Below are 57,103 nucleotides of genomic sequence, written 5' to 3' on the forward strand. Positions count from 1 at the left end.
GGTGTCGCCGGGTANTCTTGTTCGCCNTAGGTCACCAGGCCGGCGGNCTTGGCCTCGTTCAATTCGGCGCGTACCTGTTCACGGGTCTTGCCAGGGGCTGATGAAACTGCCGATACGGGATACTCTTGTTCACCGTAAGTGACTTGGCCGGCTGCTTTGGCCTCTGCGAGCTCAGCGATGACCTGCTGCCGACTTTTGCCGGGAACGGGGGACGCACGGGGCATGGGGTAAGGCTGCTCGCCGCGAGGGATCTCGCCTGCCTTGTTCGCTCGGACCGCCTCCGCGTGAACCTCTGCGCGGGTCGGGGCACGGGGGTCGACCCGGCCGTAAACCCCTTGGAAGGGCATATTGTTCGGTTCGATATTGGGCGAAGGTGTCTGGAGCTGGCTAGCCGAGGGCGCCTCACGGGCGGGGGGAGGGGGCGCCTCAATGTCGGCGTCTGCCACGTTGGTCGGAAGTGGCTGGCCTGAGGTTACGGGTCTCATGGGGTGACCTCCATTTGTCTTGGGCCTTAAAACAATTCAGCGGCTTTTCCGTGTCTCGCGCCTCGTGGCGTGTGATGACGAGGGTCTCGCCGCTTATCCTAGCCTGGAGACGATCAGGCTGCCTGAGAAATGTATTCCCGTTGCCCATGGTAAGGGATTTCATCGCGCGCCTTTGGCTGCGAAATCGGACGCTTCTTCTAAATGGTGTTGGGACGTCCCGGCAATAAAAAACGCCGGCATCGAGCCGGCGTTCCCAGATAGACAGACACTCCGATATAGACGGGTGTCCGGTTTAGAAAGCTAGGGTGCCTTCTTTTTTTGCTGAGCGGCAAAGTCCCCCGCCACGGCAGTGCTGAATGCCGAGGGTTGCAGATATTTGCGCAAAGCGGCATTGACCGAATCGGGGGTGAGTGCCTCGATTTTCTGGTCGAATTGCGCGGACCATTCGAACGTCCGGCCACGACTCAGGTAGTCGACCCAGGCTGAGGCCAGCACGCTGTCTTGGGCGCGAGACAGTTTGCGATAGTTCAGCAGGGCGGCGATGCCGTCTTCGATTTCCTTGGCCGTGAAACCGTCTTTCACGGCGCGGGCGAGCTCTTCTTTGATGGCAGTTTCCAGGCGCTCACGGTTTTGCGGCGCATAGATCGCATAGACCGTCCAACTGCCCGTAGGCTCGTACGAGGACACTGACAGATTGCTGCGTACGTTGTACGACAGGCCTTCTTTTTCGCGAACGCGGTCCCACAGGCGCGAGGTTTCCGAGGTGCCCAGCAGGAAATTAGCCAAATAAAGCGCGGGGAAATCCGGATCCGTATCCTGCAGCTTGAGGGGCAGCCGCGAAATGTAGAAGGCATTGGCCTTGTCGGGCGTTTCGATATCGAAGTTCTGCGCTTTGATGTCGTGATAAGGATCATCCAGGCGGGTGTACGCCGGTGCCTTTTGCCAGCCTTTCAGCCCTTCGGTCAGGGATTGTTTGACTGCGTTGACGTCAAACTCGCCGACGGCGGAGAACTTCACCGTGCCGGCGCCGTAGAACCGCTTGTGAAACGCCACCAGCGCATCACGCTTGATGCCTTCGGTCTGTGCCAGGGCCTCATCAAAGGTAGGCACATAGCGCACGTCGTCGGCAGGCCACGGGTTGTCCTGGCGCGCCAGCGCACGCGAGGCCAAGGCTGTGGGTTCGGTCATGGCGCTGCGTATCGAGGTCAGTGCCTGACGTTGATATTCCTCGATTTCGGCTTCCGGGAAATTGGCGTTGCGCACGACGTCCAGCACCAGGCTGATCAGCGCGGGCAAGTGCTCGCCAGCGGCTGACATCGAGACAGTCAGATCAGTGCCGGAGCCGCTGAACGAGACCTGCGCTTGCAGCGCGTCGAAACGGTCCTGAATCACTTGGCGCGACAGGGTAGGCGTACCGCGTTCGAGCAGATCGGCGACGGCCGCGGCGTTGATACGTTGGCCGCGCAGGCTGGCCGCATCGCCGAACTGGACGAGCAATTCGGCCTGGACCCGCCCGCCGCGGGTGGTTTTGGGCAGCAAAGCCAGTTGGACGGTGCCATTGGGCAGCTCCAGGCTGTCGCGCTGCGTCAGCTTGTCGATGTTGGCCGGCGACGGATCAAAGACATCGGCCTGCTTGAAGTCGGCATCGCCTTTGTAGTCTTTCAGTGCTGCGCCCAAGTCTGCACGCACCAATTGCGGTGCACGTTTGGGTTTTTCCGTCGGGATATAACGGCCTTCGGTACGATTGCTGGCGGTCAAATACTCGTTCGCGATGCGTTGTACGTCTGCGAGCTTGGCCTGACGAACACGGTCGCGATGCAAAAAGAGCAAGCGCCAGTCACCACCCGCGATGGCCTCTGACAGCGCGACGCCGATTTGCTCTGGGTCCGCATAGAGTTGTTGCCATGCGGTCAGCCACTTGCTGCGGGCGCGATCCAGTTCCTCTTGGGTAAAGGGCTTTTTATCCAGCGATTCCAGGGTCGAGGTGAGGGTTTGAAGGGCTTTGTCCTGATCCATGCCGGGCTGCAACTGGGCGCCGAACATGGCGACACCGGGATCGTGTTGATCCATGGTGAAACCGAAGACCTCCGCGGCCAACTTGGTCGGCACCAGGGCTTGGTACAGGCGGCCCGACGGGGTATCGGCCAGGATGGTCGCGGCCAGATCGAACGGGATGTAGTCGGGGCTGCCGGCCGCGGGGATGTGGTACATCGCGGCCACCAGCGGCGTGCCGCCCGCGCGTCGCAGGGTCACGGCGCGCTCGCCGTCCTGAACCGGCTCGACGGTGTATTCCGGCGGCAGCTTGCGTTCGGGCTTGGGCAGTTTGCCCAGGGTTTCGCTGATCGCCTCCAGCGTTGTTTGCGGGTCGAAGCTGCCGGCAACGATCAGGACGGCGTTATCGGGCTGGTAATACTCGTGATAGAAGGCGCGCAGTTGACCGACGTCGACATTTTCCACATCGGAGCGCGCGCCAATGGTGCTCTTGCCATAGCTGTGCCACTGGTAGGCAGCGGCCTGCATTTTTTGCATCAGCACGCGAAAGGGATTGTTTTCGCCGCTTTCCATTTCGTTGCGCACCACGGTCATCTCAGAGTCGAGATCTTCCTTGGCAATCAAGGAGTTGACCATGGCGTCGGCCTGCCAGCCCAGATACCATTTCAGCGTCTCGGGGTTTGCCGCAAAGCTGGCAAAGTAATTGGTGCGATCGCTCGAGGTCGAGCCGTTGGCCTGCAGGCCGCGGCGGGAGAACTCGCCCAGGGCATTACGGGTGGTGGGCGTGCCCTTGAACAGCATGTGTTCCAGCAAGTGCGCCATCCCGGTCTGGCCGTAGTTTTCCTGGCGCGACCCGACCAGATAGGTCATGTTGACCGTGGTGGTGGGCTTGGAGGCATCCGGCGCCAGCAGCACGCGCAGGCCATTGGATAGCCGGTATTCCGTGATGCCCTCGACAGAGGTGATCTCCGTGATCCCGGCGGGAGTGGGCGCGGCCCCCGCCTGAAAGGCGAGAAAGGACGTGACCAGCAGGGCGTTCAAGCGGGCGAATAGCCCCGAAAACGAAAAACGCATAGCAAGCATCCATAACGGGCGAAAGTCGTTGGAGTGTATACGCAACGGATGGTTCCTATCGCCACGGGGGAATCGAATTGCGTAGTTCCATATAAGACTGGCTGACAGTGCAGGGTATGCCGTTGTACGAGTTGCGTTGCTCTGCGGTCTGAGCGGCCCTGCAAACCTCGCCGTTATAATTTGCCCGAATCAGTATGGCGTCTAGCCCGGCTCAAGGCCGATATGTATGTCGTCTTTCACCCAGAAAGGCGAGCCCCCGGACTTTCCAATGAATCCCCTCCTGTCTCCTGCGTTGCCTGTTGGCGCCACGTTGGTCGAGTGTTCATACGAACGCCACGCTGCGGCCATCCTGGAACTTTTCAATGACGCGATCCTGACCTCGACGGCCTTGTACGACTACAAGCCGCGCACCTTGACCTCGATGCAGGCGTGGTTTCAGGCGAAAGCGGCGGGCGGCTTCCCTGTTGTCGGCTTTGAAAACGAGGCAGGCGAGTTGATGGGCTTTGCCAGTTACGGCTCGTTTCGCGCCTATCCTGCCAACAAATATACGGTAGAGCACTCGGTGTACGTCGAGAGCCGTTTTCGTGGAAGAGGGCTGGCCGAAGCCCTGATGCGTATCGTGATCGATCGCGCCCGGCAGGCGCAACTGCATGTGCTGGTCGGTGGCATTGACGCCACGAATGCGGGCAGTATCAGGCTGCATGAAAAACTCGGCTTCGTGCATGCCGGGACGATACGGCACGCAGGGTTCAAGTTCGGTCGCTGGCTGGATCTCGCGTTTTACCAGTTGATTCTGGATACGCCCGTCGAGCCCGTTGACGGTTGAGCGGAATCATTTCGATAACTGCCGCATCGCCTGTTCCAGGCCGGCTACCGTCACCGGGTACATGCGCTGTTGCATGATGTCGCGCAGCAGTGCGATGGACTGACGGTATTGCCACGATGCCGTGGGCTCGGGGTTGAGCCACGCGGCCTTGGGCCACGTATCAAGCAATCGCCGCAGCCAGACTGCGCCAGGTTCTTTGTTGTAATGCTCGACCGAGCCGCCTGGTTGCAGAATCTCGTACGGACTCATGGTGGCGTCGCCCACGATGATCAGCCGCCAATCGGGGTTGTATTTGCGCAGCACGTCCCAGGTGTCAAAGCGTTCGCTGTTGCGCCGACGGTTGTTTTGCCACAGCGTTTCGTAAGGGCAGTTATGGAAGTAATAGACCTCCAGATTGCGAAACTCGCTGCGCGCTGCAGAAAACAGCTCTTCGACGCGCGCGATATGGTCGTCCATGCTGCCGCCGACATCCAACAGCATGAGGACTTTGACCGTGTTATGGCGTTCGGGTACGAGCCGTAAATCGAGGTGGCCCGCATTGCGTGCCGTACTGGTGATGGTGTCGTCCAGATCCAGTTCCAGTTCTGCGCCCTCGCGTGCAAAACGGCGCAGCCGCCGTAATGCGACTTTGAAATTGCGCGTGCCCAGTTCGATTTGATTGTCGTAGTCGCGAAACTGCCGCATGTCCCAGACTTTCACGCCAGTGCGGTTGCCGGCGGAATCGCCGCCTACGCGAATGCCTTCGGGGTGATAGCCACTATTGCCAAAAGGGGACGTGCCGCCTGTGCCGATCCATTTGTTGCCGCCGGCATGGCGTTCCTTTTGTTCCTCGAGGCGCTCTTTGAAGAGCTCCATCAGTTTGTCCCAGCCGTGCTTTTCGATCGCGGCTTTTTCTTCGGCCGTCAGGCTTTTTTCGAATTGCTTGATCAGCCAGTCGAGCGGGATGTCCTTGTCGGCGGGCAACGCCGCCTCAATGCCGCGATAGTAGGCGCCAAAAGCGGCATCGTAACGGTCGTAGAGCGACTCGTCTTTTACCAGTGCAGTGCGCGCCAGGAAATAAAAGTCATCGAGCGTGGGCGACATGACCTGGTGCTGCAGGGCTTCCAGCAGCGTCAAGTATTCCTTGACCGACACTGGCAGCTTGTGCGCGCGCAGATGGTAGAAGAAGTCGATCAGCATGTCAGCGCCGGGTGTTGCCGCGAGTCATGGCCGCCAGACGTTCCAGCAACTGCACGTCCTGTTCGTTTTTGAGCAGTGCACCCGCCATCATCGGGACGGAGGCTGCAGCGTGCGCTTCGATTTGCGAGGCCGTTGCGCCTTCGGCCAACAGCAGGCGCAGCCAGTCCAACAGCTCGGAGGTGGACGGCTTCTTTTTCAGCCCGGGGGCTTCGCGCAGGGCGAAAAACGTGTCCAGCGCTGCACGCAAGACGTCTTGCTTCAGATCAGGAAAATGCACGTCGACAATGTCGCGCATCGTTTCGCGATCCGGGAAGCGGATATAGTGGAAAAAGCAGCGGCGCAGAAAGGCGTCAGGCAGATCTTTTTCGTTGTTCGAGGTGATGATCACCAGCGGCCGGTGGCGTGCGGCAATGGTTTGACGCGTTTCGTAAACATGGAATTCCATGCGATCGAGTTCGCGCAGCAGGTCATTGGGAAACTCGATATCCGCCTTGTCGATCTCGTCGATCAACAGCACCACGGGCTCGGGCGCGTCAAAGGCCTGCCATAGCGTGCCTTGCACGATGTAGTTGCGGATGTCGCGCACCTTTTCGTCGCCGAGCTGCGAGTCGCGCAAGCGCGATACGGCGTCGTATTCATACAGGCCTTGATGCGCCTTGGTCGTGGACTTGATGTGCCACTGCAGCAGCGGGCGTCCCAGCGCCAGCGCGACTTCTTCGGCGAGCATGGTCTTGCCGGTGCCGGGTTCGCCCTTGATCAGCAAGGGGCGTTGCAGCGTCAGTGCCGCGTTGACGGCCAATTTGAGATCGTCGGTCGCGACGTAGCGGTCGGTTCCTTCGAAGCGGGATGCAGCGGGACTCTGGGCAGCGGACATAGGCGATGGCAGCGAAAGAAGGGCGGAGCATGTCCGCGCGTGGGTTAGTATGGCTCAACGACAATTATCGTACAATCGACCGGGTTTGTAGCTGGGTTCAGGCCCGGCCGCTCATCCCGAGCACAGTTTTCAGCCTTACAAAGAGCCATTCCAATGAAGTTGAAAACCTTTCTGTCCTCGCTGGTTGTAGTGGTGTCCTGTGCGATCGCTGGTCAGGCGGCTGCTGCCGAGGCAGCACCGACTGGCAATATCCAGAACGCCAAAAGCAAAGTGTCCATGTGCATCGGGTGCCATGGCATTCCTGGCTACAAAGCCAGTTTTCCCGAGCTCTATCATGTGCCGATGATTGCTGGCCAGAACGCCAAATACATCGAAGCCGCCCTCAATGAGTACAAAAAAGGCGCGCGCAGCCATCCGACCATGGATGCCATCGCGGGCAGCCTGAGCGACCAGGACATTGCTGATCTGGCCGCCTATTACTCTAATCTCAAGTGATGCGAGGGCACATGATGAAACGCTATACGTTGATCTTGGCAGGGACTATGCTGGCCGCCGCCAGTGGCGGTGTGCAGGCCCAGGATCTGGCCGCCGGTAAAGCGGTATTCGATAAGTTCAACTGCGCCTCGTGTCATGGCGCCGATGCCAAGACATCCGTTGACCCGGCCTATCCTGTGTTGGCAGGGCAGCACGAGGATTATCTTATCCATGCGCTAAAGGCCTACAGGCGAGGTGCCGCCGGCACGGCCGCTACGGCCAACGTACGTAAAAATCCCATCATGGGGGCTTTTGCGGCGCAGTTGTCGGATCAGGACATCGAACACGTGGCGCAGTGGCTGTCCGCGCAGCCCAGCGATCTCGGTGTGCGCAAATAAAGCACGCCAGGTATCGCCGCACCTGCCCGGTTGATTTCTGTTGAGGGTTATGGTCGCCGTCGTTGACGGCGGCCGTTAACGCTCTGCGCGTTGACGAATCAGGTCGATGTAGACATCACTATCGAGTTCAGTGCCAAGTCGCTGGGCTTCCCAGACGACCTGGCCCAGACAGTCCATGATGTCGTGTGCGGCCTGATGCGCGTCGCTGCGCGCGACCAGCTTCTGGTAGGCGGCACGGATTCCGCGCGGGTGATCGATGGACAACTGCTCTGCGATGGCCAAATGCATCGACAGATGCAGAAACGGATTCGTGCGGCCTTTTTCGACCGGATACTCCGCCGTCATGGCCTCGGGGTGTTCCAGATCGCCGTGATATTCGGGGTGCTCAATGATCCAGTCCAGCGCCATCGATTCCAATGGCGTCAGAATTTCATTGGCACGGTGTTTGCGCCAGGTTTCGATAAAGAACTCGCGGACTTGATCCCGGGACGGGTTGAACATGTGACGTAACGTCTGTAGAGACAGAAAGGAAAGTCTTCATTTTACGCCTGCGGGATTTCATCCCTCCGCACGGGCGTCAGAATGGGCGCTAGAATGAGCTACGGTCCGCCGTCTGGCTCGGTGGCTGGCGATAATCATGCTGGCCGCTGCGATCTGGTGGCGAGCGAGCAACCCCCAGGAGCAACAGGAGCATTCATGTCCTACCAACATATCAAGGTTCCCTCTGCGGGCCAGAAAATCACGGTCAATGCTGATTTTTCCCTGAACGTACCTGATCAGGCCATCATCCCCTACATCGAGGGTGACGGTACGGGGGCGGACATTACGCCCGTGATGATCAAGGTCGTGGATGCTGCAGTTCAAAAGGCCTACGGCGGCAAGCGCAAAATCCACTGGATGGAGGTCTACGCTGGCGAAAAGGCCACCAAGGTCTACGGGCCGGATGTGTGGCTGCCTGATGAAACGCTGGATGTGGTCAAAGATTATGTGGTGTCAATCAAAGGACCGTTGACGACACCGGTGGGAGGCGGGATCCGCTCGCTGAACGTGGCGCTGCGCCAGCAGCTCGATCTGTATGTCTGCCTGCGCCCGGTACGTTATTTCAAGGGCGTGCCTTCGCCCGTACGTGAGCCGGAAAAGACCGATATGGTGATCTTCCGCGAAAACTCGGAAGACATCTACGCCGGGATCGAATACGAGGCGGACAGCGAGCAGGCCAAAGAACTGATTCAGTTTCTGCAGACCAAGCTGGGTGTCAAGAAGATCCGTTTTCCCAATACTTCGTCTATCGGCATCAAACCCGTGTCGCGCGAAGGCACCGAACGCCTGGTACGCAAGGCCATTCAATACGCGATCGATAATGACCGGGCATCGGTCACGCTGGTGCACAAGGGCAACATCATGAAGTTCACCGAGGGTGGCTTCCGTGACTGGGGCTATGCGTTGGCACAAAAGGAATTCGGCGCGCAACTGATCGACGGCGGTCCGTGGTGCAAATTCAAAAACCCGAAGACGGGCCGGGAAATCACCATCAAGGACTCCATTGCCGACGCCTTTCTGCAACAGATCCTGTTGCGGCCGGCCGAGTACGACGTTATTGCCACACTGAATCTGAACGGTGACTACATTTCCGACGCCTTGGCCGCGCAGGTCGGCGGGATCGGCATCGCGCCGGGGGCCAACCTGTCTGACTCGGTGGCCATGTTCGAGGCGACGCATGGCACTGCGCCCAAGTACGCCGGCAAAGACTACGTCAATCCGGGTTCAGAGATCTTATCCGCTGAAATGATGCTGCGTCATCTGGGCTGGGTCGAGGCCGCCGATCTGATCATTTCCAGTATGGAGAAATCGATCCTGTCCAAGCACGTCACCTATGATTTTGCCCGTTTGCTCGAGGGCGCGACCCAGGTTTCGTGCTCCGGTTTCGGTCAAGTGATGATCGACCATATGTGAAGCGCTATTCGCGAAACCATGGTTTCGCGGTTTGGATCTTCATGAAAAACCGCCCCTTTGGGCGGTTTTTTTGTTCCATAACATGGTTGTCCACCAGGTCTTCATCGACATGAGCAAATCCTGTCAGATGGTGACGATTTTGGGGTGAGAGAGGGCATTTATTGCGAATCTTTGCGATTCGATGTGTCATGTCATGAGTTATTACCCGGACATATTTAGCCAAAAACTCCCCTTATTCGGCAACATCTGCACTCTAAATAGGCTCAACCCGAAAATTCGAGTTCTTGCGCAAAGCGACCTCATAAGTCGGACTATGTCACCCCATGGTTGTTGTTAACACGCAATAAAGGCTCGATTTCTAAATGTGTCTTAAGTAACTTAATGATTTATTTGAAATCCACAATTTCCTTAAAAAACAACGAATTAATCGTTATGTAAGAAATATTTGGATTCTTTGTGTAGTTCCTGGTTTTGGGGTGGACAAAACGTTTCCCTAAGGTATGGGTTCTGGCGGTCTCCACGGGTGGGGACTAGCGGCTTTCTCTACTGATCGGGATGAGGATATGAAACTAACAAAAACTCTGCTGGCTGGCGCGATCCTCGCCGGCATGGCCGGCACTGCGTACGCTGAAACGCAAGTGACCTTGTACGGTTTGATCGACGTGGGTATCACCTATCAACGCAACAAGGTTGGCACTGAAGACAGCAACCGTGCTTTGTACGGCGGTAACTACCAGTCTCGTATCGGTATGACCAACGGCATCCAGAGCGGCTCGCGCTGGGGTCTGCGTGGTACCGAAGATCTGGGCGATGGCCTGCAAGCCGTGTTCGTGCTGGAAAGCGGTTTCGGTGCCAGCAATGGTAACAGCGCTCAAGGTGGCCGTCTGTTCGGTCGTCAAGCCACCATCGGTCTGCGCAGCGAATCTTGGGGTCAAATTGATTTGGGTCGCCAAACCAACATCGCTTCCAAGTACTTTGCCAGCATCGATCCGTTCTCGCTCAGCTACTTGAACTCGACGATGGGTACGGCGTTCAGCGCCGCCAACACCGTTCGCTACGACAACATGGTCATGTACCAAACCCCGTCGTTCAGCGGTTTCCAAGCCGGTATCGGTTATTCGTTCAACGTGGATGACGAAGAGCGTCCGGGCGAATTCAAGACTGGCGACAACAGCCGTGCGATCACCGCAGGTGTTCGTTACGCGAATGGTCCGTTGAACGTCGCTTTGACGTACGACCAACAGTTCTTGTACCCGAGCCAACCGCAACCGAAGCAATTCATCATTGGCGGTTCGTATGACTTCGAAGTGCTGAAGCTGGCGTTGGCCTATGGCCGCACCTCCGACGGCGTGTTCGCTGGTCAAGACTTTGACGTGATGGGCGGTCTGGGCAATCCCAACACCCCCGCCAAGGGCCAAGGCGGCACGAACGACGCCTTCACCTGGGACGGTCTGAAGATCAACTCGTACTTGGTCGGTGTCAGCGCTCCGATCGGCGGTGCCAGCAACGTCTTCGCTTCGTGGCAACGTGCTGATCCTAACAAGGGTCTGGAAGCCATGGACATCTACAGCCTGGGCTACACCTACGACTTGTCCAAGCGCACCAACCTGTATTCGGTCGCTTCGTATGCTGACGCTGCTGACTTCGTAGACGGCAACAAGGCGCTGACCGTTGGCGTTGGTATCCGTCACCGCTTCTAAGATCTAGGTACGGGTTGCCCTTTTCCGAGCGGAGTCGGGGCACCTTGTTCTTAGCCACCTACTTTGTAGGTGGCTTTTTTTTATCTTCGAAAGCGGTTTTCACGGGAAAACAAGGCCGACGGTTCTGGATGATTTTCTCCTCTAAAATGCACCGTATCGGTGCAAACATGGAGATGTATTTGCGCCACCTTAGGGCATTCCCCTAGTGTGACAATCCCGGTCATGGTGCACAATCATGTTCATGCAGGTGAGGAGACAAATAGCCCACAAAGGGCAACCGGCGGCACCGGTATAAATAACTGGCAGTACCCTAATAAGAGCAAAACGCACAACGGCCNGCACCATCAGGTGCCGNCCGTTGTCGCATATAGCGCTCCGAACGCCAGATGTTGCAAAATGGGCAGACTGCGGCAACGTGGATACCAATGAATAATATGCCGGATTCCCCGAGTTCCACTCCCCCTGCGATGCGGCGCTATTGGCGGCGCAATCTGATCTTGACCGGCGTGCTCCTCCTCTGTTGGATGGCGTTGACGTTTCTTCCTGCTTATTTCGCTCGTGAGCTGTCGTTTGATTTCATCGGCTGGCCATTTGCGTTCTGGATGGCTGCCTATGGGGCGCCGTTGTCTTATCTGGTGCTGATAGGTATCTATGCTCGCCTGATGAATCGGGCCGATGCACAGGCTCGCAGTGATGGCGAGCGGGGCAATTGATGCCATTTTCCGGAGATAACGCACGCGACTTCAAGATCCGGCTGCGCCGCATTTACGTGCTGTATACCGCGGGTTTCGCCCTGCTGATTGTGTTGCTGGCGTTAGCCGAGGTTGCCGGCATGGCACGCGACTGGATTGGCTATGTTTTCCTGCTGGTCACGGTCAGTCTCTACGCCGGTATCGGCATTGTGTGCAGGACGTCCGATCAGGTCGAATACTACGTGGCGGGCCGCCGCGTCCCGGCGGTTTATAACGGTATGGCAACGGCGGCCGACTGGATGTCGGTGGCCTCGTTCATCGGTGTGGCTGGAACGCTATACCTGACGGGATATGGCGGGTTGGCGTACATCATGGGATGGACAGGGGGCTACGTGCTGGTAGCGCTGTTGCTGGCGCCATACCTGCGCAAGTTCGGTCAATACACGATCCCTGATTTCATGGGCGCCCGTTATGGCGGTAATCTGGCGCGCCTGGCCGGGGTGGCGTGCGCAGTGCTGTGCTCGTTTACGTATTTGGTCGCGCAAATTTACGGTGTAGGGATCATCACGACCCGTATGACCGGTATTTCGTTCGAGCTCGGCATTTTTGTCGCGCTGGGCGGCATGTTGGTGTGTTCCTTCCTGGGGGGCATGCGTGCGGTGACGTGGACGCAAGTCGGCCAATACATCATCCTGGTGGTGGCGTATCTGGTGCCCGTCGTGTGGTTGTCGATGAAACACACAGATATGCCGCTGCCGCAGCTGTCGGCGGGAAAGGTGCTGCAAGAAATCACCGAGCGCGAAGCGCAAATGGGCAAGGATGTGTCCGAGTTGCAGGTACGGCAATTATGGAAAGCGCGGGCCGATGAAATGACGCAGCGGCTGCAGGCTCTGCCGCAATCATGGGCCCAAGAAAAAGACCGGTTGCGCAGCCGCCTGGCGCAGTTGGCCGCCGCGAACGCGCCCATGATCGACATCCGTACGGTGGAGCGCGAACTCGAAACCTATCCGGCGAGTGTCGAAGAAGCGCGTGCCGCCTGGTCGCAGGCCAGGGCGATTTACGAGGCCCGTGGCTCGCCGCCTGTGCCTCATGCAGAGCCTTTCCCGTCGAAAGATCCTCAAGAGCGGCAGGATATGCGCACCAATTTCTTGGCGCTGGTGTTATGCCTGATGTTGGGGACAGCCGGCATGCCGCATATCTTGATGCGTTCATACACCACCTCGTCGGTCGTCGAGGCGCGGCGTTCGGTGTGCTGGTCGTTGCTATTTATCCTGCTGCTGTATTTCATGGCGCCAGCGCTGGCGCTGCTGATCAAGTACGAGGTCTACACGCAAGTGGTGGGGTCGAAGTTCGCGTCGTTACCGAGTTGGGTGCATGCCTGGAGTGCGGTGGACGTCAATCTGCTTGATCTGGTCGATGTAAATCGCGATGGCACGGTGCAGTTGGGCGAACTCAGCATGGGCGCCGATGTGGTGGTGTTGGCCATGCCCGAAATCGGCGGCCTGCCCTATGTGATTTCCGGGTTGGTGGCGGCTGGCGGATTGGCTGCGGCGCTGTCGACGGCCGACGGTCTGTTGCTGACTTTGTCGAATTCCCTGTCGCACGATATGTGGTATCGAGTGGTCTCGCCACGTATGTCGGCCGCGCGTCGCGTCATGGTGTCCAAAATACTGTTGCTGGTCGTGGCGTTCGGCGCGGCTTGGGTGGCGGCGCGCAAGCCTGCGGATATCCTGTTTATGGTGTCGGCGGCTTTTTCATTCGCCGCGTCATCGTTTTTCCCCGCATTGGTCATGGGCATCTTTTGGCGCCGGGCCAATAAATGGGGAGCGACGTTCGGCATGGTCGTCGGATTGGCGGTGACATTCACTTATATGGCCCACACGCATCCTTGGCTGCGGGAGTGGGTGTTCGGGATTGACCGGGCCCAGCCGATGGAGTTGTGGTGGGGGATTCAGCCGATTGCGGCAGGTGTATTCGGCGCGCCAGCGGCGTTCTTGACGATCATCGTCGTGTCATTGTTGACGCCGCCGCCCGATCGGGCGACGACGATGTTGGTGCAGTATTTGCGTGAGCCGGATGGCAAGCCGCCCGCATCACCGTGAGCGCACGAGGCGCTTAATAGCCCTTTGACCATGCCATTGTTCAGAGAGCGGCGTGGCGCGTGGATCTGCGCTCCGTTGCCACGTGTCAGTGGCTGACCGATTTCGAGAACACATTCATGATCACCACACCCGCGATGATCAACGCAATGCCCAGGATTGCCGGTGCATCGAGGTGCTGTTTAAAAAACAGCGCGCCCACCAGTGAAATCAGCACGATGCCCACGCCAGACCAGATGGCGTAGGCGATGCCGACGGGTATTTCGCGCAGGGTCAAGGCCAGGAAGTAAAAGGCCACGGCATAACCTGCCACGGTGATCACGGACGGAACCAGCCGAGTAAAACTGCTGGAGCTTTTCAGTGCGCTCGTGGCTATGATTTCAGCCACGATGGCGATGCCCAGATAAACCCATTTCATGTTTGATTCCGAGAAAACCCGGCAACCAGGCCGGAAAGGAAAGCCGCGAGGCGCGGCGTTGCCGGATTGCTCTGATCAGCGTCTGGCCCCGGTCTGGCGCAGCAGGACCAGCAAAGCCCCCGCACCTCCCTCGCGTTCCGAAGCTTGAGAAAAAGCCATGACTTCGGCTTTCTGGACCAGCCAGGTACGCACTTTGTCTTTGAGTACCGGCTCCAGGCCTTGCGACCCGTGGCCCTTGCCGTGCACGATGCGCACGCAACGGATGCCATGTTCCAGGCATTCGTCTAAAAAGGACAGGACGGCATGGCGAGCCTGCTCGACACGCAGGCCATGCAGATCCAACTCTGCGCCGGCGGGCCATTGGCCTCGGCGCAGGTTGCGAGCCGTATCGGGCGCTGCGTCAGCACGCACAAAAGCCGTGCCGCCCTCCGAGAGCAGATGGGCGACTTCGGCCCCATCAGAAAAACCGGCATCGGCGCGGTTAGGTGTCTCGCCCATGGCTGCTGCGCGGCGCATGGCAACGGCAGCGCTGATCGGGGCAAGTCCGTCAGGGGGCTTCCCATGCTGAGGCGAAGCGGCAGGACTGGCCGGCTCGGGTACGCGACGCCCGGATTGTTTGAGTGGCGTGACGGTCTTGGTCGCACGACGGAACGCGTCGGGATCGCTGTCCGCAGCACGGGCCTGCGCCGCCTGGCGCGCAACCCGTGTCGCCTGCTCGGCCCGCGCGCGGGCTTGTTGCGAGGCCTGGTGCAAACGTTTCAGATCACCCAGGCCGCCTTTGCTATTGCGCATTCTCCAGCCACCGCTGTGCGTCCAGAGCCGCCATGCAACCCGTGCCGGCGCTGGTGATGGCTTGGCGGTAGACGTGGTCTTGTACGTCGCCCGCGGCAAAAACGCCGGGCACCGAAGTCATCGTTGCCATGCCTGACAGACCGCTTTTGGTCACGATATAACCGTCTTTCATTTCGAGTTGCCCTTCGAAAATGCCGGTATTCGGTTGATGGCCGATCGCAATGAAGGCGCCCATGACGTCCAGATCTTGGGTTTCGCCGGTTTCGGTGCTGCGAATACGTACGCCAGTCACGCCGCTATCGTCGCCCAGGACTTCGTCCAGCGTATGGAACAGCTTGAGCTCCATATTGCCGTTGGCGACCTTGTCCATCATCTTGTCGACCAGGATAGGTTCGGCGCGGAATTTGTCACGGCGATGAATGACGGTGACCTTGCGGCAGATGTTGGACAGGTAGAGGGCTTCTTCGACTGCGGTATTGCCGCCGCCCACCACGACGACGTCCTTGTTGCGGTAAAAGAACCCGTCGCAGGTCGCGCAGCCCGACACGCCGCGGCCCATGAAGGATTCCTCAGAGGGCAGGCCGAGATATTTGGCCGAAGCGCCTGTCGCAATAATCAGCGCGTCGCAGGTATACAGATTGCCGGTATCGCCTGTCAGCGTGAAGGGGCGCTTGGACAAATCCACCTTGGCGATATGGTCAAACACCATCTCGGTGTTGAATCGCTCGGCATGCTGCTGAAAGCGCTGCATCAGGTCGGGACCTTGTACGCCGTCGACGTCAGCAGGCCAATTATCGACGTCGGTAGTGGTCATCAACTGGCCGCCTTGGGCCAGACCTGTAACCAGGACGGGGGACAAATTTGCCCGTGCCGCATAGACGGCAGCCGTGTAACCGGCGGGGCCGGATCCTAGTATCAAAACTTTAGCGTGTTTGGGCGTGGACATAGATGATTATCTTTAAGGGGATGCCCAATTATAATGAGCCCTATGCCGCGTATTTCAACTGCTTCTCCGCGCGCCTCGCGCAACACCCGTAACGGCCCTTCGCCGCTGCAAACGCGTATTTCCGCGTTGCTGCGCGAGGCTCGCTGGATTCTGTTCGCCGCCCTGGCCGCCTGGCTGACACTGGTGCTGGCCACCTGGTCGCCGTCCGATCCGGGATGGTCACATTCTGTGACCAATGGTGCGATTCACAACCGGGGAGGCACGTTCGGGGCCTATCTGTCGGACATTTTGTTGTATTTGTTCGGGTATTCTGCCTGGTGGTGGGTGGTGTTGCTGTTGCATCGAGTGCGGGCCGGCTATCGCCGCCTGGCCAGCCAGCTGCGCGCCGATGGCAAGCAGCCCGAGGTCCTGCCGCGTGTCCACTGGGAAGAAGGCGTCGGATTTTTCCTGGTATTGATCGGTTCGCTGGGGATCGAGGCATTACGGCTGTATAGCTGGGGCATGCATTTGCCGGGCGGCACCGACGGCGAAAGCGGGGCGGGCGGCGTGATCGGCCAGATGTTGGCCAGCAACCTGGCGCAGGGCGTGGGGTTCACGGGGGCGACGCTGGCGCTGCTGGTATTGATAGCGATTGGCCTGAGCCTGTTTTTCTCATTCTCGTGGCTGCATGTGGCCGAGCGCGTCGGCACCTGGCTCGAGGGCGTAATGCGTCGTATACGTGAGTCCTATACCGCCCGTCAGGACCGCAAGGTCGGTGAGGTCGCCAAGGCCGTCCGTACCGAGCAGGTCGAAGCCAAGCACGAAAAACTGACGCACGAACAACCTGTGCGCATCGAGCCCGCGATCACGGTGGTGCCGCGCTCGGATCGGGTCGAAAAGGAAAAGCAGCAGACTTTGTTCGCTCCGCCGTCGGGCGAGGGCGATCTGCCCGCGATCAGTCTGCTCGATCCTCCTACGCAGAACCAGGAAACGGTGTCGGCCGAGACCATCGAGTTCACGTCTCGCCTGATCGAAAAGAAGCTCGCCGATTTTGGCGTGAGCGTGACCGTGGTGGCGGCCCAGGCCGGACCAGTTATTACTCGTTACGAAATTGAGCCAGCCACCGGCGTGAAAGGCAGCCAGATCGTCAATCTGGCCAAAGACCTGGCGCGTGCGTTGAGCCTGGTCAGCATCCGGGTGGTGGAAACCATCCCGGGCAAGAACCTGATGGGGCTGGAGCTCCCCAATCCACGCCGTCAGATGGTCAAGCTGTCCGAAATCCTGGGCTCGCAGACCTATCATGCCAGCCACTCTGTCGTGACGATGGCGCTGGGCAAGGACATCGCCGGTAATCCGGTGGTCGCTGATTTGGCCAAAATGCCCCACTTGCTGGTAGCCGGTACGACAGGCTCGGGTAAGTCGGTCGGTATCAATGCCATGATCCTGTCGCTGCTGTACAAAGCCGGTGCGGCCGACACGCGACTGATCCTGATCGATCCCAAGATGCTGGAAATGAGCGTCTACGAGGGCATCCCGCATCTGCTGGCACCCGTGGTTACGGACATGCGCCATGCTGCCAACGCGCTGAACTGGTGCGTGGGCGAAATGGAAAAGCGCTATCGCCTGATGAGCAAAATGGGCGTGCGCAACCTGGCCGGCTACAACACCAAGATCCGCGATGCGATCAAGCGTGAGGCTCCGATTCCCAACCCATTCTCGCTGACGCCGGATCAGCCCGAGCCGCTCTCGCCGCTGCCCACTATTGTGGTGGTCATCGACGAGCTGGCCGACCTGATGATGGTGGTCGGTAAAAAGATCGAAGAACTCATCGCTCGCCTGGCGCAAAAGGCCCGGGCGGCCGGTATTCACTTGATTCTCGCGACACAGCGTCCCAGCGTGGACGTGATCACGGGCCTGATCAAGGCCAACATTCCCACGCGTATTGCATTCCAGGTGTCGTCCAAGATCGACTCACGCACCATTCTCGATCAGATGGGCGCGGAAACGCTGCTGGGGCAGGGCGATATGCTGTACATGCCTCCCGGCACAGGTTTGCCAGTGCGGGTGCACGGCGCCTTTGTGCATGACGACGAGGTTCACCGCGTGGTCGAACACCTGAAGGCGCAGGGTGAGCCCAACTATATCGAAGGCTTGCTCGAGGGCGCTCTCGAGGGTGAGACGGGCGATGGCGTGGGCAGTGTCACGGGCATGAGCGACGCCGAAAGCGATCCGATGTATGACCAGGCATGCGAGATTGTCTTGAAGCATCGCCGCGCGTCGATCTCGCTCGTGCAGCGCCATCTGCGAATTGGTTACAACCGTGCGGCCCGGTTACTGGAGCAAATGGAGCAATCGGGTATGGTGTCTGCAATGCAATCCAACGGTAATCGGGAAATCCTGGTGCCGTCCAAAGAGGAAGCCTGATGCTCGGTTCACGTCGTCCTTGGGCTGTCGCCATTGCGACGGCCACTGCTGCCGTCTGGTTGTCGCTCAGCCCCCTGGCTGCGCTGGCTGCCGATGCGCGCACGCAATTAAAAGCCTTTGTCGCGAACGTCAACAGCGCGACGGGTACATTCACGCAAACTACCACCGGGCCACAAGGTGGCGCTCAGCGTGCGCAGAGTGGCAATTTCGCCTTTCAGCGCCCCGGCAAGTTCAAATGGGCGGTGAGCCAGCCCTATGAGCAACTGGTCGTGTCCGATGGACAACGCCTGTTCCAATATGATCCTGATCTGGCTCAGGTGACCACGCGCCAGGTGGATCAAGCGATTGGCACGTCGCCCGCCGCCATTTTGTTTGGCTCAGGCGATCTGGAGCAAGCCTTCGACGTAACGCCGCTGCCGGACCGCGATGGTCTGCAGTGGCTGCGCGCCAAGCCGCGCAATGCCGATGCGGGCTTTGCACAGGTTGACATCGGCATGCAAAGCAATCTCCCGTCGCGAGTCGAACTGCTCGATTCGTTTGGGCAGACAACGCGCGTCGAGCTTTCCCAGATTCAATCCAATCCGTCCTTGCCGGCTAACGAGTTTCGCTTTACCCCGCCGGCGGGAGTGGATGTGGTCAAGATGTAGCGACGGCGGCTCAAGGTCTTTTATACGCCACGCAGTCGACCTCCACCTTTGCATCCACTACCAATCGCGATTGCACACAGGCGCGTGCAGGAGGATGCTCGCCGAAGTGTTCCTTAAATATCTTGTTGAAGGCAGCGAAGTCGCGCGGGTCGTCCAGCCAGACACCGCAACGCACGACGTGTTCAGGGCCATAGCCGGCTTCGGCCAGAATGGCCAGCACGTTGCCGATGGCCACGCGGGACTGCGCGACGATGCCGCCGTCGATGACTTCGCCGTTTTGCATGGGTACCTGGCCCGATACATAGAGCCAGCCGTCGGCCTGCACGGCACGGGCGAAGGGCATATGTTGATCACCCTGGCCGGTGCCTCCGGCAATACCGTAGCGAATGATGCCGTTGGTGTCGGCAGTTTGGGACGTGCTCATGGCTGTTCCTGAGAAGTGGAAAGAGAAGAAAACGCAGTAAATCCGGCGCGCAGGTCGCCGCTGCGTCGTAGCCAGCGGCCCGTGCGAGCGCCGGTCAATTGGCCATCGCGATACGACAGTACGCCGTTGACCCATACGGCCGTGATCCCGACGGCGGTCTGTTCGGGGTCGGCATAGCTGGCGCGGTCGGCGACTCGGTGCGGATCGAATAACACCAGGTCGGCATGATAGCCAGTGCGCAGCAGGCCTCGCTCGTGCAGTCCAAAGCGCGAGGCAGACAGGCCGGTCATTTTGTGCACCGCCTGTTCCAGCGAAAATAATTTCAACTGACGAGCGTAGTGGCCAAGCACACGCGGAAATGTGCCCCACAGGCGGGGATGCGGCAGCGGATCATTCGGCAGACCGTCCGAGCCGACCATTGTCAGACGGTGCGCCAGTATGCGACGCACATCGTTTTCCTGCATGCCGTGATAAACCGCGCCGGCAGGTTGCAGCCGGCGCGCCGCCTCGTGCAGCGGTACCTGCCAATGTGCGGCGATGTCCGCCAGCTTGCGGCCGGCTGCTTCGGGATGCGAGTTCGACCAGGTGATATCGATGTCGAATTCGTCAGTGACTTGTTTGAGGTCCAGCGTGGACGAACTGGCGGAATAGGGATAGCAGTCGCAGCCGATGGGCTGGTAACGGCTTGCCGTATCCAGACTGGCCAGGACTTCGTGGCTGCGGCCCCAGTTGCCCGCGCCGGCACATTTCAGATGCGACACGATCAGGGGTACGCGAGCATGTGCGGCGATATCGTAGGCCTCGTCCATGGCTTGCAGGATTTCGGCGAACTCCGAACGCAGGTGCGACGTATATAGCGCGCCGAACGCGTCCAGTTCCTCGGCCAGTGCTTTGACTTCGGCGGTGTCGGCATGAAAGGCTGAGGCATACGCCAGGCCTGTGCTCAGGCCGATGGCGCCGTGTTGCAGCGCCTCGCGCAATTGTGCGCGCATGGCGGCGATTTCACTGTCTGTGGCACGGCGATCCAGGCGATCCATGTGGTTGTTGCGTAGCGCCGTGTGCCCCACCAGCGCCGCTACGTTCACCGTGGGCTGCGCCGCAGCCACCGCGCGGGTGTAATCGGCAAAGCTCGGGTAGAGGAAATCTTCGCGGTTGCCCAAAAGGTTCATCGGGTCGGGCGGATGGCCTCGCAACGTGACCGGTGCGGCGCTGATACCGCAGTTGCCTACCACGACGGTGGTCACGCCTTGCGAGAGCTTGGGCAGCATGTCAGGCGTACGGATGACATTGGTATCGTCGTGGGTATGCACATCGATGAAGCCGGGTGCCAGGGCCAGGCCCGTGCCGTCGATGACCTCGCGCGCTCTGTGGGCATGGCCGTGGCCGTCAATCGTGGCGATACGGCCGTCGGCCAGCGCCACGTCGGCCTGGATACCGGGCGCGCCACTACCGTCGAGCACCAGCACGCCGCGGATCAGGGTGTCATACATCACGGATCAATCCCCCAGGGGTAAACGGTTGGGGCCGCCGCGATACTCGTCCAGCGCCAGCTTGATGCGTCGCAACCGCTCCTGGGTGGCCTCTTGACGGGCAAGCGCCAGCTCGGTAGCCAGGATATCGATGGCTAGCAGTATGGCGTAGCGTGACGATGAGGGTTTGTAGATGAAATCCGTCTCGGCCGTGCGGATAGGCAGCACCACGTCGGCTAATTCGGCCAACGGCGAAGTTGGATCCGTCAGCACCACCATGCGTGCACCATACTGTTTGACGATGCGTGCACTAGCCAGAATCTCCGGCGTGAGGCCGGAGGTGGACAGGGCCACAACGACATCGCGTTCGTCCAGCGTCGCAGCCACCATGCGCATCAGCACGGCGTCGCTGTATGCGGCCACCGCATATCCCAGCCGCACCAGGCGCGATTGCAGTTCTTGCGACAGCACCGCCGAGGCGCCGCCCATACCGAATACATAGGTCATGCGCGCATCGCGCACGATACCGGCGGCCTGTTCAAACAGCGATTCCGAAAACAGGGGCAAGTGTTCACGCAAGGTGGCTTCGATGTCGGCATACAGCCGCGCATAGAATGTGCTTTCCTCAGGTGCGGACGGGTCCAGGAAGCGTTCGCCCACAGCGCTTGCCTGCGCGAGTTTCAGTTTCAGGTCGCGTGTGTCGTCACAGCCGATCGAGCGGGCGAATCGTGAAATGGTGGCGATGCTGACGCCGGCCTTGTGCGCGAGCTGGTCAACCGTCGCGGCCGCAGCCGCGGCGACGTCGTCCAGGATCGCGTCGGCCACCTTGCGTTCAGTGGCACTCAGACCGTCGCGGCGACTGCGTATCTGATAGACGATATCGCGTGGGGTGGGCAGGTCGGAGGTTCCGGCGCCCGGGAAAGCTGAAAGGGTCATGAGGTGATCTCGTCCAAACGTACACAGGCGGCATGATGTCCGTCGCCGAGGTCGCGAGGCGACGGTACGGCGCTGGCACAGATTTCGGCGGCATAAGGGCAGCGGGTACGAAAGACGCAGCCTGATGGCGGATTCACTGGACTGGGAATCTCGCCCTTGAGCAGGATGCGCGAGCGCGCGGCGCGCGGGTCTGGTACGGGTGCTGCGGACAGCAGCGCCTGGGTATAGGGGTGGCGCGGCGCATCATAGACGCGCCGGGTAGGTCCGCGCTCCATGACGCGGCCCAGGTACATCACGACGACTTCATCGCACAGATAGTCGACGACCGCCAGGTCATGCGCGACGAATAGCATGGTCAGACCCAGGTCGCGTTGCAGATCCTGCAGCAGATTCAGCACTTGGGCTTGAACCGACACGTCGAGCGCCGAGACAGGCTCGTCGGCCACGATGAAATCGGGTTCGACCGCGAGCGCTCGGGCAATGCCGATGCGCTGGCGCTGTCCGCCTGAAAACTCGTGTGGATAGCGTCGGCGCTGTTCGGTGTTCAGGCCCACTCGTTCCAGCAGTTCGCCGATACGGGCGTCGCGCCGTGTTTGCGCCAGGCCGTGCGTATCGAGCGCTTCGCCCAGTATCTCGGCCACGGTCATGCGCGGGTTCAGGCTGGCATAGGGATCTTGAAATACGATCTGCATGCGGCGGCGCCAGGGCAGCATGCGGCTTTCATTCAGGTTGGTGATGTCGGTGCCATCGAACAGGATGCGGCCGGCCGTCGGCGCGAACAAGCGCAGCAGCGCACGGCCTGTCGTCGTTTTGCCCGAACCGGATTCTCCCACTAGTCCGACGATGGATCGGCGCGGTACGTCGAAGCTGACGTCCTCGACGGCACGCACCACCTGTTCGCGGCGCGCCGCCCCGGTGGGAAAGTGCACCGTCAGGCCTTGTACACGCAGTAATGGGTTAGCGGATATGGTGGTTGTCATTGCGGCGTTACCTTGATACAGCGGGCCAGGTGCGCGTCGCGCACCACCGCCAATTCGGGTATGGCGCGCGTACAGTCGGTGTCGGCCAGCGCGCAGCGTGGTGCGAATGTACAGCCGGACGGCAAGGCAAGTATGCTGGGCACGTTGCCGGGGATCGGTTGCAAGCGTTGACGTGACGCCAGCAATGCGGCAGTGGGAATGCATGACAGAAGGCCGCGCGTGTAGGGATGTGTGGGACGATCAAAAAGTTCATGTACACCCGCATCCTCGACGACGCGGCCGGTGTACATCACCGCTACGCGATGCGCGATCTCGGCCACGACGCCCAGGTTGTGCGTCACAAACAGGATGCTCATGCCCGACTCGGCCTGCAGCCGGCGCAACAGGTCGAGGATTTGCGCCTGCACCGTGACGTCCAGAGCCGTCGTGGGTTCATCAGCGATCAGCACCGAGGGGTTGCAGGCCAGTGCCAATGCAATCATTACACGTTGGCGCATCCCGCCTGACATTTGATGTGGGTATTCATGGATGCGGCGGTCCGCGGCTGGAATCTCGACGCGTTCGAGCATCTCTCGTGCGCGTTGCAGCGCGGCAGCATACGAGCCGCCCTCGTGCTGCCGTACGGCCTCCGCAATTTGGTCGCCTACCGTATACAACGGATTCAAGCTGGTCATGGGTTCCTGGAAGATCATCGCGATCTCCGCCCCACGCAGGCGGCGCAGCGTGGCGGGCGACGCCGTTGCCAGATCGTGCTCGATGCCGCGGCGGTCGCGAAACCGGATACTGCCGGCTTCGATCCGTCCGGCGGGCTTGGGTAGCAAGCCCATGATCGACAGGCTGGTGACGGACTTACCCGATCCCGATTCGCCCACGATCGCCAGCGTCTCGCCGCGCGCGAGTTCGAAGCTGACGCCATCGACCGATTTGGCGATGCCGTCGCGGCTGTGGAACCAGGTCTTTAACCCATCCACGGCCAGAATGATGTCTCGTTGACTCGCAGTCATGCCCTACAGCTCCTTGCGCAGACGGGGGTCCATTACATCCCGCAAGCCGTCGCCGACCAATTGCAACGACAGCACCGACAATACGATGGCGATACCCGGGAATACCATGATCCAGTCGGCCGAACCCATGTACTGCTGACCGGCGCTGATCATGGTGCCCCAGGTCGGGATATCGGGCGATACGCCTACGCCCAGGAATGACAGACCCGCCTCGGCCAGAATGGCATATGCAAAAATGAATGTGCCCTGCACCAGGATGGGTGAGACCAGGTTGCGCAATACATGCACTGTCACGATGCGCCACGTCGGTACGCCCAGCGCGCGGGCGGCCTCGACGAAAGGCAGCTCGCGGATCACCAGCGTGGATGCCCGCACGATACGGGCCAGGCGCGGCGCATACACGATGCTCAGTGCGATAACCACGTTCAGCAACGAAGGCCCGAGGGCCGCGACTAGCGCAATCGCCAGCAGAATATCGGGAAAGGCCATCAGGGCGTCGATGACGCGCGACACCACTTTGTCGGCGCCGCGAAAAAAGCCGGCCACCAAGCCCAATGCAATGCCCAGCGCGCTGGACAGCAACACCACCAGGAATCCCACCATCAACGACATTCGCCCGCCATAGATGACGCGGCTGAGCACATCGCGCCCGAAGTCGTCGGTGCCGAACCAATGCGAGGCACCGGGTGCCTGCAAACGATTCATGATGGACAGTTTGTACGGATCAAATGGGCTGATCCACGGCGCCAGCAATGCCGCCAGCACCAGCACTGCCAGCACCATCAGGCTGATCAACACCGTCTTGCGCGCCACCAGCAGACGCAGCATCTGCCAGCGTTCGGCGCCGGCTACGGATTGGATTGCAATGGCCATATCAGTAACGCACTCGCGGATCGACTAGCAGATACAGCAAGTCGATGAATAGATTGATCAACACATAGATGGCGGCGATGACCAGCAATGCGCCTTGGATCACGGGGTAGTCACGCCGCAGCACCGCCGACACCACCAGGCTGCCCACGCCAGGCAGGCCAAAGACCGTCTCGGTCACGACCGCACCGCTGACCAGCAGGGCCGTGGTCAAACCCAGCACCGTGAGGATAGGAATCAACGCGTTGCGCACGGCGTGCTTCAGGATGACTTTGCGTTCTGGCAGGCCTTTGGCGCGTGCCGTGCGCACATAGTCATCGCGCAGCACATCCAACATGCTGGCGCGGATGAATCGTGTAATCAGCGCGGAGTTCACCAGACCCAGCACCACTGCTGGCAATATCAAGTGCGACAGCCGTGTCGCGACGCTGGCGTCTGGTCCGCCATATCCCGCCACGGGTAACCAGCCCAGCTTGACTGAGAAGATCTGCATCAGCAGCAGCCCCAACCAGAAACTGGGCACACTAGATGCAAACATGGAAAACGTCACGACCGATTGATCGAGTGTCGATCCCCGCCGCACGGCCGACAGGATGCCTACCGGCAGGGCGATAACGGTGGCGATGGCCAGCGACATCAACGTCAGCCAGAACGTCGGCTCGGCGCGATCGGCCAGCGCGGACAACACTGGCTTGTCCAGAAAAATCGACTGTCCCAGGTCGCCGCGCGCCAGTTGCCCCAACCACGTGGCGTATTGCATGGGCAAGGGTTCATTCAGGCCCAACCGGTCTCGCAGGGAATCGATGTCCTGCTGGGTAGCCTGAGGGCCCAGCATCACGGCGGCTGGATCGCCAGGCGTGATGCGCAGGATCACGAAGACGATGGTCGCGACGATGAACATCACGGCCACCAGCCCCACCAAGCGGTTCAACAAGTAACGCCACACAATCGTATCCTCGGTGTTTCGACAGTCGTATTACTTGACGGTTTTCCAGGCGTTCCAGAAGTATGGCCAAGGGGTGGGTTGGACACCTTGGAGCGCCGGCGATTTTGCCGCTAATGCGTTGAAGTCGCCTACCTTGATGAACGGCACTTCGTCCAATACCGCCTTTTGCACGTCTGCCCAGCGTTTGATACGTTCTTCCGGCGTGGAGGCCTGATTAAAGGCGTCCAGCACCTGATTGCGGCGCGGCGTATTCCACCAGCCTGGCGCGTCTTTCGACGGAAAGTCGATCAGCGCCGGCTCTGGCAGGAACGGGCTGTGCGTGATGAAAATATCCCATAGCGCCGGGTCCTGGCGGCGTTGCGTCAGAGTGGCCCAGTCCACGACCTGCATATCCACCTTGAATCCGGCTGCCTTCAGATACTCGGCGGCCACCAGCGCCATCTTGTAATGGAACTCATATTGCTGGCTGGTCAGAATGCGCAAAGTGCGGTCTTGGACCCCAGCCTCGTCCAGCAGTTTTTTGGCGCCCGCCGCATCCCCCAGGTTGTAGACCTGCTTGCCCAGATCCGTGGCCCATGGATAGCCCTTTGGATAGAGGTCGGCGTTCAAAGCATAAAACTCCTTGTTGCCGAAGGCGGCGTACAACATGTCTTCTTCGTTCAGGGCGCGCTGCACGGCCTGGCGTGCCGGCAGGCTGGCCATGATGCCTTGCCGTGTATTGAGTACCAGGCGCGGCCAGCCGAACGGCTTGAGCAACGCGGGCTCTGAACGGCTGTCCTTCAGTTTGCCGATCGATTCGACCGACAACGAATCGACGTAGTCGTACTGCCCCGCCGCGGCGCTCTCGATTCGAGTGTTGGCATTGCTGACTGGCGCGAAGCGGATCTCTTCCAGATACTGCTTGCGTGCGCCGCCATAGCCATCGGGCTCGCCCGTGCGCGACTGATAACCGTCGTAGCGCACCAGCTGGATGTACTGATCGGGCACGCGTGCCTTCAGTTGATAAGGGCCAGTACCGATGAATTCCTTCAACGGCGTGGCGAGCTTCTCTTGGGGCATAACGGCCGCAGCACTGTTGTTCATGGCCAGCAGTGCGGTCAACGGGGCATAGGGTTGCTTCAGGACGATACGGACCGTATTCGCATCGGGCGCTTCGATGGCGGAGATGAGTGCAGCCGCCTGCTTGCCGCGCGAGGCCGTCTGCGTCCAACGCTTGAGCGATGCCACGACATCGGCAGAGTCCATGGCCGATCCGTCGTGAAAGGCAATGCCCTTGCGCAAGGCAATCGTGTAGGTCAGGCCGTCCTCACTGATTTGCGGCAGCGTTTCGGCCAGCAGCGGGGTGATGTTCCACTTGGCATCGAACGTATATAGCGTTTCGAAAATGTGCTGCGTCAGGATCCCGACCAGATCGGCCGTACTGGCCATCGGATCCAGCGTGGGTGGTTCGCCGATCGTGGCAATCACGGCGGTGCCGCCTTTGACCGGGGTGGCGCCCAGCGCCGGGATCGAGATGGCTGACAAGCCGATCGTGCAGGCGGCCAGCAGGACTCGCAGCTTGTCGCGACGCTGCAACGTACAGAAGTTCATGAGTCTGTCTCCAGTGAGGGTCTGCATCTCGTCGTGGCGTTCAGAAATAGGTAGGCGCCACGCCTGTGATTTGGTACTGCTCATCGATCAGCAATATCTGCCGCCATTTATCGAAAGTCAGGCAGGGATGCGAAATATCAAAGGCGATCATGTCGCCCACTTGCAGGTCGTCGTCGGCGTTGATGTCTAGGAATGCGTGCTGGTCCATCATGGCGCGTAGCCTCCAGTGGCCCGGCGCGGGTAGCGGCACCGCGGTTCCTGGCCGGTAGTGCATGGCGGGTGTCGGCAGCCCGGCATCGAAGGCCGCGTCGCGTTTGCCCATCGCCACGATGGCGCGCCCGGGTTCGGGTATGGACTGCACATAAGCCCAGACTTGCAGGGCAGGGAGCAGACCAGGCTCCAGTCGCCGTGCCACCGGGTTATGGGCTGCAATGCGCTCGGCCGCATTGCGATAGATACCGACGTCATGCGACAGGTAACAGCCAGGACGCAGCACAATATCGAGCGGCACCCCAATATCGAGTCCCGTAAATTCGTCTGCCACGACGTCGAACCAGGCCGAGCCCGCGCCCGTCAATATTGCGGGTCCGTCTTGGCGCAAATGGGCATGTGTTGCCAGCGTGCGCAGCGTATCGACGGCGCGGCGCAAGAAGGCACGGATGGCATCCTCATCGGTCAGCACGCCCTCATAGACCTCGATTCCCGCCAAGGCCAGCGCCTGGGGCCAGCGCGCCAGTTCCGACAACAGCGCTTGCAACTGTTCCTCGTTGCGCACACCGGTGCGCCCGCCCTGGACACCCAATTCAATCAGGACCGGCAGACGCAGGCCCTGTTCTGCAAAATAGCTCCCCAATTGGGCGGCGTTGGCGGGCGAGTCGAGCAGACAGTAATAGGTGAACGTCGGGTCGCGTAGCAGTTCCGCGACTATTGCCATGTTGGCTCGGCCAATCAATTGGTTGGCCATCAGTACGCGCCGCACGCCGTGATGATATGCGGCACGGACTTGCGGCGCCGTGGCCAACGTGATGCCCCAGGCGCCTTCATTGAGCTGCCGATGAAACAAAACCGGGCTCATGGTCGTCTTGCCGTGCGGCGCCAACTTGACCTGGTAGGCCTTCATGAAGCGTTGCATCCACGCCAGATTGTGCTGCATGCGTGCCTCGTACAGCACCGCCACCGGCAGGCTCACGTCCTCGCGCAACAAGTTCCAGTCCAGCGCTTTGACGCGATTGGCTGGCCAGTCAGGCGAAAAAGCGCCGAGGCCTTTGCCGTCGTTATCCAAGGATACGAGAGGGAGAGAAGAGGACATGGCGAGGAGTTATGAAAAAAATTACCAAAAAATGTTCTGTGAGAACATTATTATGAAAATAATTTACATAGGGCAGTTGGGAGTTTCCCGTAGCCATGGGCGAAACTGGCACTATCCGGCCTCAGGCGGCAGGCGTGGTGTAATGCTCGTTTTGGCCGCGTAGCGGCCTGTCGTGATTTCGTCATGAGCACCGATCTGTTCGCCACCGATCCCGCCCACAGACCCTATGTTCCGCTGGCCGAGCGGTTGCGGCCGCGTACGCTGTCCGACGTTGTCGGGCAGTCGCACCTGTTGGGGCCAGACAAGCCGCTGCGCGTGGCTTTCGAGTCCGGCCGCCCGCATTCCATGATTTTTTGGGGGCCGCCTGGAGTCGGCAAGACCACACTGGCGCGTTTGATGGCGGACGGCTTCGATGCCCAGTTCATCGCGATCTCCGCCGTATTGGGGGGCGTGAAAGACATCCGTGATGCAGTCGTCACCGCGCAGATTGCTCAAGGGCAGGGCCGCCGTACGATCTTGTTTGTCGATGAGGTCCACCGGTTTAACAAAGCTCAGCAGGATGCGTTTTTGCCCTATGTGGAAAGCGGTCTATTCACGTTCATCGGCGCGACAACGGAAAATCCTTCTTTCGAGGTGAACTCGGCCCTGTTATCGCGGGCACGTGTCTATGTGCTGCAATCGCTCAATGCCGAGGAGCTACAGCAGCTCATCGATCGCGCCATCGACGCCTTGAACGAGGGGCGCGATGACGCTGCCCGGATTCATATTCAGCCCGATGCCCGCGAGCAGCTCGCGGCGTGGGCCGATGGCGACGCGCGGCGGCTGATCAGCGCCGTAGAAGTGGTGGCGGAGTCCGCCCAGGCTGCGGGCCGCGACGAGATCGATGCGGCTTGGCTGGAAATTTCCCTATCGCAGAACTTGCGCCGCTTTGACAAGGGCGGCGATGCGTTCTACGACCAGATCAGCGCGCTGCATAAATCGGTGCGAGGATCAGACCCCGATGCAGCCCTGTACTGGTTGTCGCGCATGCTCGATGGCGGGGGCGATCCGCGCTATCTGTCCCGCCGGCTCGTGCGCATGGCGTGGGAGGACATCGGCCTGGCAGACCCGCGTGCGATGCAGATCGCCAATGACGCCGCATTGACCTACGAACGGCTGGGCAGCCCCGAGGGTGAACTGGCGCTCGGCCAGGCAGTGATTTATCTGGCCGTCGCGGCCAAGAGCAACGCGGGCTATAACGCCTACAACCAGGCCAGGGCCTTTGTAAAACAGGACAAGAGCCGCGAGGTGCCCGTGCATTTACGCAACGCACCGACCAAGCTCATGAAAGAACTCGGCTATGGCCACGCCTATCGCTACGCCCATGACGAGCCCAACGCCTATGCCGCCGGGGAAACGTATTTCCCCGAAGGGATCGGCGAGCCGCGCTGGTATCGGCCGGTGCCCCGAGGCCTGGAAATCAAAATTGCCGAAAAGCTGGCTTTCCTGAGAAAGCTGGATGAAGAAGCCGGCAAGAAATAAAAGGCTAAAATCCAGGGGTTTGCCGCGAATCGGCTTTAGCGCTTCGCCGCGAAATTGATATTTCTCATTCCAAAGCGCCTTTGGAACCGTATCGGTGGCCTTCATGCCACCGTATTTCATTAACCTGACTCCTGCCTCCCATGCTAGACCCGATCCTGCTGCGTAAAGACCTGCAAACCGTCGTAGACCGCCTCAAAACCCGTGGCGTCGAATTCGACACGCAACGGTTCAATGAGCTGGAGTCTCGCCGCAAGGCCGTCCAGACGGAAACGGAATCCTTGCAGGCACGCCGCAACGCCTTGGCCAAACAGATCGGTCAGCTCAAATCGCAAGGCCAGGATGCCTCGGCCGTGCTGGCAGAGTCGCAAGCGATTCCCGGTCAGTTAAAGCAACTCGAAGACGACCTCGCCACCGTGCAGCAGTCGCTCAACGAGTTGCTGATGTCGATTCCCAACTTGCCGCACGCGAGCGTGCCCACTGGGGCCTCGTCCGACGATAACGTCGAAGTGCGCCGTTGGCTGCCTGATCAGCCCGCTGCCGATGGTAATCCTCAGCCCCTGGCGTTCGAGCCTAAGGATCACGTTGCACTGGGCGAGCCGCTCGGCCTGGATTTCGATCTGGCGGCGAAACTTTCCGGCGCCCGTTTTTCGTTCATGCGTGGCCCGATCGCACGCCTGCATCGTGCCTTGGCCCAGTTCATGCTGGACCTCCAGACCGAGCAGCATGGCTACACCGAGTGCTATACCCCGTACATCGTGAATAGCTCCACGCTGTTTGGCACCGGCCAATTGCCCAAATTCAAGGATGACATGTTCTTTGTCTCCAAAGGCGGCGAAGACGATGATCCCAAGGTCCTGGACGATCGCGGCAATGAGGTCACCCGCGAAGACCAATACCTGATCTCTACCTCGGAAATCACGCTGACCAGCTCGGTGCGCGATACCATTGTCGCGGGCGCCGACCTGCCCATTCGCCTGACAGCCCATACGCCGTGTTTCCGTTCCGAGGCCGGCAGCGGCGGTCGCGATACACGCGGCATGATCCGCCAGCATCAGTTCGACAAAGTCGAAATGGTGCAGATCACGCATCCCGATATGTCTTACGAGGCCCTGGACGAGATGGTGGGGCATGCCGAGCATGTGCTGCAATTGCTCGAGCTGCCGTATCGCGTCGTGCTGTTGTGCACCGGTGACATGGGCTTTGGTGCGGCAAAGACCTTTGACCTCGAAGTCTGGCTGCCCGCTCAAAATACCTGGCGTGAAATTTCCTCGGTCTCGAATTGCGAAACCTTCCAGGCGCGTCGCATGCAAGCGCGTTTCCGCGTCGGCCAAGGCAAGCCCGAGTATCTGCACACGCTCAACGGCTCTGGGTTGGCGGTGGGCCGCGCCCTGGTGGCAGTACTGGAAAATCACCAGCAGGCCGATGGCAGCATCGTCGTGCCGAAAGTCCTGCAACCCTACATGGGTGGTTTGACGATTTTGCAACCTTGATATCGCCGATAGGGCCAGGGCTGCCATGGCGCGCAGCACCGGCCCTGTCACGCAGGTCCGGTCTGCATCCCAAATGAAAGTCGCGTCGTCCGGGCCCTCATGGCGTTCCTCGCGGCCGGCGCGCGCGAGCGTTCTTGTTCCTGTCTTCTCCCCGCCGTCATGGTCGCGATAAAAACTTCGCTTTATTCCTGGTTGATGCGTTTCTGGCCTCAACCATTACACGTCCATGGGCGAGAGCGTATCCGGGCCTGCGCAGGAGCTTTGTTGGGGCTGACCGTCACCGGCGTGCTGTCGAGTGCCTTCGGCCATTCAGGGCAGCATTTTCTCTTGATCGCGCCCATGGGGGCCTCGGCCGTCCTGTTGTTTGCCGTGCCATCCAGCCCCTTGGCGCAGCCTTGGTCTTTGATCGGCGGCAATCTGGTGGCGGCTCTGGTGGGTGTCACCGCCGCGAAATGGTTGCCAGATCCACTGATGGCGGCATCGGTGGCTGTCGCCGTGTCTATCGCATTCATGTTCTTGTTGCGTTGTGTGCATCCGCCGTCGGGCGCGGTCGCATTGACGGCGGTGCTGGGCGATAGTGCGGTGCATTCGGCCGGGTACGCCTTTGTGCTCGAACCAGTGCTGCTGAATTCGTGCATCATCCTGATCTGCGCGTTGTTCTATCACGGGATCACTCGCCATCATTACCCGCACGTGTTGTCTCGCAAGGACGATGAGGCTGCCGTAGAGGACGAGTGGGCGGGTTTCATGCGCCAGGATATCGAGGAAATCCTGGACGAGCGGGACGAGTTGCTCTCGGTCGATTCCGAGGACATCTACCTGGTGCTGCGCGAGGCAGTCGCTCGCGCTCACGAACGCCGTACCAAAAGCGTACGTTGCAGTGATGTGATGGTGCCTGCCGTGGCGACCTTGCGGCCAACCACCACTATGCGTCAAGCCTGGAAGGTACTGAAGCGTCTCGACGTTCCAGGACTGCCGGTGACCGACGGAGCAGGGCGTTATCAGGGAATGGTGACGCTAGTCGATCTGTTATTGAGGGCACGTTCGTCGGGCCGGGGTGGCTGGGCGCTTTGGCCTGGGGCTGCCGGACTGGGAACGCCGCTGCGTGAGGTGTTGTCCACCGACGCGCCGACGGTTACGCCCCAGACCCTTTTGTCTGTTGCCGCGCCGAAAGTCCTGGGCTCCTCTGCGCACTGCGTGCCAGTGATTGATGGCCTGGGCACGCTGCGCGGCGTGGTAACGCCAGCGCAGTTGGTTCATGATAGCTATCTGGACAACCTGGGCTTGCCGCTGAGCTCGCCCTCAGCGGAGTCTTCGGTCATCCGGCCCACTCACATCGCAATCTAGCTGCCAGCGTGTCGGCTGCACGAATTTCCCGGCCGGTTGCCATATTTCTGTCGTGTTGCCTCAGTATCCTTCCACTCATTCTCTGATCTTTGATGTCAGCAAATGTGTGTGCGTAAAATAGGGCCGCATCTTTGAGGCACAATATGCACCGCCCGTCCAAACGGGAAATTGCTGTCAACGATTGAAGGGGGTAAATAGAGATGAGTTCGAGGATGATCGGTGATTTTCGGGTGCGTTGTGATGTCGTCGAAGACGATGAACTAGGCTTCAAAGTGCGAGTCTGGACTCGCCGCGTTGGAGGCACTGCTCCCGAAAAAAGCTGGCCTGTACCGGGTCAGTCGCCGTTCTCAACCCGCACCGAAGCCGAGCAGGGCAGCCTGCAGGTCTTCGAGGGCATCAATGGAGTGAGATTCAATGGTGAACCAGAGTTCGCGCACGCGTCCGCATAACGGCTGGTGGCGTGCGCCCAGCACCCCGCGGCGCATGCCCAGCAAGCCTGTGCCCGTCAGTGATCAAGCGGCCAGCTGAGCAAATAATTCGTCCGCGCGGCGACGCGCAGCAGATCAATAACCGTTTGATTTGTGGGCAACCCGCTTGCCAGCCAATAAAAAAGGGCGGCATTGACATGCCGCCCTATGTACTGCAGAGGTTGTAGCCGAGAAATCAATCGTCGTAATGACGATGACGGTGGTGGTGGCGACCGTGGCCCTTCCATTTGTGCCCATGCTTGCCGCGCCAGTGGCGGTGGCCGTCTCCGTAGTAATAAACCGGTGCCGGGCGAACATAACGCGGCGCCCGATAGACCACTGGCGGGTCGTAATACACGGGCCGGGGTTCGACGTAGACCGGTTGCGGCGCCACATACACCGGCGCAGGGTAAATGATGCCCGGCAAACCGATAGAGACGCCAATATCGACGCGTGCCATGGCGGCGCTCGACATCAGCAGCCCCGCAGCGCTGATACCGGCAATAAACCACTTCTTCATATGCACCTGCCTTGCTGCTGGAAGCAGCCGAGTTGATAGGACGGCCCTATTTTCGGGTTTTTCCTCATCCAGAACGTGAACGAACGTGCTGCAATAGCGACAATCCGCTACAGGCCGGTTCTGCTCAACAGCAAAATTGATGCGTTGCAGCGCGAAGACTTGAGTCATCTCAGCAGGGCGGGGCAGCCCGCTGTAATTGACTGAAATTTCCTTGGTAAACTGGCGCTCAGACGCTGTCGTTACATTTAAACACCAAGGTTTGTCGATATACTGGACTCATGGAAACGAAAACCCACGATCTCAAGCCCGGCTACTACTGGTACACCATGGAGAGCGATCCCCTTGCCGTCATTCATATCCATGACGACGGAGGCGCAACCCTGATGGGAACGGACTATAGACTGCAAGCTCAGGGCGTTGCCGACATGATCCAGCAAGGCGAGCGGTTTTTCTGGATTGAGCCCCCAGTCTTGTAATGGGACCAGGGCGGCCATCTGCCTAAGCCGGCACGGGCTTTCCGATTAATTCAAAAACGCCATTGATGCCGAACTGCACCCCCATGCAGATCAACAAAAAGCCCATCACGCGCGATATGGCGTCGATGCCTGACTGACCCAGCACGTGATTGATACGCTCTGCGCTGCGTAGGCAAATCCAGAAAATCGCGGCCACCAGCGCTGCGACCACAATGACCGCCAAGTGCTCGCTGATTCTCAAGCCGCCTTCGCTGTGCATGGTGGAGGCGCTGCTGATGATCAGGGCAATCGTGCCGGGCCCTGCTGTACCTGGCAGCGCCAGAGGGATAAACGAAATATCGCGCGGGGGCGGCCGATGCGGTCCGTGGGGCGTGTCGATATGGACGGCGGGTTCGTTTGGCGCCATATCTATCTGCACGGCTGCCTCAGTTTGGTTGATATCGGGGAACAGCATGCCGAAACCGATATAGGCCACAATCAAGCCGCCTGCGATGCGCAGGCCGGGAATTGAGATTCCAAACCCCGTCATGATCGCGTTACCGGCATAGAAACACACCAAAATAATGCCCGCTACGTAAAACGTGGCCCGATCGACCTGACGGTTGCGCTCCTCGCGGGTATACCCCCGGCTCAACGCCAGCAAAAGGGTGACGCTAGTCAAAGGGTTGGCGACGGGCAGCAAGGTGAACAGCCCCAGTCCCACCAGTTTCAGAAAATCCAGTATCAAGCGACGTCTCCGGAAATGGGCTGGTGTTTGGGCGGAGCCGATTTGGCGTCCGTCCCCTGGGGAAACTGCAACCGCACACATAGCCCTGGTTCGGCATTGTGGAGCGTCATCTGGCCAGCATGCAAGCGGGCAATCGCCATGACGGTCGCCAGCCCTAGTCCGTATCCCGGCACATGTTGATGCGCGCGGTAAAAGCGCTCGCCAATCCGGTGGATCTTGTCGGCGGGAATGCCGGGGCCGTTGTCCGTCACCGTCAGTGTCGTGTGGTGTGCGGTCTGCGCGACCTCGATGTGGATGCGTGCGCCGTGGCCCGCGTATTTCAGGGCATTGTCCACCAGCGTCACCAGTGCACCCGCGAGCAAGTCCGGATCGCCGCGCAGAGGGGCGGGCCCACTGGTTTGCAGGGTGAGCCGAGCGTCTTGTTCCTCGGCCACCGCTTCGTACAAATCGGCGACGTCTGCCGCGATGACATCCAGGTGTACCGGTTCGAAATGTTTGCGTCGCGCGCCCGACTCCAGCTCCGCGATCTGGAGCAATTTCTCCGAGATTTTGACCAGGTCATCGAGTTCGGCCGACAGGCGGTCAACGTTTGCCCGAATATCTTGCCGCGTCGCCGTGTTCCAGTCTATGGTGCGCAACCGCACCTGCATACGTGTCAATGGCGTGCGCAACTGGTGCGCCACCGCATCCGAGACATTGCGTACCCCATGCATGAGCCGTTCGATGCGATCCAGCATGCCGTTGATGTCGCTGGACAGCAGCGCAAATTCATCTTGTTTGGGGTGTTCGGGAATGCGCTGTCCCCATTGGCCTGCGCCAAACTGAGCGGCCGTGTGGCGGATTACCTCGACACGGCGCTGCAAGACCCGGCGAAACAACGCAGCGCCCAGCAAGACGAGCAGCGCGATCACTCCCGTTGCTGCCAGACTGACCTTCTGAATCACGTCAGTCAGGTCATAGAGATCGCGTAGATCGTGGCCGATGATCAGGATCGAACCATCGCGCAGCCTGCGTGCCACCAGATAGCCGTGCGCAGGTTCTCCTCGTAGCAGCACTGAACGCATCACTCCGCTGCCATTGAGCGGAGCATCGCTGGGGTCCCACGCAATATTGCCCACCAGCATACGGCCGACCGGATCCAGCAGCATGAACATCTCTGTGTCGCTGTTGACGTGATCGGCCATTTCCAGCGATATCTCGCGCGCCAGGCCGGGCAGCCCGCCTTGCTCGAAATGCGCGTTCAAGCGCTGGGCTGTGATCTGGACTTGGCGCGAGAACTGCGCTTCCAGGATTTTCACGCTCTGGTAATACACAAACATCAGGGACAGCAATGACGTCAACAACGCCAGAATGCTGTAGTTCAGCGTCAGGCGAAATGCGACCGAGCTCCAGATGGCGCCCAGCATCTGTCCCAGGCGGCGAATCACGCGGGGCCCTGTTTGCCGTCGCCTTCAATGTGGGGCTGCGCAGACAATCGATAACCCACGCCGCGCACCGTATGAATCAATGGCCTATCCGTGTCGCCATCGATTTTTTGCCGTAACCGGCTGATGTGCACGTCAATGACGTTGGTTTGGGGGTCGTAGCGATAGCCCCAGACCGTAGCCAGCAGCATGGTGCGTGTCAGCACCTGATCGGCGTTATTCATCATGTAGGCCAGCAGTTTGTATTCGCGTGGCTGCAGGGCGATCTGGCGGCCGCCTCGCGTCACGCGTCCGCTGACCAGATCGACAGACAAGTCCGCGACGGTCAACTGGCGCTTTTCGTATTGGGGTGAAGAACGGCGTATCAGCGCCTCAACCCGTGCCGCCAACTCTGGAAAGGCAAAAGGTTTGGTCAGATAGTCGTCGCCGCCCGCTTTCAGCCCCCGGACTCGTTCGTCCAACGCCGTCAGCGCGCTGAGTACCAGCACCGGCGTTTTCTTGCCCAATGCTCGCAGAGACCACAAAATCGACAGCCCATCGACGTCATTGGGCAACATACGGTCCAGAATGATGGCATCCCAATTTTCCGCGGTGGCACGTTGCAACGCGGTGGGACCGTCCATGCTGATGACCGGGTCATAGCCCAGTTCCTTCAGTCCATTAGCGATATAGCGGGCATTATCGGCGTCGTCTTCGACGATCAGGCAGCGCCACATGGTTCCCCCCTTTAATCATGGAAAGAGCTGTAGCGGCGCATTCTAACGTACGTGCCGGCATGCTCTGGGGCAGCATAGAGCCTGGCCGGCAACATTGCCAATCCTTAATGATTCCGTAATGACCATCACTGTCATAGCATGCGTAACATCGTCGGTGCTATGGATACTCTTGCCTCTCACGCATTTGAACAGCGCACTGCGCTACAGTCGTCGGATTTCGCCATGTTGGCCGATTTCCGATACGAATTGCGCCGTTTCGCGCTGTTCAGCGAGTCAGAAGCTCAGGCACACGGCCTGGCGCCTCAGCAGCATCAGGCACTACTGGCGATCAAAGGCCTGGCGGTGGCTCCTACCGTGACCGAGCTATCTCAGCGTCTTTGCATCAAGTCGCACACCGCTGCCGAACTCGTCAGCCGGTTGGCGCACATGGGAATGATCACACGCCAGGCCGACCCCAGAGACGGACGCCGTGCGTTGCTGCACCTGACTCCCTTGGCCGAGCGTACCCTGGAATCCCTGTCGGCAGTGCACCAAGAACAACTGCAGAACATTCGTCCCTTGCTATTGGGGTTGCTCGAGAAATTCAGTCAATAGGACTTGAGGTGGTTGTCCTCTTTACCGAGGATTATTCTTGCCGGAAATTGCTGAATATCCGCGTGACTTGAGGGTCGGCCGCGATACTGGCTGGCGTGACCAGCAGCTGCGCTTGTATTCGCCGCCAGCATCCGGCCTGGTCAGTAGCCTGGCAATCAGGATGTTTTTCCCAGCGTGCCAAGAACAATGTCCGGACTGCTGGATTGTCTATGGCCAGCGTGCCGAAACGCTCTGTTTTGCCGAGCGTAATTCCTGCCGCCTTGAACGCATAATAGGGCAACTCGCTGCAATAGATCGCATCCGGTTCGAGACGAAAAAAAATATCGTAGGGACGGCCCGTATAACGTGATGCCTCGGCAAGCGCTGTCTGGATGCCCTCAGGCGTAGCGGTGTTCAACCGATAGACCGCATACTGACCCTGCTGGCCGCGCGCCAGGAACTTGGTCAGAGGGGTCTCGCTGACCGTGCGCGCCGCCTCGATGACCACGGGGCCGGAGGGTGTCAGCCGAACAATGCCCATGTGGGTGTAGTGGCTCTTTGTGGCAGTGCGGATCGCAGTAGACTGCGGCCCGGCGGAGTCCTGGAAAACCAGGTCGCCCGTGCGCCACTCGGTAAAGTCATGGGCGTGCGCTGGCAGAGTGGTTAATGCGAGCGGCAGGAAGATAGTGGCAAAACGGGTGGGCATAGTGAGGATGAGCGATATGCGCTAGCGCCGCAATCTCGGTCGAGCGTGATGACCAGGTTATCTTTATCGGGATTTTTGTCGTGCAACGCCCGCGGCTATGTGCGGACGCCGAGCATTGCCATGCATACCAGAGGTCAGTTCGCGCTGGCATCCCACGCATAGTAGTCGAAGGCTCGTTCAATGATACCGGCTACCCACTTGACCTTGTATCCCGCGCGCAGTCTGGAATGCTGAAGATTGTCAATCACAGGCTGGGGGGCGTTGTTGCCTAGATTAAGTGCGCAAAACAAAAGGCCCCTTGCGGGGCCTGATCGTATTCCAAGTAATTGATTTACCTGGCGGAGAGGGTGGGATTCGAACCCACGATACGCCTAAACGTATACCGGATTTCGAGTCCGGCGCATTCGACCACTCTGCCACCTCTCCGGCGGTGCTGTACGGGTTATTTATCGATCGGCACCATGGTCTCGCACCGATGAACGTAGAGCAGCAAAGCCAAGCATTATACCTGAATTTTTCGCAAAGCAACAAGCCCTGTTATGTCCCCGCTGCGGGTGGGGCCTAGGGCGGTTGTCATGCTGAGGCCAGTTACACTTGGACTCAGCGTTGGCCAGCAGGCCGCGGCCCGATCTCACACAGGAGAACTTGCATGCTCAAAGGAAAAGTTGCGGTTGTTACCGGCTCCACCAGCGGTATCGGTTTGGGTATTGCCACGGCTTTCGCGCAACAGGGCGCGGATATTGTGCTCAATGGTTTTGGCGATGCTGCTGAGATTGAAAAATTGCGGGCCGACCTCGCCAGCCAGTGTGGCGTGAACGTTCTTTATGACGGCGCCGATCTGTCCAAGGGCGAAGCCGTGCGTCAACTCGTGGCCAATACCGTGCAATCGTTGGGACGCATCGATATTCTGGTGAACAACGCCGGCATCCAGCACACCGCGCTCATCGAGGACTTCCCCGTCGAAAAATGGGATGCCATTCTGGCGCTGAATCTGTCGGCGGTCTTCCACGGCAGCGCCGCGGCGCTGCCCCATATGAAAAAGCAAGGCTGGGGGCGCATCATCAATATTGCCTCTGCACACGGGTTGGTTGGTTCGCCGAATAAATCGGCCTATGTGGCTGCTAAACACGGCGTGGTGGGATTGACCAAAGTGACTGCGTTGGAAACTGCGGGCAGCGGCGTGACGGCGAATGCGATTTGCCCTGGGTGGGTGCGTACACCGTTGGTCGAAAAACAGATCACGGCCTTGGCGGAACAGCATCATGTAGATCAGGATGAAGCCGCTCGCGACCTGCTGAGCGAAAAGCAGCCATCGCTGCAGTTCGTCACGCCCGAGCAGCTCGGTGGGACGGCCGTATTTCTGGCGTCCGACGCTGCTGCGCAGATCACGGGTACGACCGTTTCGGTAGACGGCGGCTGGACCGCGCGCTAACTATTTCTAATCGATCAAGGAACTCTGGCACATGCTGTTCTTGCTTTCCCCCGCCAAAAAATTGGATTACGACACGCCGGTTCACATCGAACAGCACACGCAACCCCTGTTCGTGGATCAGGCAGCCGGATTGATCAAGGTCTTGAAAAAGCTGTCGGCGTCGCAGGTGTCAGATCTGATGAGTTTGAGCCCTGCTTTGGCAGAGCTGAACGTCAATCGCTATGGCGCATGGACGACGAAGTTCACGCAGCACAATTCGCGTCAGGCCGTGCTGGCCTTTAATGGCGATGTCTACGAGGGCCTGCAGGCCGAAAGCCTGTCGGCGGCCCGCCTGGAATGGGCGCAAGAACATGTCGCCATCCTCAGTGGGTTGTACGGTGTGCTGCGCCCATTGGATTTGATGCAGCCGTACCGGCTGGAAATGGGTACGCGCTTGGTCACGCCCAAAGGCAAAAACCTGTACGAATATTGGGGTTCCACCATTGCGGACTATCTGAATGAGCGCCTCGCCACCCAGAAAACCCCGATCATCGTGAATCTGGCGTCCGAGGAATATTTCAAATCGGTCGACCAAAAAGTCCTCAAGGCGCGCGTGGTGCAGTGCGTTTTTCAGGATTGGAAAAACGGCGCCTGGAAAGTCATCAGCTTTCATGCCAAACGTGCGCGCGGATTGATGGCGCGATACGCCATTGAGCACAAGGTCTCCAAACCGGAAGGCCTGCAGAAGTTCAACGTCGAGGGTTACGCCTATGATGGCGCTGCCTCCAGCGCGGACAAACTGGTGTTTCGACGCAAGCTTTAATACGTCGCTCAACTATGTCCGCTGGATTGCGCGTTTTTCTGTTTTTCTCGCTGGGGTACCTGGTTTCGTACCTGTTTCGTGGCGTCAATATCGGTTTCGGGCCCATTCTGGCGCAGGAACTGCATCTGACTGCCGGAGACCTGGGGACGTTGACGAGCCTGTATTTTCTGGGGTTTTCGTTGATGCAAATTCCCGCAGGCGTGTTTCTGGACACATGGGGACCTCGGCGGGTTAATGCACTGATGCTGCTCGTCGCGGCGGCGGGCACCTTGGTTTATGGCTTGTCGGAAACGTTGACGGGCCTCATGGTCGGCCGCTTGTTGATTGGCGCTGGGGTTTGTGTATGTCTGGGCGCGGCCTTTCAGGCTTTGGCGCAAACCTTTCCATTGGCGCGTCTGCCCATGATCAACGGCCTGGTCATGGCTGTTGGCGGCTTGGGCGGCGTACTTGTCGGGTCACCGCTTTCCTGGGCGTTGCACAGCAGTTCGTGGCAGGCGATCAGTATCGGATTGGCAGGTTTCACCGTGGCGGTGGCGGCGTTGATCTGGTTTGGTGCGCCGCGCGAAAGCGCGCATCATCGCAGGGCGCCCAGTTTGTCGTCACAGCTGCGTGGCACGTGGACCTTGTTGCGTGATGCGCGGTATTGGCGCCTGGTGTCCTTGCCGGTGATGACGGGCGGCGCGTTTTACGGTGTGCAGTCGTTGTGGGTGCGACCCTATCTCACCGATGTCAATGGTCTGGATGCCGCGCATGCGGCAGGTTTGGTGTCGTTGATGGGCTTTGCCATGATGGCCGGAAATGTAGGGCTGGGTGTCATGGCTCGCCGCATGGAACGCCTGGGATTGGGGTTGTATGGGTTTGGCGGGGTATGCATGGTGTTGTTCATGCTGACTCAGGCGTTGATCATGCTGCGTGCGCCCGTTCCGCTGGAAATGCTGTGGGCTGGCTATGGCGCGTTCGGCTCGGCCAACATCCTGGTTTACGCCTTCCTGGCGGGCGAGTTTCCACCCGAGTTGCTGGGCCGCGTCGCATCAACGACGAATTTGCTGATGTTCTTGACGATCTTTTTGTGCCAGGTCGGTATCGGCTGGGTGGTTGACTTATGGCCGGGACAAGGCGGTATGTATCCGCCGGCCGCACACTTGGCTGCCTGGGGGATCGTGCTGGCCCTGCAGGCAGCGGCTGCGGTTTGGTATTTCTGGCCGCAGAAGGGCGGCAACCGGCAGCCTGCTGTGTGACGCGTGCAGTGCATGGCAAGCGCGGCACCATCGATGCCGTGTGTTGTCGCGTATGGCGACTTCAGCGCTCGTGGCCACTCGGGCAATGGCGGCTGCGCCCTGGTGGCCGTGCGGCCTGTGCAATCAAGACTGAGCGGGTACGGCAGACGGGCGGCTTTGCGGCGGATCGGCGACCGCTGTCATTTCCTGGCGGATTTGCGTCGATGCGCGCAGCATTTGCTTGATGGGATAGGCCAGCGCCGCCAGTTCGCCCGTAGTGTCGAATTGAGTGGGCAAGTCTGTCGATGCCGGGCTGCTGTCGTCAAGCAAATCGACCATGCCCTTTAGCGCTTTGCGCATCGGTTCGGGGGTTTCTTTCAGCCCCGTGAGCAAGGGAATGGCCGCTGTGATCTGCGAGGCCATGATGTGGTTTTGAATGAGCAGATTGTTGAATTCCGGCACGTTCACTTGATGAGAGCGCGGCTCGCTCATCATGCGATAGAACGCCTCGGCATAATTGCTGAAGGCAATGTGCACGTTCTTGCGTGCGAGGCGCCAGGCGATATCGGCCTGGGCGGGTGAGGGCACGTCGTCTGATGGCGCCATGCCCGCGTTTGCCGCCTGCATGGCTCTGACGTAACTCATTCCCGTACGCAAGTATTCGCGATTCGCGTTGGTGGCTGCGCGTGCCAGCGGTTTCATATAGCGCGCTTCCCACCAGGGCAATACATAGCTGCATATAAGCGCAATGGCGCAGCCCATTGCGGTATCGAGCGCCCGTTCGCCGATCACGGCCATGGACACTGTGCCTGGCGCGACGAAGTGAAACACCATCACCACGAACAACGTATTAAATATCGCGCTCGCCATGTAGTTCAGTTGCAGCATGCTATTGCCCATGACGCAGGCAACGAGCAGCACGGCAAACAGGATGGTCGGGTGAGTTGTGACGCGAAATAGCGCCAGTGCCAACAGGCAGCCGATCAATGTTCCCATCAGGCGCCAGCCGTTGCGTTGCCGGGTCAACGCAAAGCCGGGCTTCATGATGATGATGATCGTGAGCAGCACCCAGTAGCTATGTGCCGAAGATACCTGCGGGGTCATCCACTGGCCGATCAATCCCATTGCCAGCGCCGCAGCCAGGGTGACCCGCACGGCATACCGGAAATACGGGGAATCCAGGCGCAAATTGCTGGTGATCATGCCGATGCGCAGCTCTTGGCGGGACATGAACTGCGTCAGCGATTTATCGATACGCAGCTCATCGGTAGGTTGTGCATCCGTGCGCGCGTCGGTATGGTCGGCCAGTTTGTTCACGATGCGCGAGGCGTTGCGCAGCCGTCGTAGTACTTGCACGATGAGGGCTAGCGTTTCGGGTTCGCGTTCGCTCATGCCCTGTTGTTTGAACTGTTCGATTTCGTATTCGATGGCGCGCAATTCAGCCTTGGGACTGCTGCGATACTGCACGGCGCGTCCGCGCGATACATCCAGCGCGATTCGGTTCAATTCCAGCGACATTTTGACCAGCGCGTCACGCATGAACAGCAGGCAATCATGGCCGGCTAGTACCCGGCGTAACGAGGCATAGTCCGTATGCGAGGCGACGAGTGTATCGAGCAACTGGAGCATGTTGACAAACATGTTCCACAGCATGACGCGCTCACTGTCGCCGTAGCCGCGTCCTCGTGGCAGTGTGCGCAGCACGATATCGCGCGCTGACTGGTGTTTTTCCGTCATCACGGATTGTGATTGGATCAACTCGCGGTAGATGTCGTCCAGATCGGTCGTTTCATCGTAAAAGCGGCTGCGTGCAGCCATATAGTCCGCCGTGGCAAATAGCGCTACGGACATGGCCTGACGCTCTTCGCGCAGCCAGAACACGCGGCTGAACGCCAAGCTGAAGGCCAGGTAAAACAGTGCGCCTCCCAAGGTCGCCAATGCATGGGGCAGTACTTGGCTCGGCGTCATCGGCGAATGCATGGTCAGCGTCATGATCAGCAGCCCGCCGAAACCGATCAGGCCGCCGCGTTTGCCGAAGACTGAAAACATCGAAAAAATAAAGCATTGGCCGATGATCGCCAGCCACAACAGCACGGGATAGGTTGAGACCGCGCCGGTGATCGCGACTGCCATCGTGGCCAATAGCGCGCCGCCGAGCATTTCATTGGTGCGGTGCCGTTGGGGGCCGCCGGGCTGATCGATGATGGCCAGGCACTGCGCGCCAAACGTCGCCACTAGGCCATAGGCATATTCGCCAAAGATGCCGCCCAGCACCAACACGGGCAGCAACATGCCCACCCCTTGCCGTACCCCGCCAAAAAAGTAGTGGCTGTAGAGAAAGCGCGGAATACTGGCAATGCGAAAGTCCATGAACGGGCCGCTCTGTAGATGCGATGATGCAAGTATAGAAACAAGTGCGGGGCGTGGGGGAGGCGTTAGCTGCATCTAGGAGCCGAGGAGGGTTCTTAAGCCGTTTGCTGCGGCCCGGCAGTGGGGGCAGGCGGGACTGGTCGGCTGACTCGTCCCCTGAACGGGGACTCGGCCTGCGTCCGTGACTCCTCGGCGGGCCGGGGGCCAAACTCGCTCCGCTGCGCTCCACTCAAACATGGCCCCCGGACTNCCCCCGCCGAGGAGTCACGGACTGGGCAGCCTCCAACAGTCCCGCCTGCCCCCACTGCCGGGCCGCAGCAAACTCACGGTTGAAGAATCGCGTTGCGCTCCGGATGAGGCTTTCTTTTTTATGGGGTCGGATGAGTGTGGGGAATATGCTAATCGCCGATTTGCTCCTAATGCCGCAACGCGGTAAATTCGCTCTCTTGCGCCAGTCTGCCTATCCGATGCTGGTGCTCAGGCAAGCGTGCCGCCCAGACTACATTCCAGGCGGTGCGCCCTAGTTAATACTTGCTGTTGGCCGCGTCACAAGCGTGTGTTGCCAAGGCTTCCATTTCGACCTCGAACGTCCCCGTGGGGCGTTTTGCACTGCGTTCCCGACGAATGCGTGCCAGGTTGGCAAGGTGTCTGGGTGGCGAGGTTCCGTGAATCTCAAAGCGCCAGATCATGTTGTCGGCGTTGGTATTTGTTCGGTTGCTGCCGTATCAGGGCGTGCAACAGTCTGGAAAACAGGGCCGGTCCTGAAACAGGAAATGAATATCATGGAAACCATAGGCGCCGATATACTCGTGCGCTGCCTGGCCGAAGAAGGCGTCGAGCACGTTTTCGGCTATCCCGGCGGCGCCGTGCTGTACATCTACGACGCAATTTTCAAGCAAGACAAATTTCAGCATATCCTGGTGCGCCACGAGCAAGCTGCCGTGCATGCCGCCGATGCCTATTCGCGCGCGTCGCAAAAGGTCGGCGTATGTATCGTCACCAGCGGCCCCGGCGTGACGAACGCCGTCACGGGTATCGCCACTGCCTACATGGACTCGATCCCGATGGTCATCATCAGCGGACAGGTCCCCACGGCGGCCATCGGCGAGGATGCCTTCCAGGAATGCGATACCGTGGGGATCACGCGTCCTTGCGTCAAGCACAACTTCCTGGTGCGTGACGTCAAGGATCTGGCCGATACGCTGCGCAAAGCCTTTTACATCGCCCGCACCGGCCGGCCCGGCCCCGTGTTGGTGGATGTCCCTAAAGACGTCAGTCTGCAGCCATGTAAATACGTCCCGGCCAAGGGCGAGATCAGCATGCGCTCGTATGCGCCCGTCAACAAGGGCCACCAAGGGCAGATCAAAAAAGCCGTGCAGATGCTGCTGGCTGCCGAACGCCCGATGATTTACTCGGGTGGCGGCGTCATTCTGTCCGATGCTTCGGACGAACTGCGCCGTGTGGCTGAGTTGTTGGGTGCGCCTTGCACCAACACGCTGATGGGCTTAGGCGCCATGTCGGCGACCGACCGTCAGTTTGTCGGCATGCCGGGCATGCATGGCACCTACGAGGCCAACATGGCGATGCAGCATTGCGATGTGCTGTTGGCCGTGGGCGCGCGTTTTGACGACCGCGTGATCGGCAATCCCCGTCATTTTGCGCAAAACGCGCGCAAGATCATTCACATCGATATCGACCCTTCGTCGATTTCCAAGCGGGTGCGGGTCGATGTGCCGATCGTGGGCAACGTGAAAGACGTGCTGGTCGAGCTCATCGCGCAATACAACGCCGCGCGGGCCGAGGCCAAGCCGGCTTCCCAGGAAAAATGGTGGCAGCAGATCGAGGCATGGCGTGGCAAGGAATGCCTGAAATACGCTCTCTCCGACGAAGTCATCAAGCCGCAATTCGTGGTGGAAAAGCTCTGGGAAGTCACCGGCGGCGACGCTTTCGTGACCTCCGATGTGGGCCAGCACCAGATGTGGGCGGCACAGTACTACAAGTTCAACAAGCCGCGTCGCTGGATCAATTCCGGTGGCTTGGGCACCATGGGTGTGGGCTTGCCGTACGCCATGGGGGTGCAGATGGCGAATCCGGGATCGGAAATCGCCGTCATTACGGGTGAAGCATCGATTCAGATGAACATCCAGGAACTGTCCACCTGCCAGCAATACCATCTGACGCCCAAAATCATCTGCCTGAACAACCGTTTCCTCGGCATGGTCCGGCAGTGGCAGCAGATCGATTACGGCTCGCGCTATTCTGAGTCGTATATGGATTCGCTGCCCGATTTTGTGAAAGTGGCCGAGGCATATGGCCACGTGGGATTGCGTATCGAACGTCCGGCTGATGTCGAGCCTGCGCTGCGCGAAGCATTCAAGAAGCACAAGGATCGCCTGGTCTTCCTGGATTTCATTACGGATCGCACCGAAAACGTGTGGCCCATGGTGAAAGCCGGCCGCGGGCTGACCGAGATGCTGCTCGGTTCCGAAGACCTGTAAGGAGGCGGTCATGAAACATGTGATTTCCGTGTTGATGGAAAACGAACCCGGCGCGTTGTCGCGCGTCGTGGGGTTGTTTTCTGCGCGTGGCTACAACATCGAGACCCTGACCGTGGCCCCGACCGAGGACTCGACCTTGTCGCGTCTGACGGTGGTGACGGTCGGCTCGGACGAGGTGATCGAGCAGATCACCAAACACTTGAACCGTCTGGTCGACGTGGTCAAAGTCGTTGATCTGACCGAAGGGCCGCACATCGAGCGCGAGCTGATGTTGATCAAAGTCCGGGCTGTCGGCAAAGAGCGCGAAGAAATGAAGCGCATGGCCGATATTTTCCGTGGCAGCATCATTGATGTGACCGACAAGACGTACACCATTGAACTGACCGGCACGCAGGACAAGGTGCAGGCATTCATTGACGCCCTGGATCGCAGTGCCATCCTGGAAACCGTGCGCACCGGCGTGTCCGGCATCGGGCGCGGCGAACGGATCCTGAAGATCTAACAGGCATTTTTGCCTACACCCCTACTGCATTAACTGAATTCAAAATAATCCGGAGTACACAACATGAAAGTTTTCTACGACAAAGACTGCGACCTCTCCCTCGTTAAAGGCAAAACCGTTGCCATCATCGGCTACGGCTCGCAAGGCCATGCCCACGCCCTGAACCTGCATGATTCGGGTGTGAAGGTCGTTGTCGGTCTGCGCAAAGATGGCGCTTCGTGGAAAAAAGCCGCTAACGCTGGCCTGGAAGTCAAAGAAGTCGCCGAGGCCGTCAAGGCCGCCGACGTAGTCATGATGTTGCTGCCTGACGAAAACATCGCTGCGGTCTACCGCAACGAAGTCCACGCCAACATCAAGGCTGGCGCCGCGCTGGCATTCGCTCACGGTTTCAACGTGCACTACGGCCAAGTCGTGCCCCGTGACGACATCGACGTCATCATGATCGCCCCGAAGGCCCCTGGCCACACCGTGCGTTCGACCTACGCCCAAGGCGGCGGCGTGCCCCACCTGGTGGCCGTGTATCAGGACAAGTCCGGCTCGGCCCGTGACGTGGCCCTGTCGTACGCCAGCGCCAACGGCGGCGGCCGTGCCGGCATCATCGAAACCAACTTCCGCGAAGAAACCGAAACCGACCTGTTCGGCGAACAGGCCGTGCTGTGCGGTGGTACGGTCGAGCTGATCAAGGCAGGTTTCGACACCCTGGTCGAGGCTGGCTACGCCCCGGAAATGGCTTACTTCGAGTGCTTGCACGAGTTGAAGCTGATCGTTGACCTGATCTACGAAGGCGGCATCGCCAACATGAACTACTCGATCTCGAACAACGCTGAGTTTGGCGAATACGAGACCGGCCCCAAGGTTGTCACCGAGCAAACGCGCCAAGCCATGCGTCAATGCCTGACCGACATCCAGACCGGCGAGTACGCCAAGAAATTCATCCTGGAAAACGCCGCTGGCGCCCCGACCCTGACCTCGCGCCGCCGCATCAACGCGGAATCGCAGATCGAACAAGTCGGCAGCAAACTGCGCGCCATGATGCCTTGGATCGCTGCCAACAAGCTGGTCGACAAGTCCAAGAACTAAGATCGCGTTAGTCACGCTTTGCCCCGCGAAGGGGTAGGGCAAGAAAGGCATCCTTTCCCAAGGATGCCTTTTTTTTGCCGCAGTGCGGCCTCGGCGCGTCGTTGGGTGCCCGCAGCAAATCCGGCCGGCACGCCAATTGCGGTGGGCCGGCAAGCCGCTAGCACCGCGTTAGAGGCCTTTTTTCCTTACGAATGAGTTAACCTTTCAGCTATTCGCCGCCACTTTTTGTAAATATGCCCAATTTTTCAATGCGAGATTCTGAAAATCGTCATCGCAGTATCTATTTGCTGCCTAACGCCTTTACCACCGCGGCGCTGTTTGCCGGCTTTTACGCTGTGGTGCAGGCGATGAACGATCGTTTTGAGACCGCCGCTATTGCGATTTTCGTCGCCTTGGTGCTGGATGGGATGGACGGCCGAGTGGCGCGGCTGACCAATACCCAATCGGCGTTCGGCGAACAATACGACTCCCTGTCGGACATGACCTCGTTCGGCGTCGCGCCGGCGCTGGTGATGTACGAGTGGGCCCTGCATGATCTGGGCCGCTGGGGATGGCTGGCCGCATTTGTGTATGTGGCGGGGGCGGCGTTGCGCCTGGCCCGCTTCAATACCAATATCGGCGTCGTCGATAAACGCTATTTCCAGGGGTTGCCCAGCCCGGCAGCCGCTGCGCTGGTGGCGGGTTTTGTCTGGCTGGCGATCGATAACAAGCTGCCTCTTCAGGATGGTGTGCTGAGCTGGGTGGCGTTCGCCCTGACCATGTATGCGGGCGTCACCATGGTGTCGAATGCCTCGTTCTTCAGCGGCAAGAGCTTTGCCCTGGGCCGCAGCGTGCCGTTCTGGGGCATTTTGCTGGTGGTCGCCGTCTTCGTATTTGTATCCAGCGATCCCCCGGTAGTCCTGTTCGGCCTATTTGTGCTCTATGGCCTGTCCGGATGGGTAGTGATGTTCTGGCGCTGGAACCGCGCCAGAAAGTTTCAGCAAGAGCGCCGCTCGCACTCGGACTGAACCGGCCCGCATTGACGCAAAATCGCGCATCGCCACAGTCCTGTGGCGTGCGCGTCCTCAAGCCTGGATCAGCGCCTCAACCCCTCTCAGCGCCAACGCCTGTCCTCGTCGTACAACGGGTCAGGCCCGGGATGAAAGCGGGTCACGCTATTGCCGTCTCGTCCCATATACACGTACATGAGCGAGTTCCACACGCCCGACTGCTTGTAACGGTACGCCCAGACGGTTTCGCGCACGCTGGGCAGGCCTACCCCCGAGATATCGGCCGGCGGGCCGAACTCGCACTGGACTTGCTCCGCCGTCATGCCCTGCGCCAAATGCTGCTTGAAATAGGGATCGGTCAGAATAGGAACGATCTGCTCGGTGCGTCCATCGCTCGTGAGATCCGTGCCCCAGGCGTACTGGCCGGACGGCTGGGTGGTCCAGATGACGCGATGTGTGCCGTCGGCTCGGGTGCATTCAAAATTGGGCCGGCCAAACTGGCTCGTGACCTCGCCCATCGGGGCGCCGGGCGGCACCTGGGCCAGATTGGCGCAGGCCGACAGGGCACCCAGCGCGGCGGTCAGCGCCACGGCGCGGCTTGCCAAGCGGTAAATATGGCGGGGCATGGCGATTCTCCGGCGGGCGGCGGCCATGGGGCCAGCACCCGAAAAGGGCGGCCAGACAACGGGTATTCCGGCCTAGTAGGGTAATTCTAGCGAATCGGCTATAATTCCATCCTTGATTTGCCCGGCTATTGTGTATGGCCGGGCAAATTAATATTGAACGCACGTCAAAAAGTTGTACAACAAGTCGTATTTCGCGCATGCCAGCGCCTGCGCAACTGTTTGCCGTTTTTTAAAACCACGGTAGGGCACCTCGGCCCTGCCGCCAGTCCGAAGAGGTCATTCCATGTCCGTAGCTGACATCAAAAAAGCCGACATCGTCGCTCAGTTTCAACGCGCCCAAGGCGATACCGGTTCCCCCGAAGTCCAAGTAGCCCTGCTGACCGCTCGTATCAACGAGTTGACCGGTCACTTCAAAGAACACATGAAGGACCACCATTCGCGCCGCGGTCTGCTGCGCATGGTCAGCCGTCGTCGCAAACTGCTCGACTACCTCAAGGGTCGCAATCCCGATTCGTACCGCGCACTGATCGAAAAACTCGGTCTGCGCAAGTGATCGACGGGGCAGGCTCCCCATGACACAACCGTGGTCGGTGCGGCGTTTGTCGCAGCGGCCACGGTTTTTCATTTGTAAGGAATTCTCGTCATGTTCAATAAAGTGACTAAATCGTTCCAATACGGCCAGCATACGGTCGTGCTGGAAACCGGCGAGATCGCCCGCCAGGCCTCCGGCGCTGTGCTGGTGTCGGTGGACGATACGGTTGTATTGGCCACCGTCGTGGCTGCCAAAAAGGCAAAACCCGGTCAGACGTTCTTTCCGCTGACGGTCGACTACATCGAAAAAACCTACGCCGCTGGCCGTATCCCCGGTGGCTTCTTCAAGCGCGAAGGCAAACCCTCCGAAAAGGAAACCCTGACCTCGCGCCTGATCGATCGTCCGTTGCGTCCGTTGTTCCCCGAAGGCTTCTACAACGAAGTCCAAGTGGTGCTGCACACCCTGTCGGTCAACCCCGACATCGATCCCGATATCCCGGCCATGATCGGCGCCTCCGCTGCTTTGGCGATCTCGGGCATTCCGTTCAATGGTCCGATCGGCGCCGCTCGCGTGGCCTACATCGATGACCAATACGTGCTGAACCCCACCGCTTCGCAATTGAAGTCGTCCAAGATGGACCTGGTGGTCGCCGGTACCGAAAATGCCGTGCTGATGGTCGAGTCCGAGGCTCAGCAACTGTCCGAAGAAGTCATGCTCGGCGGCGTGGTGTATGGCCACGAACAAATGCAGGCAGCCATCAACGCCATCCACGAGTTGGTGCGCGAGGCTGGCAAGCCCGATTGGGAATGGCAAGCCGCTCCCAAAAACGAAACCCTGATCTCTGCAGTCACCACGGCAGCCCAAGCCAACCTGGTGGCGGCTTACCAGATTCGTGAAAAACAGGCGCGTACGACGCAACTGCGCGAGGCCTATGCCGACGTGCATGCCAAGCTGGCTGAACAGGCCGCAGCCGCTGGCCAGGACGCTCCCGACGCTGTCGAAGTCGACAACATCCTGTTCGACCTCGAAGCTCGCATCGTGCGCGGCCAGATCCTGAACGGCGAACCCCGTATCGACGGCCGCGACACTCGCACCGTGCGCCCCATCAGCGTGCGCCTGGGCGTGTTGCCGCGTGCACACGGCAGCGCCTTGTTCACCCGCGGTGAGACGCAGGCTCTGGTTGTCGCCACGCTGGGCACCAAGCAAGACGAGCAGATCATCGACGCGCTCATGGGCGAATACCGTGACCGTTTCATGCTGCACTACAACATGCCTCCGTTTGCGACCGGCGAAACCGGCCGTATCGGCGTGCCCAAGCGCCGCGAAATCGGCCACGGCCGTCTGGCCAAGCGCGCCTTGGTCTCGCTGCTGCCTGCCCACGAGGATTTCCAATACACCATCCGTCTGGTGTCGGAAATCACCGAATCCAACGGCTCTTCGTCGATGGCGTCGGTGTGCGGTGGCTCGTTGGCGATGATGGACGCAGGTGTGCCGCTCAAGGATCACGTGGCCGGTGTGGCCATGGGCTTGATCCTGGACGATGGCAAATTCGCCGTCCTGACCGACATCCTGGGTGACGAAGATCACCTGGGCGACATGGACTTCAAGGTGGCCGGCACGCAAAACGGTATTACCGCGCTGCAGATGGACATCAAGATCCAGGGCATCACCAAGGAAATCATGCAGGTAGCGCTGGCCCAGGCCCGCGAAGGCCGCCTGCACATCCTGGGCAAGATGACCGAAGCCCTCGAAGGCTCGCGTGGTGAACTGTCGGCCTTTGCGCCGCGCATGCTGACCATCAAGATCAATCCCGAGAAGATCCGTGACGTGATCGGCAAGGGCGGCGCTACCATTCGCTCCCTCACCGAAGAAACCGGCACCCAGATCGACATCTCCGATGATGGCACGATCGTGATCTCCAGCGTGGACGAGGCTCAGGCCAAAGAAGCCCAACGCCGCATCGTCGAACTGACCGCGGACGTCGAAGTCGGCCAGGTCTATGACGGTTCCGTCCTGCGCCTGCTGGATTTCGGCGCCATCGTGCAAGTGCTGCCGGGCCGTGACGGCTTGCTGCACATCTCGGAAATCGCCAACTATCGCATCGCCAACATCAACGATGTGCTCAAGGTCGGCCAACAGGTCCGTGTCAAGGTCATCGAGGCTGATGACAAGGGCCGTCTGCGTCTGTCCATCAAAGCCATCGGCGGGATCGAGCAACAGCAGCAACCTGGTGCTGAAGCCGCCCCTCAATCGGCGCCGCAAGCTGAATAAGCTTTGCGTTTCTTGAGCAAAAAACGGCACCGCAAGGTGCCGTTTTTGTTTTGTTTACGGTAAATTCCTGGACGCGAGGATGCAGGAACATGGGGTGCCTGCCGCGACACAACGGAGCACTCATTGGTCAGTACAGGAATCATACGGGCATGAGGTGCCCACGGTGGGTAGCCTGGATGTGTGCGAGCGGCATCCTGTTGTGGGCGGCCGGCTGTTCGCTAGGTCAGCCCGAGGCAGTCGGGCCGGAAAGCGAAGGCATGTCCATGGATCAGTTTGCGCAGACTGACTTCAACCGGACCGTCACCCTGGAAATTCGCGACAACCTCGACAGCCTGTACAGCCTGCTGGACAAACTGTATCGCCGCAATCCTCGCGAATGGCGCAAATCCGGCGTTCCCACGCAAGAGGCGGCGGTGGCCCGGGTGCGAAAAATGATCGAAAACCGCACACCGCCTGCTGACTTAAGTGGTTTGCGCGATATTCAGATCCTGGCGGTCTCGCTGGATCCTGCTTATACCCGCGACCGGGTGGCTGCCTTTATTTATGGTCTGGCAGATACGTTGATCGCTGCCCACAACGATAAAACGCGTATTTACGTGTCCGATGTGCTGCATGGGCAGCGGATCTACAACGCCGCTCGCAACGTCGAGGCAGCTGCCTGGTTGCTGGCATCTCGCCGCAATGTGGCAGGCGAGCCTTTGTTATTGGCCAACGAAATATCTCCCACCGTGACCAACCTCAGTTTCGAGCGCGAATTCGGTGCCATCATTGGCCGATTGGATTTGATTGCCAACCTGTTGGGCGAGAACGACCGGCGCATCGGGATCAATTATGCGCAGGGACTGCTGTTCTTTAATTTCCTGCCCGTGCGCTGAGGATTTACACTCATGGTCCCGGCCATATGCGTGGCTGGTGATGAACCTGCTGGCCGTATTTGATGGCGATCCTCTGTCGCTACAGCCAAGCAGTGTCGACGATTTTTACTGGATTCGACCGTGATCGATCTCGCCGCCATACAAGCCGCCCGCGCCCGTCTACAAGGGCAAGTGCATAAAACGCCATTTACGCACTCGCGCACGCTCTCCGACATCCTGGGCGCCGAGATCTGGCTGAAATTCGAAAACCTGCAGTTCACTGCCTCGTTCAAAGAGCGAGGTGCGTTAAATCGAATGCTGGCGCTGACACCGCAGGAACGCAGCAAGGGCGTCATCGCAGTGTCTGCCGGCAACCATGCCCAGGGCGTGGCCTATCACGCGCAATGCATGGGCGTGCCTGCGGTGATCGTCATGCCTCGATTCACCCCTACGGTCAAAGTCGCCAATACGCGGCGCTTCGGTGCAGAAGTCGTCCTGCATGGCGATACCTTTGACGATGCGCAGGCGCATGGTTACGAACTCGTACGTGAGCGTGGCCTGATCATGATCCATCCCTACGACGACGAGGCCGTCATCGCAGGGCAGGGCACTCTGGCGCTGGAAATGCTGGAGGACCAGCCGGACCTCGACGCCATGGTCATCGCCATCGGTGGCGGTGGCTTGATCAGCGGCATTGCGACCGCGGCGAAAGCGATCAAACCGGGTATCGAAATCGTCGGCGTACAAACCGAGCGCTTTCCCTCCATGTACGCTGCCGTGAAGGGGGCGTCGATGGCTTCCGGTCACTACACGATCGCCGAAGGTATCGCGGTGAAATCCCCTGGCGTCATCACCCAAGAAATTGTTCGTCGCGCGGTCGATCGTATCGAACTGGTCAGCGAGAGCGATATCGAGCACGCTATCGTCGTGCTCCTGGAAATCGAGAAAACCGTGGTCGAGGGCGCGGGAGCAGCCGGCCTGGCTGCACTGCTACGCGATCAAGCCGAAGGCGGGCAACGTTTTCGCGGCAAACGTGTTGCGCTGGTGCTGACTGGCGGCAACATCGATCCTTTGATGCTGGGCGAATTGATCGAACGCGGCATGGTACGCGCGGGCCGCTTGGCCCGTATCCGCGTGGATTTGCGCGACTTGCCCGGCGCCTTGGCGCACGCCACCAAACTGATTGCCGATGCCCAGGCCAACATTACCGAGGTGCATCACCAACGCGCCTTTACCGCATTGCCTGTACGGAACGTCGAAGTCGATTTCGTATTACAGACTCGCGGCCCCGAGCATATTCAGGAAGTGATCGATATATTGAACGCCGCAGGGTTTGCGGCGAGCAATCACGATCATTGAGCCTCTCGGCGGCGCGTCACAGCCCGTCGCGCGCGACCAGCGCCTTTAGCCTATACAGCCGCTCGCGATGCAGCGTTGCGTCCAGCGGCTCCGGATCCCGGCCCAGCGCAACATAGTCCGCCGGTATCGCCCGGATCGATTCGCGCAGCTGGTTCGCATCGTCTTGCCACCATTGCGACAATAATTTATCCGGGTTAAATACGTCCAGCCCCTGGCGCCGCAGCTCGGAACGGCGAAAGTCCTTTAGATTCCAGGTGGTCACCAATACCTGGGGCGGTTGCTGCAGCCCGCAGCGGGCTCGTAGGGCAAGTCCTGCCGCGATGACATGAAAATCCTTGGGATCGCTGTAACGTAACCCGGCTTCGTATACCTGCAGATCGCCTTGCGTCGCTTGCGGAAACCGTTCGTTCATTTCCGCCCATTGTGTCTCCAACACATCCAGGGGGATATCCCAGAGCCGCGCGGCATTCCGGCGCCATTCCTCGCCGATGCGTTCGCTCCATACAGGCTGATAGACGCCATGGGCAGCCAGACTCAGCATCAAGCGGCGCATGATCCCGGACATCAGCACACAGGCGTCCAGCACGACAAAGGGGGACGAAGCAGGGGGAAGGGCAGGCACGGCAGTTGGCGCCAGGCAGCGCCTCAAAAATAAGTGACGGCCGTCACTGTAACAGGAACGCCCTCAGGCTTTGTGGTAACAAGAGGTAGCTATGGGGCCAGACATCCTATTGGGCAGATTCTTCTGGCGTTTCAGATAGTTATAGATTCGTTGCATCTATTAGGGAAAACCGCCTTGAGTCCCTATTTTTCTTCCAGTAGCTTGCTCTGATTAGTCTATAACGGCCCATTGTGCGTGGTTCACATGACACTGGGATGAACATCCTGGATGGTCTGTCGTGTGGTCGCGGCAACGGCCGGAGATAGTCTCTGGAGAAAGTTTGTGGATATTCCTAGCGTCCTTCAGTCTCGCCCCATCATTGCCCATACGGCAGTAGACGGCCTGACATTCCGGCAAATGGCAGGATATGAGGGGTTGTCGCAACTGTTCGAATTCGAAGTCGAGCTGCTTGCAGACAATTTCAACCTGGATTTGAAACAACTGCTGGGCAAGCCCTTGACCCTCGAATTGGCGACCTCATCCGCAAAGCGTTATCTCGGCGGGCAAGTGGTGCGTTGCGTCATGGTGGGCCGCGAAAACAGCGTCTCGCGCAATTACATCTATAAAGCCACGGTGAAACCCTGGCTCTGGTATCTGACGCAGACCTCGGATAACAAGATATTCCAGCAGAAAAACGTCCCCGACATTATCAAAGAGGTGCTCGGGGAATACGGGTATCCATTCGAAATGAAGCTCACGGGCAGCTATCGCTCGTGGGAATATTGCGTTCAATATCAGGAAACGGATTTTGCCTTCATCAGCCGCCTGATGGAGCACGAAGGGATTTACTACTACTTCAAGCACGATAAAGACCAGCACACGCTGGTCATGACCGACGATATTGCCTCGCATAGCCCGGCGCCTGGTTACGAGACGATTCCCTACTACGGCCCCGACCGGGTAGCGACGCCGCAGGAAGAATGCATCTCGATGTGGGAAGTCTCCGCGCAGGTGACGCCTGACGGCTACGCCACGGTGGACTATGACTTTACGAAACCCGGGGCGAGCCTGGATGCGATGTCCAAGCGCAAGGGCGGCTCAGAGCCGGGCAACCTCGAAATGTTCGAATGGCAGGGCGGTTTCCAAGAGGCGCAGCATGGCGAGCAATATGCCCGGATTCGCCTGGAGGAATTACAAAGTATTCAGGAACAGAACCTGGGGCTGAGCAACGCTCGGGGCTTGGCGCCGGGGCATTTGTTTACGCTGCGCAATCACCCGCGCAAAGCGGAAAACCGCGAGTATCTGGTGGTGATGGTGAACTACCGGATGAGTGTCGGCGGCTATTCCAGTGGGAGCGGGACGGAGGAGTTTTACGAGGAGTCATTCTCGGCTCTGCCGTCGAACGTGCAATATCGCGCCCCTCGCACGACACCGATTCCGCGCACCCACGGCCCGCAGACGGCGCGTGTGGTGGGACCGGCGGGCAAGGAACTCTGGACCGACAAGTACGGCCGGATCAAAAT

At 59.6% G+C, this 57,103-nt stretch carries 51 protein-coding genes, 1 tRNA gene and 1 pseudogene (1 of these 53 cut by a window edge); 27 read left to right on the forward strand and 26 right to left on the reverse strand.

What is annotated here, in order from left to right:
* Positions 1-47 precede the first annotated feature (47 nt).
* Both ACNA0I_RS16245 and ACNA0I_RS16250 read right to left on the reverse strand, forming a co-directional pair.
* Positions 48-485 (reverse strand): annotated as a pseudogene (locus tag ACNA0I_RS16245) (DUF4148 domain-containing protein); the annotation flags it as partial.
* A 300-nt stretch (positions 486-785) separates the two neighbouring features.
* Positions 786-3,551, reverse strand: coding sequence for a M16 family metallopeptidase (locus ACNA0I_RS16250; RefSeq protein ID WP_415807036.1), 2,766 nt, complete (start codon positions 3,549-3,551; stop codon positions 786-788).
* Between the two features lie 268 nt (positions 3,552-3,819).
* On the opposite strand from ACNA0I_RS16250, the gene ACNA0I_RS16255 reads away from it, so the two are divergent.
* Complete coding sequence (locus ACNA0I_RS16255) at positions 3,820-4,377, forward strand: GNAT family N-acetyltransferase (protein WP_415807037.1); 558 nt, start codon at positions 3,820-3,822, stop codon at positions 4,375-4,377.
* Between the two features lie 6 nt (positions 4,378-4,383).
* Here ACNA0I_RS16255 and ACNA0I_RS16260 read toward each other — a convergent pair whose 3' ends face one another.
* Both ACNA0I_RS16260 and ACNA0I_RS16265 read right to left on the reverse strand, forming a co-directional pair.
* Positions 4,384-5,556: a vWA domain-containing protein gene (locus ACNA0I_RS16260; RefSeq protein ID WP_415807038.1), complete on the reverse strand. Its 1,173-nt coding sequence runs from the start codon at positions 5,554-5,556 to the stop codon at positions 4,384-4,386.
* A gap of 1 nt (position 5,557) precedes the next feature.
* Positions 5,558-6,430 carry an AAA family ATPase gene (locus ACNA0I_RS16265; protein ID WP_415807039.1) on the reverse strand — a complete coding sequence of 291 codons (873 nt, stop codon included), beginning with the start codon at positions 6,428-6,430 and terminating at the stop codon, positions 5,558-5,560.
* 153 nt (positions 6,431-6,583) lie between these two features.
* On the opposite strand from ACNA0I_RS16265, the gene ACNA0I_RS16270 reads away from it, so the two are divergent.
* Both ACNA0I_RS16270 and ACNA0I_RS16275 read left to right on the forward strand, forming a co-directional pair.
* Positions 6,584-6,925, forward strand: coding sequence for a c-type cytochrome (locus tag ACNA0I_RS16270; protein ID WP_415807040.1), 342 nt, complete (start codon positions 6,584-6,586; stop codon positions 6,923-6,925).
* A gap of 14 nt (positions 6,926-6,939) precedes the next feature.
* Positions 6,940-7,302: a c-type cytochrome gene (locus tag ACNA0I_RS16275; RefSeq protein WP_415807182.1), complete on the forward strand. Its 363-nt coding sequence runs from the start codon at positions 6,940-6,942 to the stop codon at positions 7,300-7,302.
* A 75-nt stretch (positions 7,303-7,377) separates the two neighbouring features.
* Here the strand turns inward: ACNA0I_RS16275 and ACNA0I_RS16280 are convergent, their stop codons facing one another.
* Positions 7,378-7,803 carry a DUF1841 family protein gene (locus ACNA0I_RS16280; RefSeq protein ID WP_094820078.1) on the reverse strand — a complete coding sequence of 142 codons (426 nt, stop codon included), beginning with the start codon at positions 7,801-7,803 and terminating at the stop codon, positions 7,378-7,380.
* A gap of 195 nt (positions 7,804-7,998) precedes the next feature.
* Between ACNA0I_RS16280 and icd the strand changes: the two genes are divergently transcribed.
* From icd to ACNA0I_RS16300, 4 genes are all read left to right on the forward strand, one after another.
* A complete protein-coding gene (gene icd / locus ACNA0I_RS16285) occupies positions 7,999-9,255 on the forward strand; it encodes an NADP-dependent isocitrate dehydrogenase (protein ID WP_415807042.1) in 1,257 nt (418 codons plus the stop codon).
* A gap of 563 nt (positions 9,256-9,818) precedes the next feature.
* Complete coding sequence (locus ACNA0I_RS16290) at positions 9,819-10,955, forward strand: porin (RefSeq protein ID WP_415807043.1); 1,137 nt, start codon at positions 9,819-9,821, stop codon at positions 10,953-10,955.
* 434 nt (positions 10,956-11,389) lie between these two features.
* Positions 11,390-11,668, forward strand: a complete 279-nt coding sequence (locus ACNA0I_RS16295; protein ID WP_415807183.1) for a DUF4212 domain-containing protein — start codon at positions 11,390-11,392, stop codon at positions 11,666-11,668.
* Positions 11,668-13,749 (forward strand): sodium:solute symporter family protein, encoded by a 2,082-nt coding sequence (locus ACNA0I_RS16300; RefSeq protein WP_415807044.1) that lies wholly within the window; start codon positions 11,668-11,670, stop codon positions 13,747-13,749. Before ACNA0I_RS16295 ends, ACNA0I_RS16300 begins: the two co-directional genes overlap by 1 nt.
* A gap of 85 nt (positions 13,750-13,834) precedes the next feature.
* On the opposite strand, the gene ACNA0I_RS16305 is transcribed toward ACNA0I_RS16300, so the two are convergent.
* The 3 genes from ACNA0I_RS16305 to trxB form a co-directional block, all read right to left on the reverse strand.
* Positions 13,835-14,164, reverse strand: a complete 330-nt coding sequence (locus tag ACNA0I_RS16305) for a DMT family transporter (protein ID WP_415807045.1) — start codon at positions 14,162-14,164, stop codon at positions 13,835-13,837.
* Between the two features lie 75 nt (positions 14,165-14,239).
* Positions 14,240-14,956, reverse strand: coding sequence for a Smr/MutS family protein (locus ACNA0I_RS16310; RefSeq protein WP_415807047.1), 717 nt, complete (start codon positions 14,954-14,956; stop codon positions 14,240-14,242).
* On the reverse strand, positions 14,946-15,902 hold the full coding sequence (trxB, locus tag ACNA0I_RS16315) for a thioredoxin-disulfide reductase (protein ID WP_415807048.1): 957 nt from the start codon (positions 15,900-15,902) through the stop codon (positions 14,946-14,948). Before trxB ends, ACNA0I_RS16310 begins: the two co-directional genes overlap by 11 nt.
* Before the next feature lie 42 nt (positions 15,903-15,944).
* On the opposite strand from trxB, the gene ACNA0I_RS16320 reads away from it, so the two are divergent.
* Both ACNA0I_RS16320 and lolA read left to right on the forward strand, forming a co-directional pair.
* Complete coding sequence (locus ACNA0I_RS16320) at positions 15,945-18,305, forward strand: DNA translocase FtsK (protein WP_415807049.1); 2,361 nt, start codon at positions 15,945-15,947, stop codon at positions 18,303-18,305.
* Positions 18,305-18,952: an outer membrane lipoprotein chaperone LolA gene (lolA, locus tag ACNA0I_RS16325; protein ID WP_415807050.1), complete on the forward strand. Its 648-nt coding sequence runs from the start codon at positions 18,305-18,307 to the stop codon at positions 18,950-18,952. Before ACNA0I_RS16320 ends, lolA begins: the two co-directional genes overlap by 1 nt.
* A gap of 10 nt (positions 18,953-18,962) precedes the next feature.
* On the opposite strand, the gene ACNA0I_RS16330 is transcribed toward lolA, so the two are convergent.
* From ACNA0I_RS16330 to ACNA0I_RS16370, 9 genes are read right to left on the reverse strand one after another with little or no spacing between them, the layout of a single operon-like run.
* Complete coding sequence (locus tag ACNA0I_RS16330; RefSeq protein ID WP_415807051.1) at positions 18,963-19,376, reverse strand: RidA family protein; 414 nt, start codon at positions 19,374-19,376, stop codon at positions 18,963-18,965.
* Positions 19,373-20,866: an N-acyl-D-amino-acid deacylase family protein gene (locus tag ACNA0I_RS16335; RefSeq protein ID WP_415807184.1), complete on the reverse strand. Its 1,494-nt coding sequence runs from the start codon at positions 20,864-20,866 to the stop codon at positions 19,373-19,375. The genes ACNA0I_RS16330 and ACNA0I_RS16335 overlap by 4 nt, the downstream gene beginning before the upstream one ends.
* A 6-nt stretch (positions 20,867-20,872) precedes the next feature.
* Complete coding sequence (locus ACNA0I_RS16340) at positions 20,873-21,781, reverse strand: MurR/RpiR family transcriptional regulator (RefSeq protein WP_415807052.1); 909 nt, start codon at positions 21,779-21,781, stop codon at positions 20,873-20,875.
* A complete protein-coding gene (locus tag ACNA0I_RS16345; protein ID WP_415807053.1) occupies positions 21,778-22,761 on the reverse strand; it encodes an ABC transporter ATP-binding protein in 984 nt (327 codons plus the stop codon). Before ACNA0I_RS16345 ends, ACNA0I_RS16340 begins: the two co-directional genes overlap by 4 nt.
* On the reverse strand, positions 22,758-23,765 hold the full coding sequence (locus ACNA0I_RS16350; RefSeq protein WP_415807054.1) for an ABC transporter ATP-binding protein: 1,008 nt from the start codon (positions 23,763-23,765) through the stop codon (positions 22,758-22,760). Before ACNA0I_RS16350 ends, ACNA0I_RS16345 begins: the two co-directional genes overlap by 4 nt.
* A 3-nt stretch (positions 23,766-23,768) precedes the next feature.
* Positions 23,769-24,638, reverse strand: coding sequence for an ABC transporter permease (locus ACNA0I_RS16355; RefSeq protein WP_415807055.1), 870 nt, complete (start codon positions 24,636-24,638; stop codon positions 23,769-23,771).
* Between the two features lies 1 nt (position 24,639).
* Positions 24,640-25,581, reverse strand: a complete 942-nt coding sequence (locus ACNA0I_RS16360) for an ABC transporter permease (RefSeq protein WP_415807056.1) — start codon at positions 25,579-25,581, stop codon at positions 24,640-24,642.
* Positions 25,582-25,611: 30 nt separating this feature from the next.
* A complete protein-coding gene (locus ACNA0I_RS16365; RefSeq protein ID WP_415807058.1) occupies positions 25,612-27,171 on the reverse strand; it encodes an ABC transporter substrate-binding protein in 1,560 nt (519 codons plus the stop codon).
* Between the two features lie 40 nt (positions 27,172-27,211).
* Entirely contained in the window at positions 27,212-28,480 is a 1,269-nt protein-coding gene (locus tag ACNA0I_RS16370; RefSeq protein ID WP_415807059.1) for an amino acid deaminase, read from the reverse strand.
* A gap of 183 nt (positions 28,481-28,663) precedes the next feature.
* Between ACNA0I_RS16370 and ACNA0I_RS16375 the strand changes: the two genes are divergently transcribed.
* The 4 genes from ACNA0I_RS16375 to ACNA0I_RS16390 all read left to right on the forward strand — a co-directional run bounded on the left by ACNA0I_RS16375 (position 28,664) and on the right by ACNA0I_RS16390 (position 33,287).
* Positions 28,664-30,001, forward strand: coding sequence for a replication-associated recombination protein A (locus ACNA0I_RS16375; protein ID WP_415807060.1), 1,338 nt, complete (start codon positions 28,664-28,666; stop codon positions 29,999-30,001).
* 140 nt (positions 30,002-30,141) lie between these two features.
* On the forward strand, positions 30,142-31,491 hold the full coding sequence (gene serS / locus ACNA0I_RS16380; protein WP_415807061.1) for a serine--tRNA ligase: 1,350 nt from the start codon (positions 30,142-30,144) through the stop codon (positions 31,489-31,491).
* Between the two features lie 195 nt (positions 31,492-31,686).
* Positions 31,687-32,838, forward strand: a complete 1,152-nt coding sequence (locus ACNA0I_RS16385) for an HPP family protein (RefSeq protein ID WP_460478309.1) — start codon at positions 31,687-31,689, stop codon at positions 32,836-32,838.
* Positions 32,839-33,038: 200 nt separating this feature from the next.
* Entirely contained in the window at positions 33,039-33,287 is a 249-nt protein-coding gene (locus ACNA0I_RS16390; RefSeq protein WP_415807063.1) for a hypothetical protein, read from the forward strand.
* Between the two features lie 214 nt (positions 33,288-33,501).
* Here the strand turns inward: ACNA0I_RS16390 and ACNA0I_RS16395 are convergent, their stop codons facing one another.
* On the reverse strand, positions 33,502-33,825 hold the full coding sequence (locus tag ACNA0I_RS16395) for a virulence factor (protein WP_415807064.1): 324 nt from the start codon (positions 33,823-33,825) through the stop codon (positions 33,502-33,504).
* Between the two features lie 278 nt (positions 33,826-34,103).
* Here ACNA0I_RS16395 and ACNA0I_RS16400 point away from each other — a divergent pair, with 278 nt between their 5' ends.
* Entirely contained in the window at positions 34,104-34,301 is a 198-nt protein-coding gene (locus ACNA0I_RS16400) for a hypothetical protein (protein ID WP_415807065.1), read from the forward strand.
* Positions 34,302-34,323: 22 nt separating this feature from the next.
* On the opposite strand, the gene ACNA0I_RS16405 is transcribed toward ACNA0I_RS16400, so the two are convergent.
* Genes ACNA0I_RS16405 through ACNA0I_RS16415 form a run of 3 tightly spaced genes read right to left on the reverse strand, consistent with a single transcriptional unit; the run spans position 34,324 to position 37,168 of the window.
* Positions 34,324-35,028, reverse strand: coding sequence for a MarC family NAAT transporter (locus ACNA0I_RS16405; RefSeq protein WP_415807066.1), 705 nt, complete (start codon positions 35,026-35,028; stop codon positions 34,324-34,326).
* Entirely contained in the window at positions 35,025-36,455 is a 1,431-nt protein-coding gene (locus ACNA0I_RS16410; protein ID WP_415807067.1) for a sensor histidine kinase, read from the reverse strand. The genes ACNA0I_RS16405 and ACNA0I_RS16410 overlap by 4 nt, the downstream gene beginning before the upstream one ends.
* Positions 36,452-37,168 (reverse strand): response regulator transcription factor, encoded by a 717-nt coding sequence (locus ACNA0I_RS16415; protein ID WP_415807068.1) that lies wholly within the window; start codon positions 37,166-37,168, stop codon positions 36,452-36,454. Before ACNA0I_RS16415 ends, ACNA0I_RS16410 begins: the two co-directional genes overlap by 4 nt.
* Positions 37,169-37,390: 222 nt before the next feature.
* Here ACNA0I_RS16415 and ACNA0I_RS16420 point away from each other — a divergent pair, with 222 nt between their 5' ends.
* Positions 37,391-37,762, forward strand: coding sequence for a MarR family winged helix-turn-helix transcriptional regulator (locus ACNA0I_RS16420; RefSeq protein ID WP_415807069.1), 372 nt, complete (start codon positions 37,391-37,393; stop codon positions 37,760-37,762).
* Positions 37,763-37,793: 31 nt separating this feature from the next.
* Here ACNA0I_RS16420 and ACNA0I_RS16425 read toward each other — a convergent pair whose 3' ends face one another.
* Complete coding sequence (locus ACNA0I_RS16425; RefSeq protein ID WP_415807070.1) at positions 37,794-38,447, reverse strand: YiiX/YebB-like N1pC/P60 family cysteine hydrolase; 654 nt, start codon at positions 38,445-38,447, stop codon at positions 37,794-37,796.
* A gap of 336 nt (positions 38,448-38,783) precedes the next feature.
* Positions 38,784-38,873: transfer RNA gene (locus ACNA0I_RS16430), tRNA-Ser, on the reverse strand.
* A 223-nt stretch (positions 38,874-39,096) separates the two neighbouring features.
* Here ACNA0I_RS16430 and ACNA0I_RS16435 point away from each other — a divergent pair.
* Genes ACNA0I_RS16435 through ACNA0I_RS16445 form a run of 3 tightly spaced genes read left to right on the forward strand, consistent with a single transcriptional unit; the run spans position 39,097 to position 41,919 of the window.
* Positions 39,097-39,879: a 3-hydroxybutyrate dehydrogenase gene (locus ACNA0I_RS16435; protein ID WP_415807071.1), complete on the forward strand. Its 783-nt coding sequence runs from the start codon at positions 39,097-39,099 to the stop codon at positions 39,877-39,879.
* 31 nt (positions 39,880-39,910) lie between these two features.
* Positions 39,911-40,681: a peroxide stress protein YaaA gene (yaaA, locus tag ACNA0I_RS16440; RefSeq protein WP_415807072.1), complete on the forward strand. Its 771-nt coding sequence runs from the start codon at positions 39,911-39,913 to the stop codon at positions 40,679-40,681.
* Between the two features lie 14 nt (positions 40,682-40,695).
* On the forward strand, positions 40,696-41,919 hold the full coding sequence (locus tag ACNA0I_RS16445; RefSeq protein ID WP_415807073.1) for an MFS transporter: 1,224 nt from the start codon (positions 40,696-40,698) through the stop codon (positions 41,917-41,919).
* Positions 41,920-42,042: 123 nt separating this feature from the next.
* On the opposite strand, the gene ACNA0I_RS16450 is transcribed toward ACNA0I_RS16445, so the two are convergent.
* Entirely contained in the window at positions 42,043-44,268 is a 2,226-nt protein-coding gene (locus ACNA0I_RS16450) for an FUSC family protein (RefSeq protein WP_415807074.1), read from the reverse strand.
* Between the two features lie 782 nt (positions 44,269-45,050).
* On the opposite strand from ACNA0I_RS16450, the gene ACNA0I_RS16455 reads away from it, so the two are divergent.
* The 4 genes from ACNA0I_RS16455 (at position 45,051) to pssA (ending at position 49,355) form a co-directional block, all read left to right on the forward strand.
* Positions 45,051-46,766, forward strand: coding sequence for an acetolactate synthase 3 catalytic subunit (locus tag ACNA0I_RS16455; RefSeq protein WP_415807075.1), 1,716 nt, complete (start codon positions 45,051-45,053; stop codon positions 46,764-46,766).
* A 10-nt stretch (positions 46,767-46,776) separates the two neighbouring features.
* Positions 46,777-47,268: an acetolactate synthase small subunit gene (ilvN, locus tag ACNA0I_RS16460; RefSeq protein WP_094820104.1), complete on the forward strand. Its 492-nt coding sequence runs from the start codon at positions 46,777-46,779 to the stop codon at positions 47,266-47,268.
* Positions 47,269-47,331: 63 nt separating this feature from the next.
* Complete coding sequence (gene ilvC, locus ACNA0I_RS16465) at positions 47,332-48,348, forward strand: ketol-acid reductoisomerase (protein ID WP_415807076.1); 1,017 nt, start codon at positions 47,332-47,334, stop codon at positions 48,346-48,348.
* 233 nt (positions 48,349-48,581) lie between these two features.
* On the forward strand, positions 48,582-49,355 hold the full coding sequence (pssA, locus tag ACNA0I_RS16470; RefSeq protein WP_415807077.1) for a CDP-diacylglycerol--serine O-phosphatidyltransferase: 774 nt from the start codon (positions 48,582-48,584) through the stop codon (positions 49,353-49,355).
* Between the two features lie 86 nt (positions 49,356-49,441).
* Here the strand turns inward: pssA and ACNA0I_RS16475 are convergent, their stop codons facing one another.
* Positions 49,442-49,963 carry a hypothetical protein gene (locus ACNA0I_RS16475; RefSeq protein ID WP_415807078.1) on the reverse strand — a complete coding sequence of 174 codons (522 nt, stop codon included), beginning with the start codon at positions 49,961-49,963 and terminating at the stop codon, positions 49,442-49,444.
* Between the two features lie 283 nt (positions 49,964-50,246).
* On the opposite strand from ACNA0I_RS16475, the gene rpsO reads away from it, so the two are divergent.
* The 4 genes from rpsO (at position 50,247) to ACNA0I_RS16495 (ending at position 54,979) form a co-directional block, all read left to right on the forward strand.
* Complete coding sequence (gene rpsO, locus ACNA0I_RS16480) at positions 50,247-50,516, forward strand: 30S ribosomal protein S15 (RefSeq protein WP_012248532.1); 270 nt, start codon at positions 50,247-50,249, stop codon at positions 50,514-50,516.
* Between the two features lie 90 nt (positions 50,517-50,606).
* Positions 50,607-52,766, forward strand: a complete 2,160-nt coding sequence (gene pnp / locus ACNA0I_RS16485) for a polyribonucleotide nucleotidyltransferase (protein WP_415807079.1) — start codon at positions 50,607-50,609, stop codon at positions 52,764-52,766.
* 149 nt (positions 52,767-52,915) lie between these two features.
* Positions 52,916-53,641, forward strand: coding sequence for a hypothetical protein (locus tag ACNA0I_RS16490; protein ID WP_415807080.1), 726 nt, complete (start codon positions 52,916-52,918; stop codon positions 53,639-53,641).
* Positions 53,642-53,761: 120 nt separating this feature from the next.
* Positions 53,762-54,979, forward strand: a complete 1,218-nt coding sequence (locus ACNA0I_RS16495) for a threonine ammonia-lyase (RefSeq protein WP_415807081.1) — start codon at positions 53,762-53,764, stop codon at positions 54,977-54,979.
* Between the two features lie 16 nt (positions 54,980-54,995).
* Here ACNA0I_RS16495 and ACNA0I_RS16500 read toward each other — a convergent pair whose 3' ends face one another.
* Positions 54,996-55,544 carry a PIN domain-containing protein gene (locus ACNA0I_RS16500; RefSeq protein WP_415807185.1) on the reverse strand — a complete coding sequence of 183 codons (549 nt, stop codon included), beginning with the start codon at positions 55,542-55,544 and terminating at the stop codon, positions 54,996-54,998.
* Positions 55,545-55,922: 378 nt separating this feature from the next.
* Here ACNA0I_RS16500 and ACNA0I_RS16505 point away from each other — a divergent pair, with 378 nt between their 5' ends.
* Positions 55,923-57,103: the 5' portion of a type VI secretion system Vgr family protein gene (locus ACNA0I_RS16505; RefSeq protein ID WP_415807082.1), read on the forward strand. It continues 703 nt past the right edge of the window; 1,181 of the gene's 1,884 nt are visible here — the first part of the coding sequence; it begins with the start codon at positions 55,923-55,925; its stop codon lies off the right edge, out of view.

It is taken from the genome of Bordetella muralis, assembly GCF_965139205.1.
GTDB lineage: Bacteria > Pseudomonadota > Gammaproteobacteria > Burkholderiales > Burkholderiaceae_B > Bordetella_A > Bordetella_A muralis.

Bases quoted from the DNA above. Each gene is read 5' to 3' on its own strand.
- ACNA0I_RS16250 (WP_415807036.1), bottom strand. From the start codon at position 3,551: ATGCGTTTTTCGTTTTCGGGGCTATTCGCCCGCTTGAACGCCCTGCTG.
- ACNA0I_RS16255 (WP_415807037.1), top strand. From the start codon at position 3,820: ATGAATCCCCTCCTGTCTCCTGCGTTGCCTGTTGGCGCCACGTTGGTC.
- ACNA0I_RS16260 (WP_415807038.1), bottom strand. From the start codon at position 5,556: ATGCTGATCGACTTCTTCTACCATCTGCGCGCGCACAAGCTGCCAGTG.
- ACNA0I_RS16265 (WP_415807039.1), bottom strand. From the start codon at position 6,430: ATGTCCGCTGCCCAGAGTCCCGCTGCATCCCGCTTCGAAGGAACCGAC.
- ACNA0I_RS16270 (WP_415807040.1), top strand. From the start codon at position 6,584: ATGAAGTTGAAAACCTTTCTGTCCTCGCTGGTTGTAGTGGTGTCCTGT.
- ACNA0I_RS16275 (WP_415807182.1), top strand. From the start codon at position 6,940: ATGAAACGCTATACGTTGATCTTGGCAGGGACTATGCTGGCCGCCGCC.
- ACNA0I_RS16280 (WP_094820078.1), bottom strand. From the start codon at position 7,803: ATGTTCAACCCGTCCCGGGATCAAGTCCGCGAGTTCTTTATCGAAACC.
- icd (WP_415807042.1), top strand. From the start codon at position 7,999: ATGTCCTACCAACATATCAAGGTTCCCTCTGCGGGCCAGAAAATCACG.
- ACNA0I_RS16290 (WP_415807043.1), top strand. From the start codon at position 9,819: ATGAAACTAACAAAAACTCTGCTGGCTGGCGCGATCCTCGCCGGCATG.
- ACNA0I_RS16295 (WP_415807183.1), top strand. From the start codon at position 11,390: ATGCCGGATTCCCCGAGTTCCACTCCCCCTGCGATGCGGCGCTATTGG.
- ACNA0I_RS16300 (WP_415807044.1), top strand. From the start codon at position 11,668: ATGCCATTTTCCGGAGATAACGCACGCGACTTCAAGATCCGGCTGCGC.
- ACNA0I_RS16305 (WP_415807045.1), bottom strand. From the start codon at position 14,164: ATGAAATGGGTTTATCTGGGCATCGCCATCGTGGCTGAAATCATAGCC.
- ACNA0I_RS16310 (WP_415807047.1), bottom strand. From the start codon at position 14,956: ATGCGCAATAGCAAAGGCGGCCTGGGTGATCTGAAACGTTTGCACCAG.
- trxB (WP_415807048.1), bottom strand. From the start codon at position 15,902: ATGTCCACGCCCAAACACGCTAAAGTTTTGATACTAGGATCCGGCCCC.
- ACNA0I_RS16320 (WP_415807049.1), top strand. From the start codon at position 15,945: ATGCCGCGTATTTCAACTGCTTCTCCGCGCGCCTCGCGCAACACCCGT.
- lolA (WP_415807050.1), top strand. From the start codon at position 18,305: ATGCTCGGTTCACGTCGTCCTTGGGCTGTCGCCATTGCGACGGCCACT.
- ACNA0I_RS16330 (WP_415807051.1), bottom strand. From the start codon at position 19,376: ATGAGCACGTCCCAAACTGCCGACACCAACGGCATCATTCGCTACGGT.
- ACNA0I_RS16335 (WP_415807184.1), bottom strand. From the start codon at position 20,866: ATGTATGACACCCTGATCCGCGGCGTGCTGGTGCTCGACGGTAGTGGC.
- ACNA0I_RS16340 (WP_415807052.1), bottom strand. From the start codon at position 21,781: ATGACCCTTTCAGCTTTCCCGGGCGCCGGAACCTCCGACCTGCCCACC.
- ACNA0I_RS16345 (WP_415807053.1), bottom strand. From the start codon at position 22,761: ATGACAACCACCATATCCGCTAACCCATTACTGCGTGTACAAGGCCTG.
- ACNA0I_RS16350 (WP_415807054.1), bottom strand. From the start codon at position 23,765: ATGACTGCGAGTCAACGAGACATCATTCTGGCCGTGGATGGGTTAAAG.
- ACNA0I_RS16355 (WP_415807055.1), bottom strand. From the start codon at position 24,638: ATGGCCATTGCAATCCAATCCGTAGCCGGCGCCGAACGCTGGCAGATG.
- ACNA0I_RS16365 (WP_415807058.1), bottom strand. From the start codon at position 27,171: ATGAACTTCTGTACGTTGCAGCGTCGCGACAAGCTGCGAGTCCTGCTG.
- ACNA0I_RS16370 (WP_415807059.1), bottom strand. From the start codon at position 28,480: ATGTCCTCTTCTCTCCCTCTCGTATCCTTGGATAACGACGGCAAAGGC.
- ACNA0I_RS16375 (WP_415807060.1), top strand. From the start codon at position 28,664: ATGAGCACCGATCTGTTCGCCACCGATCCCGCCCACAGACCCTATGTT.
- serS (WP_415807061.1), top strand. From the start codon at position 30,142: ATGCTAGACCCGATCCTGCTGCGTAAAGACCTGCAAACCGTCGTAGAC.
- ACNA0I_RS16385 (WP_460478309.1), top strand. From the start codon at position 31,687: ATGCGTTTCTGGCCTCAACCATTACACGTCCATGGGCGAGAGCGTATC.
- ACNA0I_RS16390 (WP_415807063.1), top strand. From the start codon at position 33,039: ATGAGTTCGAGGATGATCGGTGATTTTCGGGTGCGTTGTGATGTCGTC.
- ACNA0I_RS16395 (WP_415807064.1), bottom strand. From the start codon at position 33,825: ATGAAGAAGTGGTTTATTGCCGGTATCAGCGCTGCGGGGCTGCTGATG.
- ACNA0I_RS16400 (WP_415807065.1), top strand. From the start codon at position 34,104: ATGGAAACGAAAACCCACGATCTCAAGCCCGGCTACTACTGGTACACC.
- ACNA0I_RS16415 (WP_415807068.1), bottom strand. From the start codon at position 37,168: ATGTGGCGCTGCCTGATCGTCGAAGACGACGCCGATAATGCCCGCTAT.
- ACNA0I_RS16420 (WP_415807069.1), top strand. From the start codon at position 37,391: ATGTTGGCCGATTTCCGATACGAATTGCGCCGTTTCGCGCTGTTCAGC.
- ACNA0I_RS16425 (WP_415807070.1), bottom strand. From the start codon at position 38,447: ATGCCCACCCGTTTTGCCACTATCTTCCTGCCGCTCGCATTAACCACT.
- ACNA0I_RS16435 (WP_415807071.1), top strand. From the start codon at position 39,097: ATGCTCAAAGGAAAAGTTGCGGTTGTTACCGGCTCCACCAGCGGTATC.
- yaaA (WP_415807072.1), top strand. From the start codon at position 39,911: ATGCTGTTCTTGCTTTCCCCCGCCAAAAAATTGGATTACGACACGCCG.
- ACNA0I_RS16445 (WP_415807073.1), top strand. From the start codon at position 40,696: ATGTCCGCTGGATTGCGCGTTTTTCTGTTTTTCTCGCTGGGGTACCTG.
- ACNA0I_RS16450 (WP_415807074.1), bottom strand. From the start codon at position 44,268: ATGGACTTTCGCATTGCCAGTATTCCGCGCTTTCTCTACAGCCACTAC.
- ACNA0I_RS16455 (WP_415807075.1), top strand. From the start codon at position 45,051: ATGGAAACCATAGGCGCCGATATACTCGTGCGCTGCCTGGCCGAAGAA.
- ilvN (WP_094820104.1), top strand. From the start codon at position 46,777: ATGAAACATGTGATTTCCGTGTTGATGGAAAACGAACCCGGCGCGTTG.
- ilvC (WP_415807076.1), top strand. From the start codon at position 47,332: ATGAAAGTTTTCTACGACAAAGACTGCGACCTCTCCCTCGTTAAAGGC.
- pssA (WP_415807077.1), top strand. From the start codon at position 48,582: ATGCCCAATTTTTCAATGCGAGATTCTGAAAATCGTCATCGCAGTATC.
- ACNA0I_RS16475 (WP_415807078.1), bottom strand. From the start codon at position 49,963: ATGCCCCGCCATATTTACCGCTTGGCAAGCCGCGCCGTGGCGCTGACC.
- rpsO (WP_012248532.1), top strand. From the start codon at position 50,247: ATGTCCGTAGCTGACATCAAAAAAGCCGACATCGTCGCTCAGTTTCAA.
- pnp (WP_415807079.1), top strand. From the start codon at position 50,607: ATGTTCAATAAAGTGACTAAATCGTTCCAATACGGCCAGCATACGGTC.
- ACNA0I_RS16490 (WP_415807080.1), top strand. From the start codon at position 52,916: ATGAGGTGCCCACGGTGGGTAGCCTGGATGTGTGCGAGCGGCATCCTG.
- ACNA0I_RS16500 (WP_415807185.1), bottom strand. From the start codon at position 55,544: ATGTCCGGGATCATGCGCCGCTTGATGCTGAGTCTGGCTGCCCATGGC.